Genomic DNA, 57,671 nt, shown 5'->3' with positions numbered 1-57,671 from the left:
ATCGACAGACGGGGTAGACGAAACAATATTATACCGCGCAAATGACAGGGCGCCGTTTAAGCCAATTATCAAAAACAACTTTAGGAACTATGTTAGGATGATAGCTTTTAACGGGGTAAGAAAGAATTTTTACGCGCTGTCAAACGTAGGGCGGGACAAAACCGCTTTTGTTGAAATAAATGCCGAGGATGGGAAAGAAGAACGGGTGATTTATGCAAACAATAACGCCGATATCCAGCGGGTTGATTATTCAAAGATAAAGGGACGGCTTGAGTTGGTACAGTGGGAGGAAGCCAAACTGCAAAAGCACTTTTTTAGCCCCGAGATAAAAAATTTATACGAAACCCTTTATAAACAGCTTAAGGGCTATGAGGTTAATATTACCGATAAGGATACCGCCGAAAATAAATTCATCGTACAAACTTATACCGACCGTAGCCGTGGTTCTGTTTATTTATATGAACGCGCGGGTAATAAACTCACCCGGTTAATGGATAACTCAATCATCGACCCTAAATTGCTGTGCGAGAAAAGACCTATTACTTATACAACCGGTGATGGCGTTGTTATAAACGGATACCTGACATTGCCGCATGGCGATTCGAAGACCAATTTACCCGTTGTGGTTATACCGCATGACGGTCCGTTTGGCACGCGTGATTCATGGAACTACAATTCGGAGGTTCAGTTTTTAGCTAATCGCGGTTATGCGGTACTTCAGGTTAACTATCGCGGATCATCGGGCTATGGTAAAGTATTTTACAGTGCCGGATTTAAGGAAGTTGGCGGCAAAATACAACAGGATATAACCGATGGTGTAAACTGGCTTATAGCCCATAAAATTGCCAACCCTAAAAAAATAGCTATATACGGTCGTGGCTTTGGCGGTTTTTCTGCACTGTATGCTGTTTCTTTTAACCCTAAGCTATACAATTGCGCTATCGTTCAAAACGGGTTGATAAATCTGTTCACTTACATTAAAACGGCCCCTGCCTATTACCGGCCAATCTTACAGAAAATGTACGCTACTATCGGCGATCCCGAAAAAGATGCTGATTTATTAAGATCAATATCACCGGTTTTTCATCCCGAAAAGCCAAAGGTGCCATTGCTGTTTTTCCAGGATGCCAGAGACCCGCGCGCCAACATAAGTGAAGTAAATCACTATATTCGTGAATTGCAGAAACGTAATCCGGCCATAAAGTACTTTTTGAACAAGAATGAGCACGGATCGCAGGGCGGTGAAAACAGACGGATGCAAAGCTATGCCGAGATCGAAAAATTTCTGGAAAACAACCTGCACGTTAAACCTTAATCTCCGTCGGTGATGAAAGGGCAAAATACTGTTTACCGCAAAAACTCCGCTCTGATAATTGCTTTTCTGTTACTGGTATCGGTTACGTTAATAATTGGTTTGGTGGTAGCCTACCAACTTACCTCAAAAAGTATTGAGGGTGAGTTTTCTTCAAAAAAAAGCAATGTGGTTGATCAAACCATCAGCTCTTACAATGATCTGTATAAAAATAAAATATTTGAGATAAACCTATACTCGGGCCTGCTTGATTCCGCATCAGCTGCAAACTATGCCGACTCCGTTTTTCATAATTACGGCTTCGTTACCCGGATCGTTTTTTACCAGATCGTGGTGGGTAGCCGCGGTCAAAAATACACCAACAATAACCTTGGTATTACGGCAAGGTCGGTTTACGAGTATCGGCCTGATAAAGCCCGCAAAGCAATAGTTAAAAAAGTAAAAACTGAAGACGAGGTGAACGCCAACGATTTCAGGCAGATGGGCGATAAATTAAGCGATTACATCGCCCGTTACGATACGCTGCGGGGCCCCGGCGCCGATCAGCAGGGGGCGTTTTATAACACCCGGCCCGGCAAGATCAGTTTTTTAAATATCCCGGCAAACGCTGATTTAAAAACCTATCATGACCTGCAAAGAGCCGGGCATTCGGCCTCATTTTACAGACAAAATATGATGACCTTTTATCTTGACCCCAACAAGTTAAAGATAAAAAATGTGCATCCTGAGTTATACAGCTCGGTATCAATCAAACAGCTCGGTTATGATCCACCAGATATTGACCGTACCAAAGTAATTACTGATGAAGTTGCATTGCCCGGCGCATTTGCCGATTATAAACTATATTTCAGTTCGCCCAGGGAGTATTTGAATACCGAAATCTATCACCGGTTTATGCCCGTGGCTGGTGTTATCCTGCTTATTTATTCGGTTTTTATGCTGATAGGATGGCTCATTTACCGTAATCTAAGTGTTAACCTGAAAATGTTTAAGCTGCAGTATGACTTTATAAACAATTTTACCCACGAATTTAAAACCCCGGTAAGTGTAATAAAAATAGCCGGTTCAAACTTAAAGGGCGATAGCGAACTTACCGACCGGCAGCGCAAGCATTACGGTAAAATTTTGGATGAAGAGGCAGATAAGCTGAACGATTTGATGAACAAGCTGTTGTCATTTACGCAGTTGGAGAACAAATCAATCACCATCAAAAAAGATAAGATCAAGATCGAAGATTTTGTGAAAAGCTATATAGATACCTTTAAGATAAAATATCCCCTGTTTAAGCTGGACTATGCAATTGATAAAGAGGCTAAGTTTTTATACGCAGATACAGTATTGCTGGGCAGTGTTTTTCAAAACCTGATAGAAAACGCCTATAAATATTCACATCCCGACAAGAAAGAGCTTTTTATAAATATTACCCTCGAAAAACGTAATATTATATTTTCATTTATTGATAAAGGGATAGGCATCCCCAAAAATGAATTGAATAATATATTCAAGAAATTTTATAGATTAGAGAACCAATATAATCAAAACGGGAGTGTTGGGCTGGGCCTTGCTTTTTGCAAAGAACTGGTTAATTTTATGGATGGCGATATTGTTGTTAAAAGTAAAGTTGATAAAGGGTCTGAGTTTATTGTTACGCTGCCATATGCAAATTAAATATGAATAAAGAAATAAAGATAGCGCTTGTTGAAGACGACGAAAACCTGCGCTTTTTAGTTGCAGAGCGTTTGGAGTCTGAAGGCTACAAGGTATTGGAAGCGGGGAATGGCGACGATGCGGAAGCTATGATACTGGCCGACCGGCCTGATATTGTTTTGTTAGACTGGATGCTGCCCGGCAAGCAGGGCGCCGAGGTCTGTACCAATGTACGCGCGAAGGGTTTTGACGGGGTTGTAATAATGACCACTGCCAAACAGCAGGATATTGATAAAATAGCAGCTTACGGCTTTGGCGTGTCTGACTATGTTACCAAGCCATTTAATATGGATGTGGTAGTTGCGCTGATAGAGAACAAAATAAAATTTGTTTTAAACAACGAAAAAACCGAGACCTATAGTTTTGCTGATATGGAGCACCATCCCAACACACATTTGCTGATTCGGGATGGCCGAAAAATTGAGTTGACGATATTAGAGAACCGCATATTGCTATACTTCCTTAAAAATAAAAACAAGGTAATTAACCGCGAAGAGCTGATGATGGAGGTATGGGGCTATAACGCCGATGTTAATACCCGCACGCTGGACATGCACATTGTGCGCCTGCGTAAAAAGATAGAGACTAACCCGGATTATCCACAGTATTTACAAACGGTAAGAGGGGTTGGATACAAATTTGCATACCAACCATAAAGCTTTGCCAATTGAGGCAAAGTAATCCCGGCGCCGTAAGGTTAGTGATGCCACATTTCGCCCTAAATGAGATGTTAGGATTTCTTATGAGCTTTTGAACTTATAAAATCTCCGTAGAAATTTTTTTCGGCGATGGTATCATAGCCGCATTGCGAAAACTGCTTTTCAATATCCGGCAGTACCGAAGTTTCAATACCGCACACGATCTTAAAAAACACGAACATTGTTTTTAACAATACATTTTGCCACCATTTGCCGGTGAGCTGGAAATCTGTATTCAGCCATAAACCGCTTGGTTTTATAAGGCCATGGAGCCGGTTAAATACTGTTTTGAGGGTTTCTTCCCTGAAATTGTCGAACAGGAACGGGGTTATTATCACATCAAATCCCGGCGCTAAATCAGCTTCCTCAACCGGTTTGTTTATATAGCTAATATTATTATTGCCTACGGATCTTTTCGCGGACAGCGCCATCATCTTAGCTGAGATCTCAACATAAGTGATCCTGAGCCCCGAGGGATGTATGCGGGCAAGTTCCTCCAATATCCACCCGGTGCCGCCACCGGCTATTAAGATGGTTGAACCGGGCTTAATAAATTGTAACAGGTAAACCTGGGCATCGGTAAGCGCGCTGCCATAAAACAGCCCGGCCAGGCTATCATAGAACCAGGCCGAATTATCGTAGTTTGAGGCCATCTGTTCAGATATACTTAAACAATACCAAAATCACATATTGCAGGATGAGCACACCGTCAAGATAAAAGAAATAGTAGTATTCGTTCCTTTCCCATTTAGACTTAAAAATGAGCCAGCCCGCAAGGATTGCGGTGAGGGTTAGTGCAAAAAAGTCGTGATTAAAACCGTTGTTCCGGTATAGAAATAATAAGATAATATACCCGGCCAATAAAAACTGGCAGTATAGGTAAGCGCGCTTTTCGCCTATCACAACAGGTATGGTTTTCAGGCCCGATTGGCGGTCTTCAAACAGATCGCGGATATCAAACGGCACCGTTAGGGCCGCTATAAATAAAAAACGCTTAGCCAGCAGGATAGTAGTATCGCGCAGCGAAACATTGGTAAGGTGCATGTCCTGGGCTTCCAGTACGGGTAGCAGCACGGTACTCATTGTCCATACCAGCGTAATCAAAAACTGTTTCAGGCCGGGGATATTTCTCAGTCCGAATTTATGGTCGCCCAGTGTAAAAAGCGGTAAACTATAAGCAAAGGATATTATCCCCAGGAAGATGAGCAGGAGGCGTGATTCGGTCGAGATCAAAAAAAACAAAGGCACCAACGACAGGATAGACACAATCGTCAGCGTTACCATTAACCTGTGATGGGCAAAGAACCAACGTACGCGCAGGTAAGTTGATTTCTCCGGACTTTTGGGCTTGCTTAATAAGATACAGAAATTATAAATGCCGACAGTTGAAGTAAACAACAGGGCCAGGATAGTATAAAGCGGCCGTGAACCTATTAAATGAAAAGTAACCAGCGCCTGTGCAACCGCACATAAGGCCATGAATACATTACTGAATAATACAAAATCAAAAACAGACTTAAATAGTTTTTTCATTTATGGTAAGCTGCCCGGCTATAATGGTTAAATTTTGGTCGATAAAGGATCATGGGCAGATCTTAGTGTAAATATCGTAATCTCCGGCAATATTCCAACCCTGCCCGGAAAACCTAAAAAACCATAGCCTACATTTACGTATAATTGCTGGCTGCCCTCGTGGTACAGGCCGGCCCATTCTTTATAAACATACTCAACCGGGCTCCATTGAAAGTGTTCGGCGCGTACGCCAAACTGCATACCGTGGGTATGGCCGGCGAACATGACATCTATCTGCGGGTAATGCGGCAGTATCTGCGCCCGCCAATGTGAGGGGTCATGCGACAAAAGCAGCCTTACCGGAAGCTCCTGGGTGCCTTTAATAGTGGGCTCCATTTTGCCATATTTAGGGAACCGGGTTAACTCGCCCCAGTTTTCGCAACCTAAAATACCTATTTCCTGGCCATCTACCTTAAGCCTGCGGTTTTCGTTTAGCAACAGGTCCCAACCCATGTTTTTATGAGTGATGATGATGTCTTCCAGATTTTTCTTTTTGTCTGACAGCGATTTCCAATTGTGGTAATAATCGCCATAGTCATGGTTTCCCAGGGTTGAAAAAACACCAAGCGGCGCTTTTACTTTACTAAAAATATCCTGGTAGCCATAAACTTCGTCGGTACGCTTGTTAACCAGGTCGCCGGTAAAAAATATGACATCGGGCTTTTGGCCCAGCAGCATTTCAACACCGCCAACAACCGCTTTCTTATTGTAGAAACTACCGGAGTGAATGTCTGATATCTGGCCAATGGTAAGGCCGTCAAAAGCTTTTGGCAAATTAGGCAGGTATAACGTTTGTTTGCGCACGTGGTAATCATAAGCGCCTTCGTAAATGCCGAAACCAATAGACGCCAACGGCACGGCGCCTGCAATCAGGCCGGCCTTCATTAAAAATTCTGATCGTGGGATAGCGTCCTTTTCCGGCGCTTTCGGTACCGGCTTTTTTGACTTTGCCCTTAGTTTTATAATTAACCGCCTGATATCATCAATCAATACAAAAGGTAAAAAAGTAACTTTGACAATTATCAGCACAAAAAACAGCAGTAAAAACCCGGCGCGTACCCCAACCGGTATATTTAGGTATATGCTGGCGATAGTGCCGGTTACCAGGATTACAGAAAACAGGGTATAGCCCAGTTTAAACCATTTATTGCTGACCAGGCGCCGCTTTTTAAAAGCAGCAACCAGCCCCGTCAATAAATATTGATCAAAAAGAATAAGGGCCAGACCCAGTAAAATGGTAAATAACCTACTTTGCATTTATCGTTTAGTAACGATCGTCATCTACATCCAGATCGTCGTCATCAGGTTGCAAATTAAACAAACTGTTAAACATATCCGAAAAAGCGAAACCATTATCTAAAAAGCCCTTGCTTAATTGTGAGAACTCGGCTAGGCCGTGCAATACAAATTCCATCAGGATCAGTTGCTGGCTCTCTACCAAACGCGGGTGGATCTTTTTAACCAGCTCTTTTAAACCGGTAACCGAGTTTAATACTTTTTTATATTCGGCAAGCGGTAAATCGTCCAGTACCGACAAAGTATTACCATCGCTAAACCAGTTAACGATCTCGGCATAAGGGTTTGGAGCTTTGGCTTTTTTTGCCTTTTCAGGATCAGGGAAGTATTTAAGCAATAATGTTTTAATAGCTTTCCCGATCAGTATATTAGCTACCTTGGCAGGGCCTTCTAATTCGCCCTCATAAACCAGCTCTATTTTACCGGTGATAGCCGGGATAACACCCAAAAAGTCAGCAATACGTACAAAGGTTTTATCCTCATGATTAATGATCATCCGTCGTTCGGCATTGCTGATCAGGTTTTCATAGGCCGATATAGTTAAACGGGCGGATACGCCCGATTTTTTGTCAATATATTCAGAGTTACGCGCCTCGAAAGCAATTTGCTCAACCAGGTCCTTAACCAGTCCATCGGCCTCAACGGCTACCCTTTGCTCTGGCGTAAGTGACGCTTCTTGTTGGGTTATCTTCCGCGAAATCTCAACCGAGCGAGGATAATGCGTTAATATCTGGCTTTCAATACGGTCCTTTAATGGTGTAACTATTGACCCGCGGTTGGTGTAATCTTCGGGATTGGCGGTAAATACAAACTGGATATCCAGCGGTAAGCGCAATTTAAAACCACGGATCTGGATATCTCTTTCCTGCAGGATATTGAATAATGAAACCTGGATACGTGCCTGCAGATCGGGCAGCTCATTGATCACAAATATCCCCCTGTGTGCACGCGGAATTAAGCCGAAGTGTATAACCCGCTCATCAGAATAAGTAAGCTTCATGGTTGCGGCCTTAATCGGGTCAACATCGCCAATCAAATCGGCAACGGTAACATCCGGCGTAGCCAGTTTTTCGGTATAGCGTTCGCTGCGGTGAATCCAGGCGATAGGGGTGGCGTCGCCGTTTTCTTTAACAATATTATGCCCAAACCAGGATATCGGGTTCAACGGGTCATCAAATAGCTCCGACCCTTCAATGTAAGGCACATACTCATCCAGCAAATTAACCAGCAAACGTGCAATACGTGTTTTAGCCTGCCCGCGCAGCCCCAATAATAAGATATTATGGCGCGACAGGATGGCGGTTTGCAGGTCAGGGATTACGGTATCCTCAAAACCGATGATGCCCTCAAAGCCACCTTCCTCTTTTTTCTTTAATTGGGTGATGAGGTTACGGCGCAATTCGTCTTTTACTGATTCGCTTTTATAGCCTGTGGCCTTTAACTGGCCTAATGTCTTTATATCTTGTTTATTCATAAGTCTATATCAAATTTGTCATTTCGAAACGAGGAACGAGTGAGAAATCTTGTACATGCGATCCGCCTGTCAGGCGTTTAAGATTTCTCGCTACGCTTCGAAATGACAGTGTCGTTTAATTACCTCACATTTTTCCTTCTGTTCCTGGCGTAATCCTCAAAAATATATTCGCCCAGGTTGTTCAGCGAGCTGTAAAACGCTTTGCCGCCGTTGGTCTCCGTAAACTGCCTTACAAACTGCTGCAGGTAGGGGTCCTTGGCTATCATAAAGGTAGTGATGGGTATTTTCAGGCGTTTGCACTGCGCGGCCATGTTAAGCGTTTTGTTAACCACTTTCCGGTCAAGCCCGATGCTGTTTTTATAATATTTGGTTCCCTCTTTTAAGCAGGTAGGCTTACCATCGGTTATCATAAATATTTGTTTGTTGGATGTTTTGCGGCGGCGCAGTAAATCCGTAGCCAGCTCTAAACCTGCATAAGTATTGGTGTGGTAGGGGCCAACCTGTAAGTAGGGCAGGTCCTGCAGCGTAATGGGCCAGGCATCGTTACCAAAAACTACAATATCCAGGGTGTCTTTTGGGTATTTGGTGCGGATCAGCTCGGCCAGCGCCATAGCTACCTTTTTTGCCGGGGTGATCCGGTCCTCGCCATACAGGATCATCGAGTGCGATATATCGATCATCAGCACGGTGCTGGTGAGCGTTTTATAATCCATCTCTTCAACTTCCAGGTCGCGCTCGGTCATCATAAAATCGCCGATGCCGTGGTTCACCTGCGCGTTGTGGATAGATTGGGTCATATCTATCTGGTCCAAACTATCGCCAAACTCAAACTCGCGGCGCTCTGAGTTACGTTCATCACCCTGCCCGCTTTGCGGCGAACGGTGATTGCCCTTGCCCGACTTTTTGAGCTTGCCGAAGATCTCCTCCAGGGCGCTCTGACGAATGCTTTGTTCGGTTTTGGCGGTGATGTTAAAGTCGCCGGTTTGGTTATCCTCGTTCAGGTAGCCTTTTTGCTTCAGCTCGTCAATAAAATCGCCCATGCCATAGTCGTCATTGGTGAGTTTATATTGCTTGTCCAGCTCGTTAAGCCAGGCCAGGGCTTCGCCGGCATCGCCCGCGGTATAGTTGAGCAATTCCAGGAATAACTTTAATAATTCTTCAAATCCGCCTTTTGGGATTTGGTTGGGGGTAAACTTCGAAAATCCGAAACCACGCATATTTTGCCTTTCAGTTATAAATTAACGCATTATTTCGCGCAAAAGTTTGATGTAAGCCGGTATTAAATTGAATTGTTAGGCAGGGATGACAAAGTAGTGTCAGCAGTTGCCGGGCAGCGGCACTATTTGATTTGGATTGATCAGGACCGGATGTTATCGCGGAACTTTCATATATTTATATTATGTATGATGACATCCAACTAATCAACAACGAGGCAAGCCATAATTTTGAATTATTTGTGGACGGCTACCGGGCCTTTATTGATTACCAGCAGCGCGGCGACAAATTCTTTTTGATACATACCGAAGTGCCGCACGAACTGGAAGGCCGGGGCGTTGCCGCGGCGCTGGTTGAAAAGGTATTTAAATACCTGGAGAAAAATAACTTTAAAATAGTGCCTTATTGCGAATATATTAAGGCCTACTTAAAACGGCATCCCGACTGGGAACGGCTGATAGCTTAGTTATAGAGGTGTTCCACTTTGCATAGGCGGAACACCCCGGAACATTCCGGAACACTGGCGAAATTATGTCACCAGCTAACCGGAATTATTTTACCATTAAATCTACAATCCCGTCAACATACCTTGGTGTAGCGCCGCGTTTGCTGGTAACATAAGCGCCAACGGCGCAGGCACGTTCCAGCACCTGTTGTATAGGTAGTTTGTTAAGCAACCCCACAATAAAGGTGGCTAAAAACGAGTCGCCTGCACCTACGGTATCTGCAACGTCTACCGTAAAGCCCGGGTGCTCATAAAACTCGTGGTCATGCCATACTATGGCGCCTTTTTCGCCGCGGGTAACGCAAATAGTCTGAGCGTGGTATTTTTTGCGGAACTCGGTAATTTTATCTTTCAGATCGCCTTTGCCGGCGCCGATGAGCAGGTTTGCCTCCTCTTCGTTCATTTTCACCACATCGGCCCTTGCCGCCAGGGTTTGTATGGTTGACAGCGTATAGTGCGGTGCGCGCAGGTTCACGTCAAATATTTTTAGCGCCCGGGTTTCATTTAATAAGTTTAGCAGCGTGTCGCGGGTGGTGGCCTCGCGGCAAACCAGGCTGCCAAATACAATAGCGGTAGCTTTTTTAGCACATGCCGTAAGCGGCGTTTTTGTTTTTATGTTATCCCATGATACCGGTTTGGGTATAATGTAAGTGGCCTGCTGGTGCTCATCCAGTTTTACGGTAACTTCGCAGGTGGGCAGGTTCTCATCACGTTGTATCAGGTCACTGTACAAGCCATTGTCTTTTAAAAATTCTACCAGCTCAATACCCGAAGCATCAATACCTACACAGCTGGCAAAAGATACACCTGCGCCTTGCTGCGCCAAATGGAAAGCCACGTTCATGGTTGCACCGCCGGCTTCTTTTTCATCGCCAAAGGCGTCCCATAAAACTTCGCCAAAACATAGTATATTTTTCTTCATAAAGGGTTGAGCTAAAAAGCCAAAGCTAAAAGGTTTTTTTGGTTTTAACGTTAATTTAAAGTTACAGTTTATGGGGGATTAATTGTTGTTAATTTAACGGGGTAAGTTTAAATAAATTAAGAATTATTATATTGGGTCATGAAAAAAATTATTCTTTCGTGCCTGCTGGTTTTAGGCTCTTATTTACTGCATGCCCAGGACAGACAGGCGATCATCAAACTGATGGACGACCAGCGCCTGGCCTGGAACCGGGGTGATATCGAGGGGTTTATGCAGGGCTACTGGAAATCAGACTCGCTGATGTTTGTCGGTCAAAAGGGCCCCACCCGTGGCTGGCAAAATACGCTTGATAACTATAAGCGCGGCTATCCAAACAAAGCCGCCATGGGCCAGCTTGCATTTAATATTTTAAAGGTTGAGGTGCTTGACCCAACTAATGCCTTTGTTTACGGCGCCTGGTACTTAAAGCGGGAGGGCGATAACAGTAACATTGGCGGTTATTATACTTTATGGTTTAAAAAGATTGACGGGGTTTGGAAGATTGTTGTGGATCATACGAGTTGATTTAAATGTGCTGATTGGTTTCTTTAGCATCAACGACACAATTGGGTATTAGGGTATTGGCGAGGTGTATGCTATTGTGAACATCCGCCCGCTCAATCGCCGCGGGGTGGCTTTGTTCTTTTCCTTGATGAAAAGAACAAAAAATCAAGTCAGCCGATAGGCTTCTTGCGCTCTGGGCCTTTGCCCGGCAAATCAGGTAAAACCAAGGGCCCGGTCCTTTTGCCCCCTGTTGTCGCACAGGCCCAGCTTCAGGCAAAATTACCAATGCCCTTGCCAGCGCACAGCCCAACTTGTTTTACCTGATTTTACCCGAAGCTGCCCGTCTGACATTTAGGATAAAACCAGAATTTTAGTTATTGTGAGCAATGAAAAAAGAAGCGGTGGCCCGTCAGCACGCGCGGCCGGGAGCCTGGCCTGTGTGTTGGCAGCGATCGGGCTGACTTGATTATCCACTTGTTGTTTTTTTAAATGGTGTGGATGAAATCGCTGCGCTTAGTTTTTGAGTTACTTTGTATCAAGACAAAGTAATAGCCCCCGCGGCAATTGAGCGGGCGGATGTTCACACTATCATGCGGCCCTGCGAGAACCTTAAGCTAAACTGTCGGTCACTATCCCGGCTGGTTCTTAGCCAGCGCCCTGTCAGCCCTTTTAACGGCCAGCCTTTCCCGGTACCGGGCATAATTACCTTTAAAAGCCATTTTCAGCAAACTATCCAGCCCGCCTTTAACGGCCAAATTATACATACTGGCGGCTTTGCGGGTAAATGATGCATCCCAGGCACGCAGGCTTAAAGAGTAGCCGCCTTCTACATATTTCATCCAGTGCCAGTAGCCGGTAGGCATAAATAAGGTGTCGCCATGTTCCAGGAAAACTTCAATGCCTTCAACACCGTCAAGCGCCGGAAATTTTTTTATATCAGGATTGGCCACATCATAATCCTCTAACGCATAAGTGGCATTAGGGATGCAATACAGGCGGTGTTTCCACTTGTTCTCAAACAGGACGATATGTTTGCGACCGCCAAAATGGGTGTGGAAGATATGGGGCAGGTCAATATCATAATGCAAAAAGGTAACAGCGTCTGATCCCCCGAAGAACATGGCAGGCATACTCTCTATAAAGCCGCCCATCAGGTCCCTGGGTAAAATGATATCGTTTAACAGCTGCGGGGCATGTTTAAATATATTAAAAAAGAAGATGCGCAATTCGGTAGGTCGCGACATAATCAGGTCCATATAATCGTCAAAAGGCATTTCGGCAGCGGCCGAGTTGATCGGTTTTGACGGATCGGCTTTGGAGTTGTCATATAAGGGCACTACCTTTTTGCCAACTACCTGCTTTAAATACCCGGGCGTCCATTTGGTGCGCGCCGGCCAGTTTTTAGTTAGCCCTTTAATTACCAGCGGGCGGCGGGCGTCTAAATACTTTTCCTTAAAATCCTGAGGGGTTATTGAATCAACGGTATCAATGGGGCGCAGAATAAAACTCATTTTTTATTTGAAACAGGAACTTAATAGGTCTGCAGACAATTTTGCAAACCCTACACCTGATACAACAAAATAAGCAAATTTAAAAACGTTATATATTAAATTACTGTTATATTTTGGCGGATGCTGCAGCTATCCCGGTTGTCCTTCGGCCAAAGCCTTATCGGCCCGTTTTATCGCCAGCTCCTCTTTCCAGTTCATATAACGCGATTTAAAATTGCGTTTCATCATATCATCAAACTTACGCTGGATGGTCAGGTTATATAAACTCTTTGCTTTAATGGCCCATGAACTATCCCAGGCGCGCAGCGATATAGAGAACGATCCGTCCAGGTACTTCATCCAGTGCCAGTAGCCGGTGGGCATAAACAGGGTATCGCCGTGTTCTAATATAATCTCTTGCCCTTCAATCCCGTCAAGCGCCGGGAATTTAGAGAAATCCGGATTTTCAATGTCATAATCTTCCAAAGCATAAGTGGCAAACGGGATCCTGTATAAACGCTCGCTCCATTTATTGTCAAACAAAATTACACGCTTGCGGCCGTTAAGATGGGTGTGAAAAATGTGGGCAAGGTCAATATCATAATGCATAAAAGTTATTGATCCGGCACCGCCGAAAAACATATTGGGATATTTATCTAAAAACCCACCCATCAGGTCGGTTGGCGAGCGATAGTCGTCCAGTAACCCGGGCGCATGTTTTATCGGATCAAACAAAAATATGCGCAGGTCAGTAGGTTCTTTTTGGATCAGGTCAATATAATCGCCAAACTTCATTTCGGCAGCCGATGTATTAATGGGCTTTGAAGGGTCGGCTTTTGAGCTGTCATATAAGGGGACAACCTGGTCGCCGACGGTTTCTTTTAAATAATCAAAGGTCCATTTTTTTAGCGCGGGCCAGCTTTCGGTAGCTTTGCGTATTACCAATGGCTTACGTAACTTTAAGTAATTATTAACAAAATCTTCTTTTGTAATGTTGTCAACCCTATCAATAGGAGTTAAAATAATGCCCATGTTTACAATTAATTAACGCACAAAGCTAAATAATACCATAAAGACCTACAGTGCGCCTATTTGTTTTTGATATTTTTTTGACAAAAAAAGCCCGGTGCAAAAAGCGCCGGGCTTTACCTTTACAGGTAATTATAATTAATTTATGGCTGCGGTTTCCAGTTTTGCCAACGAACTAACGGCAAACTGCTTACCGCTACAGCCATAAATTAATTATTTGGGCATTAATACAGTGTTAACCACATGTATAACACCGTTGCTTTGGTTTACATCGGCAATGGTGATCCATGATTTACCGCCTTTTTCGTCAACCAGGTATAGTTTTTTACCTTGTGCCTTAACCCAAAGTTTACCGCCTTGTACCGTAGTTAGCCCGGCTTTGCCGGCTTTAACTTTGGCCCATAAATCGGCAGCGCTTAGTTTACCGGCTACAACATGGTACGTCAGTATTTTGGTAAGGGTTGCTTTGTTCTCTGGTTTTACCAGGGTTTCTACCGTGCCTGCGGGCAGTTTGTTAAAGGCCTCGTTAGTTGGGGCAAATACGGTGAACGGGCCGGCCGACGAAAGCGTCTCAACCAAACCTGCAGCCTTAACCGCGGCAACAAGGGTGGTGTGATCTTTTGAGTTTACGGCATTCTCTACAATGTTTTTTGTAGGATACATAGCTGCGCCACCAACCATTTTGGTTTGGGCGTAAGCGCCAGGGGCAATTGCGATGGCCAACAAGGCAAGTACGGGGATAATTAATTTTTTCATGATAATTAAAGATTGTTATTTGATGAGAGATACGGCGGCTTTGGTAAAGCGGTTTTATAAATTCTTATAGCTTCCGGCTATAACTTGTTGAAAACCAGGGCGGCCGTAGTTGCGTAGGTACGCCCCTTTATAAAGGCCTGATTTGAGTATGCAGCCTAAAAAAACAGTCCCGCAGCGATATGGTCGGCGTAGAGTTTGCCGGTTTGGGTGAGGTAGATCATATTATCTTTTTTGGCGATCCATTCTTTTTCAAGAAAAGGTACGGTCTCTTTGAGCAATGCTCCAGCCGAACCCGCTGCAATGGTGTTTAATTTATCCGTATCAAGCCCCCATACGGTACGTAAAGAGGTCATGATATATTCGTTTAACCGGTTGGTTTCGGTTAATATTTCTGTTTCGGCAGGCAGGGTGTTAGCTTGTATGGATTGGATATAGCCGGCATTATTGGCTATGTTCCATTGCCTTGCCTCGCCGTTATAAGAATGGGCCGACGGCCCGATACCTAAATACTTAATGCCCCGCCAGTAATTAGCATTATGCCGGCTGTAATGCCCGGGTTTGCAGAAATTTGATATCTCATAATGCTCAAAGCCTTTGGCAGCCATTTCATCCATCAGCAGGTTAAACTGCGCGGCGCTTTGCTGCTCATTCATTGCAGGCTGTTTTTTGTTGCGGATAAATGAGGCTAGCGCGGTTTGCGGCTCAACCGTCATGGAGTAAGCAGACACGTGCGGTACATCCAACGCAAAAACCTTATCCAGGTTATATTTCCACTTTTGTTCGGTAAGCAGCGGATAGCCATAGATCAGATCGACGGTGATGTTTTCAAACCCGCTGTCCTGGGCGCGTTTTACCGAAGCTTCGGCCTCGCCGGCGCGGTGTACGCGGTTCATCCACTGCAGGTCATCATCAAAAAAAGACTGCAGGCCGATACTAAAGCGGTTAACCGGCGTTTGGCGCAACGCCTGCAGTTTAGCCTTGTCCAGGTCGTCCGGATTAGCTTCCAGCGTTACTTCGGCACCGGCAGCTACCGTGTGTAAACCGGTAATGGTATCCAGCAGTAAATTGATCTCATCGGCTGTGAGTAAAGACGGCGTGCCCCCGCCAAAATAAATGGTCTCTATCGTTTCATTGAGCAGGTAGTTGCTTTGCAGCTGTATTTCTTTTATCAGCGATTGCAGGAGTTCGTCCTTATATTTTAGCGAAGTGCTGAAATGAAAATCGCAGTAATGGCAGGCTTGTTTGCAAAAAGGGATATGTAAATAAATGCCGGCCATGTTTTTAAGGTACTTAGACAGTAATAACTGGGAATATTTTAAATTTTTAACAACAAAGTAACAACATAATTTTAAGTATTCCCGTATAAAGCTAGCCAACCGATGTCCCGGGCCGCATTTTGGAGCGTTCGCTCTTGCAGACAAGCGGGTTATTGGTGACAATAATCAATAAATATAAAGTGACGATGGTCGTTTTTATTTATGGGCACCGTTTAGTTTTACTTTTAAAACCGCCCCCGGAACGAATATTGAAAATGCCTTCCCGGAGCTGGTGTTGAGCGGGGAGGATCTAAACAGTTCAGTCAAAAGAAAGCCGATGCCTGTAGATAATTAAAGATAACTCATTAACATTAAATTAAGTAATATGTTTGAATTTACCGGAAACAGGCTGCTGGAAGATTTTGAGCATATAACCTTACCGGATATGGATAGCGGTTATTTCAAAAAGAATGGCTATTACAACAGGGTATTTAAAAACAGGTGCCTGCATTGCCAGGCCATAACCATCTACCGTATACCAAGAGGGGTACTGGTAAAACTGTTGTTGTTTTGGCTTCCGTTGAAACATTACCATTGTTCTACCTGCCGCCGTAATTTTTACAGGCTTAGAAAAAAGTGATCATCCGGCCATAGGTTATTAGTTAATCTGTTTGATGTCTGTATATTAAATTAAGGAAAAAAAATTGCAGGTTGATCTGTCCATTAATACCATCCCGCCGGATGAAAAAAACAAAACAATTGGTTATTATTGAAGCGAGAATACTTTAATGGACATGGCAAACATTTCACCCTTGCTGATTGCTTACGGAGTTTCGAACGCTGTGGGCCTGGTAATTCTTTGGGCAGCGGTAAAACGGCCAAAACTGGCCCGGCTTGGGTTGTTCTTGGTTTTTGCGTGGGCCGCCTGGATAAATTATATAACCTGCCGCCTGCAGCCCGGCGCTTACCTTGATTACAGCCGTTACGCCATTGGCTTTTATAAAGATTTTATTAATGGCTGGTTTAAAGATCATATCCGGATTGCCGTTACCTGTATTGCTGTCGGGCAGTTGCTCATCGCGTCAGGCATGTTACTCAACGGGATCTGGGTAAAGCCGGCCTGCGTGGGGGTTATCATCTTTTTGCTGGCAATTGCGCCACTCGGATTCGGCGCGGTATTTCCGTTTTCGCTAACCGTCTCAGCCGCCGCCTGGCTGGTTTTGAGAAATGACGATGGGCGCTGGTTATGGCAATTCGATATTGCAACCGGATAAATACCAGAAAAACCTGATATTTCGCATATCTTAATGTGATCTGAAACATAGATCGAATTACTAAAAATCCCGATATTTATTAAAAATCATCGCCGGTAACCAGATTGGTTGTAGCACGAGATTTTTCAGTTGAAGCAGGGCATCCCGCAGAATATGGCACCGGTTGGCAGACAACCTGCCAGGTTTATTTTTTTGAAATTTAAGACATTAGCCATGTTGGGTGAATTGAGTGAAAAAGAAATTGAAGACCTGTTAACCGAACAGGTCATCGGCCGCATAGCGTGCTACGCAGATGGCCAGTTGTACAACGTGCCCATAAACTATGTTTATGGCGAAGGGTACGTTTACGCGCATTCTGCATTGGGAAAAAAGATAGCCATGATGCGTAAAAACCCCGAAATTTGTTTTGAAGTGGATAATATCGAAAGTGTATTCCGCTGGAAAAGTGTGATTGCCTGGGGACGCTTTGAAGAAATAACCGACATAGAAGAAAAGCAGATGGTTATGCAGCGCCTTATCCATCGTATTATGCCATTTGCAAATAACGCACCCGACCACCCCTCTCACGGAATTACTGAAAACGAAAGCGATATTGGTGATAAAGTTGAACTGATTGTCTACAAAATAGCTTTAACACAAAAAACCGGTCGCTTTGAAAATTAAGGCCGGTAAATAAATGCTATAAAAAGTTGCCTGCTGCAACGCCACCTGGTATCAGGATAAAATAATAATTTAACACCCCTTCCATACCCGGGATCCCCCGGACTTTTTATTTCATAATTTTATTTTTCATTTGCTTTAATCGTTTAAAGTGATAACTTTGGTTTAACCAATAGTAAATCTTAGTGAAAAAAATAGGCCTCAAAGATATTGCGGAGCATGTAGGTGTATCCATTGCACTGGTGTCTTACGTGCTTAACGGGCAGGCCGAAATTAAACAGGTAAGTAAAGAGAATACCCAAAAAATAAAGGCCGCGGCCCAGCTGCTTAACTATCGCCCTAACCAGATAGCCAAAAGCCTTAAAATGTTAAAAACCTACACCATCGGGTTGGTGGTGGCCGATATCAACTACCGTTTCAGCACTGGCATTACCCGCGCCATTGAGGCCGAAGCCAAAAAAGCAAATTATACCGTATTATTTGGCAGCTCGAACGAAAACGCGGACAGTTTTGCCGAACTGATTAATGTACTGATAAACCGCCAGGTTGACGGCCTGATCCTGGTGCCAGTGGAAGACTCGCAGAGCCAGATTACGATGCTGCAAAAGGCAGAGATCCCCTTTGTTTTGATCGACAGGAACTTTCCTGAGATACCAACCAATCATATCGCCCTTAATAATTACCGGGCGGCTTACACCGCTACTGAATATTTAATTAAGCAGGGACATAAACAGATCGCCTTTTTTAATTACATCACCACCATGTTTCACCTGCACGAGCGTAACCGCGGGTACCTTGAAGCTTTGAGGGATCATCACATAAATTTTAATCAGCACTGGCTGCAGCAGATAAATAGCAATAATAGAATAGGTGATATTGAACAGGGTATTGATACCCTATTTAATTTAAAAGAGCCCTGCGACGCCATGTTTTTTGCTACGGATACACTAGCTATTAACGGCCTGAAATATTTAAATAAAATCAAGGCAAAAGTGCCGCAGGATATATCGGTACTGAGCTTTGATGAGTCGGAAGCGTTTGAACTTTTTTATTGCCCTGTAACGCATTTAAGACAACCGGTAGAAGCGATGGGGCAAGCAGCGGTAAACACTTTACTTGAACTGATAAACCATAACAAAATAAGCAAACAGCTAAGCCTGGAGTCTGATCTTATCATCGGGCAATCATGCAGGGAATAATTTTAAATGAGCGTGCTTAAAGTGTAATATACATTGAGGAGAACCAACTATAACCTAAAAATAAGATAATGAAACCAACAAAAACAAGATCAAACGTCTTACTCATTTCCATTGTGGCAGCCACGGGTGGGTTGCTGTTTGGATTTGACACCGGGGTAATATCCGGCGCGCTGCCATTTATGAAAGAGTACTGGAAACTGGGCGACTCAAGCCTGGAATGGATCACCACCACAGTACTGGTTGGCGCGGTGCTGGGTGCTATCAGCAGCGGCAAACTGTCAGACTACCTGGGCCGCAAAAAAATGATCATTGTTAACGCTATAATTTTTGCGGTAGGTGCGGTGGGCTGTACCTATGCCCATAGCATAGTGTTTTTAATGGTGATGCGGGTTATCATCGGTATTGCCATCGGGATAACCTCGTATGTGGTGCCCATGTATATCGCCGAGATTGCGCCAACCCGGCGCAGGGGCGCAATGGTTACCTTAAACCAGCTGATGATCACGATTGGTATTTTGGTATCATATATAACTGATTATGTTTTAGGTAATGACGCCAACCTTGAATCATGGCGATGGATGTTTTTTGTGGGGTTGTTCCCCGCGTTGATATTGCTGATAGGGATGTTCTTTCTACCTGAAACACCACGCTGGCTCATCAGCAAAAACCGCTGGACCGAGGGTGAAGCCGTGCTGAACAGGGTTGAGGATCCGGACCTGATCCAACAAACCCTTGCCGATTTAAGGCGCGAGGTTGAACTAACCAAACAAAATAAAACCAACAGCGCCGAAATTTTAAAACCCTGGCTGCGCCCTGCGCTGATCATCACCGTCGGGATATTTTTCTTTCAGCAATTTTCGGGGGTAAATACCATAATTTATTATTCGCCCATCATTTTTAAAATGGCGGGTATCGTGAGTAATACCGAGTCTATTTTGCCGGCAATCATTATCGGTACAGTAAACGTGCTGGCTTGTTTTGTGTCGGTGATCCTGCTGGATAAAGTTGGCCGCCGCAAACTCTACATGATCGGTATCTGGGGCATGATCCCCTCGCTGGCTTTGCTGGGAGTTTGCTTTCATTTTAAAGAAGCATTGGGGGCAAGCCTGCCCATATTTGCGGTGTTAAGTATTGTTTCCTATATCATATTTATTGCCATTAGCCTGGCGCCGCTGGGCTGGTTGTTGATATCCGAAGTTTTTCCGTTAAATGTTCGCGGTGTGGGTATGAGCATTGGCTCGCTGGCACACTGGGGTTTTAATGCCATTGTCGCCTTTACTTTTTTTAAACTGGTTAACTCGCTGGGTATCTCCGGCACGTTCTTCCTGTACTCGGGCATTTGTTTAATCGGCATGTTTTGGGGCAGGTATTATATCCCCGAAACCAAAGGCAAATCATTAGAAGAAATAGAAGAGCACTGGCGCAAAGGCGGTAGTCCAAGAGATCTTTAAAATTGCATTTATGAAAAAATACCTGTTACTGTTGCCCTTTATATTAGGCGCAATGTGCGTTAAGGCACAAAAATTGGGCGTGAAGTACGACCCTGCCATCCAAAGCACAAAAAACCTGCAGTACTGGCGGCCAAAAGGCAACCTGTTTGTAGGCGATTGTATGCCGTTTTATAAGGACGGGCAATTCTCTTTTTATTGGCTGCTTGACTCGGCACACCACGCCAGCCTGGGCGGATTGGGCGGCCATCAATGGGCGCTAAGCACCACCACCGATCTGAAAACCTGGAAACAGGAGCCGATAGTTTTAGGCATTGATGAACCGTGGGAAAAATCGATCTGCACCGGCTCAATCGTCTTCTACAAAAATAAATATTACGCCTTTTACGCAACACGCTTAATTAATGACGGTAAGGTTAATGAACAATTAAGCTATGCTATAAGTAATGACGGGATCCATTTTGATAAGCAAAAGCCTAATCCGTTTTATACTTCGGCGCCGGGCTACAGCAAGCGTGATTTCAGGGACCCCAAAGTTTTTGTAGATGAGAAGACCGGCGAGTTTCACCTGTTTGTATCCAGCTGGAAAGAAAATTCGGTATTGCGCCATGCCGGCGGGGCGCTGGTGCACCTAACCTCAAAAGATCTCAAGAACTGGGCGGTGCTTGACCCGGTGCTGACAGGGCAGGGATCGGTACCTGAATGTTCTGATTATTTTTTCTGGAACGGCTGGTACTACCTCATCTATGGTGATAACGGCGATACGTATTATGTGCAGTCAAAAAAACCATACGGCCCGTGGCAGGAACCAAAATACCAGGCTTTAAACGAGTCGTGGGTAAACGTGGTTAAAACAGCGGCCTTTAAAAACGGCCGCCGCATAGCTGCCGGCTGGATACCCAGCCGCAATCAAAACCACGATAATGAAGGCGAACGGTTTGGCGGCAACGCTGTATTCCGTGAAGTTATCCAGGAGCCGGACGGAACGTTGGCTACCTGTTTCCCGGCGGAGATGATACCCGAGACATTGGCGCCGTTAAATTTGACGATAAAGACCGATCAGGATAGTAAGCTTGAGGGTGAAGATAACCTGACGATCAATCCGCCAAACGGCGTAGGCTCTGCCCACCTGGAAAACGTGCCGTTAAGGTGCCGGATTACCCTGGAGATTGAGCCGACAACTTCGGTTGCCGAATATGGTTTTTATTTAAGATCAGATGCCGGTGCCGATCAGGGTTATCGCCTTAACTTCTCGCCGGCTGATAAAACGGTTTGGCTGGGTAATACCATGATCAAAGCGGTTGACGGTTTGGATAAAGCCGTTAAAATTGATATGATCCTGAAGGATGATATTATAGATTTATCAATTGGCGGCCGGCGCTGCATTGTAAACCGGGTGCCCGAGCAAAAAGGTGGCTTTTTGTGGTTTTATGCAAAGCATGGAAACGTAAAATTCAAATCAATAAAGATCAGCCCACTTAAAGAAGACTAGTTAAATATGTTGTTAGGTTTTGACATCGGCGGCACCAAATGTGCCGTGGTTATAGGTACGGTTGCGGGCAATGAGCCTATTGAAATTGTAGCCAAGGTAGTACTGCCGACCGTGGCCCCGCCCTATGATATGATTGAAACGTTATTTGTCGCAGCCGAAAGTCTGCTGGCAAAGCATGGTATTTCCAATCATCAACTGGCCGGCATTGGCATAAGCTGCGGCGGGCCCCTAAGCAGTAAAAAGGGATTGGTATTATCGCCACCCAATTTGCCGGGTTGGGATAACATCCCGATTGTTGAAATGACTGAAAAGCGCTTTGGTAAACCGGCATTGCTGCAAAATGATGCCAACGCCTGTGCGGTGGCCGAGTGGAAATACGGCGCGGGCAGGGGCTATGAAAACGTGATCTTTTTAACCTTCGGGACGGGCATGGGGGCGGGGCTGATTTTAAACGGCCGGCTTTATTCAGGCACGTCAGATTTTGCCGGCGAAGTTGGTCACCTGCGCCTGGCCGATATGGGGCCCGTGGGTTTTGGTAAGGCCGGATCTTTTGAAGGCTGGTGCAGCGGCGGCGGTATTGCCCAGCTGGCGCAGATCAGGGTGCGTGAGCGTTTGCAGGTAGGTGAAAAGGTTTCGTTTTGCAATAGCCTGGCTGATTTGGGCGGGCTAACCGCCAAAATTGTCGCGGAGGCAGCACACGGCGGCGACGAGCTGGCGCTGGATATTTACCATACCTGTGCCGAATACCTGGGCCGCGGGCTTTCATTACTGATAGATATTTTGAACCCGGAGGTTATCGTCATGGGCAGCATTTACGGCCGTGCAAAATCACTGCTGGATACGCGGATGCTACAGGTAATTGAACGCGAGGCTTATATTGGAGCAAGCAGCGTTTGTAAAATTGTTCCGGCAGGCTTGGGCGAAAGTATCGGCGATATGGCCGCGCTTAGCCTGGCGGTGATGAGCAATGCAGATAAAAATAACTAATATGAAAAAAATTGCAGGCTTATTATTGGGATTGTTCTTTTTCTGCGGATCGGCCATCGCGCAGCAAAAAACAATAACTATTGGTACGCTATTGAGCGATATGGTTAATAGGGACCTGGATGTGTGTTTTCCCGTGCCGTATTATACCTCCAAACTGCAAACCAGTTATGACAGGCGGTCGGTTATACCCAATACACCGTCATGGCACGCCAATGATGATGGGTCGGGTTTTGTCAGATATGAAGCGAATAATGGTAGGGTTGAAAAAGTGTTGTTTGATGAGAACGGCCCCGGCGTTATAACCCGCATCATAACTACCGGCAAAGCCGCCGGTGCCAACCTGCGTATTTATTTTGATGGCGAGAAGGAAGCCAGTATTACCATTCCGGCATATGACATTTCTAAGCTGCCTATCCAAATTCCGCCGGGGCTGCTTTTACTTCATGAGCATTATAACACCACGCAGGGCAGCTCTATGTATTACCCAATTCCGTACGCTAAAAGATGTAAAATTACGGTTGATGATCTGAACCGCGGATACTACTTTCATGCTAATTACCGCACCTACAGCAAAGGCACCAAAGTAAAAACGTTTACAATTGCCGATGCTGAAAAATTTAAAAAGCAGGCGGACAATGCAGACGAAGAACTATTGCACAGCGGATCTTACAGCATAAATGAGGCTGATATCCAACACCAGCTTGAGCCCGGCGCAACTTTAAGTTTACAGCTGCCTGCAGGCAATAAAGCCATCCGTGTTTTAGCGTTTGATATTGATGGCTTTGCCAAAGCAGATTATGAACAGCTGATGCGCGGTTTGATTGTAAAAATAACATTCGACGGGCGGCAAACTGTAAGTGCGCCACTAAGTGATTTGGCGGGGGTGGGTATGGGTGCGCCGGCGGCCCAAAGTTTTTATTTATACTCGGACGGTGAAGGAAGGGCAGCGCTTAAGTTTATAATGCCCTACCGTAAAACGGCAAAAATTGAGTTGGTTAACATCACCGACATTACGGCCGAAGCCCAGATCAGGGCCAATACCTCGACATGGAAATGGACGCCTAATACCCTTTATTTCCATGCCGCCTGGCGACAGGAAAACGCCCTTAAAACTAACGCCGGGCTTGATTATAATATGGCTACGTTAACCGGCCGGGGCGTTTTTAAAGGCGATGTATTATCGCTTTATAACCACACCAAACGCTGGTATGGCGAGGGGGACGAACATATCTGGGTGGATGATGACAGGTTCCCGTCGCACTTTGGCTGTGGTACGGAGGACTATTATAACGCCACGTTTGCACCCATCCACGTTTATAGCAATCCGTTTGGCGGCGCCCCGCGCGAGGATGATGAAGCGTCGCGCGGCTATAATACTTTTGTGCGCACGCGCAACCTGGATGTGATCCCGTTCAATAAAAAACTGAAATTTGATTTTGAGCTCATCAGCTGGGACACCGGCCTGGTTGATTATTCATCAACCGTTTATTGGTACGGTGATCTTAACTCGAAAGCAATCACCGCATCTGCCGATAAAGAAGCGCTTTATAAATTACCCCAGCCTGTATATACAGGTGATAAATAATTAACAGTTTGATAACCTGTTTTTTTTTTAAATACACTAGTTTTATCGGCATGAAACTAAAACTTCAACTCCTGTTGCCTGCCATGTTTTTGTTGGCGGGCAGCAGCGCGTTTGCACAGGCAAGATATACGCACTCGCATAACGACTACGCTAACAATACACCATTTTATAAAGCATTTTACAACGGTTTCAATTCTATCGAAGCCGATATATTCCTGGTTGACGGGGTTTTACTGGTATCGCACAGCGACAAGTATTTAGAGCCCGAGCGTACCCTTAAGGGCATGTATCTTCAACCCATCCTGTACGCCTTACGCAGGGACACCACGCGTCGCTTATGTCTTTTGATAGATGTTAAGCGGGAATACTCGCAGGTGCTGCCTAAGCTGGTAAAAGAGTTGCGACCACTTAAGATGTACTTGTTGAGCAAAGAAAACCCAACCGGCAGGTTAAAGATCCTGATCAGTGGTAACCGGCCTGTTCCGGCTGATTACCATAAATATCCTTCCGTTTTATGGTTTGATGATGACCTGGTCTATCCGCATACGCAGGCCCAGTGGGACAGGGTAGGGCAGGTTAGTCTTAACTTTGAAAACTGGTCTAAATGGAAAGGTACCGGCGCCATTGCCGAAGCCGACCGGAAGAAACTGCAGAAAACCGTGGATAGTGTACATACGTATACGGGTAAACTGGTTAGGTTTTGGGGCGGCCCCGATGTGCCCGAAGCCTGGGATGTCCAGATCAATATCGGGGCGGATGTAATCGGTACTGACAGGATAGAACAATTGGCAGGCTATCTTGCAAAAAAAGGGCTAAGGCAACCGCCAACAGCAGCTATCCCTAACAAGCTGACCAAATAAAACATTCGGTTTTTAACATTAATCAGTCTAAAGACTCATAAATTAAGGTATTTTTGTAGTAAATCAATCCGGGCTATTAAATGCGTTTTATTGCTTTATGCTTCTTTTTTATAGTAATAGCCGGTTTGGCGGGTTACGCGCAGGGAGATACAACAATACAAAGCAACACCCGGTTGGACACTGCCCGGCCCGGCAGTATGCAGGTGCTTGATTCTGTTATCCTGGCTACAGCCAACCGCAAAAAATTTCTGGAAGATTCATTGGCTTTTTTATACATCAAATACCCTGATTCTACCGTAAACAGAGAGGCAGCCGAGCGGTATGTGCATGATCATATGTACCGTGGCAACGGCTTTCTGGATATCCCTTTCAAGTCAAAAAGCATATTGCGCAACGGCCATATGCGGAAAACGCGCGACCAATGGATAATCACCATCATCATCGGGCTGCTGCTGTATACCGCTATCCTTAACATTATCATGAACAAGGATATCAAAAATGTATTCTTATCATTTTACAGCAAACGGGCGCTTGTACAAGCCAATAAAGACGATGTGCAGATAAATTTCTGGGCCTTTGTGGGCCTGTTTTTATTATTCGGCCTAACATTTGGGTTGTTTTTGTACCAGCTGGCATCCTATAAAAGTATTTACTACAGCGTAAGCGGCGTGCGGCTGTTTGTTTCGCTGGTTATGATAATTTTATTGTTGTTTGCCGGCAAATTTCTGGTATTGAAGCTAATAGGTTTTATTTTTGATATCCAAAAGATCGTAACAGAATATGTATCAATCCTTTACTTAACCTATTTTAACGTGGCTTTTGTGTTTTTGCCGGTTACGGTATGTTTTAGCTTACTGGCCGCAGTTTTTATTAAGCCGTTGCTGATAGTTGCGGTGATATTGATAGTGATTATTTTCGTATGGCTTTATCTGCGGAGCAGTGTTAATATTATTTCTAATTTTCGATTTCATAAATTTTATTTATTTATCTATCTTTGTGCCCTCGAAATTTGCCCCATTTTAATATTAATTAAGGCGCTGAATATATAATTTTTAGGTTTTTATAACGACAGAATTGGAAGATAGAAAGAAAAAGGTTAAAAGTATATTGGTTACTTTAGCGAAGCCCGAAAACGACAAAAATCCATACACTGAACTGGCAAAGAAACATAATCTGAAGATTGATTTCAGGTCATTTATTCATGTTGAAGGTGTGCCGGCCAAGGATTTCCGTAAGGATAAAATTAACCTGGCGGATTTTACCGCAGTTATTTTCACCAGCCGTAACTCGGCCGATCATTTCTTCAGGATCTGTGAAGAGATGCGTTTCGAGGTGCCGGTAGAAATGAAATATTTCTGCCTTTCAGAAACCATTGCCCTTTATCTTCAAAAATATATCCAGTACCGTAAACGAAAGATCTTCTTTGGTAAGCAAACCGCTACTGACCTGGCCGAGGTACTTAAAAAACACTCGAACGAGAAATTCCTTTACCCTTGCTCTGATGTGGCTGCCGAAGAAACGCAGAAATTTTTGCTGGAGAACGGATATGATTTTACCCCTGCCGTACTTTTCCGTACCGTATGCAGCGATTTGAGTGACCTTGCCGAGGTTTTTTATGATGTTATAGCATTTTTCAGCCCGTCAAGCATCCAGTCATTATTCAAGAACTTTCCTGATTTTAAACAGAATAATACCCGCATTGCCGCTTTTGGCGCAACTACCCATAAAGCAGTGCTTGAGGCGGGTTTAATTCTGGATATCCCTGCGCCTACCCCGGCCGCTCCATCCATGACTATGGCTATTGAGCAATATTGCAAACAGGTAAATAAATAACCTGTATTTTTTTTAATCTGCCCGCAACATTTTAAGTAAATTGCCGTATAAGTCAAAAGTGAACACATACAATTACAACTAGTTAATTTAAAAGGATTAGGCGTTACAATCCATTTGTCAATCGTCAATGAATTTGCCTTTTAATTAAAAAATGTTATTTTTAACTGGAGAAAACATTTTTTACGTTTGATGGTGCAAAATTTATATATTCGGGGGTCAAATTGTGTTGTATTTTTTATGACCGGACTTTGATTTGTAAAACATGAAGAAAATATACTTTTTAATTGCGATTTCAGGTACAGCATTATTAAGCGGATGTATATTCGGCGGAGGAAAAGGCGGAGCCGATAGGGGCGAGGTGATGGGCGCCCCGGCAAAAAACGTTAAAGCCGAAGTTCCATATGGCATGGCTTATATTCCGAGTGGTAGTTTTTTAATGGGCCAGACCGATCAGGATATCACATTTGCTCAAATAGCTCAAACCAAACAAGTTACCATACCCGCTTTCTTTATGGATCAGACAGAAATTTCAAACAGCCAGTACCGGCAGTTTGTTAACTGGGTTCGTGATTCAATTGCTATTACTTCCTACCTGAATGATCCGAAATATTACTTAGGCGCTACGGGTAAAAAGCCCGCTACACCAAATCCAACCGGAAAGAAATATATCAACTGGCAATATGTAAAACGTTACCCTATCTGGGGTGCCGGTAATAAAAAAGCCGGAGCTGCCAACGCTACCAAACTACAGGGCATGTTTTATCAGGGCGATGACCGCGTGTTTGATCGCAATGAGCTTGATGTCAGGCTGTTGAAATACAACTATGCAATGCCGTTACTGCGCGAAGCAGCCAATTACAAAAACGATAAAACAAAAAAACGTTCGGACTTTATCTTAAGGGATACCGTACCGATATATCCGGATACGCTGGTGTGGTTAAGTGATTTTTCATACGCTGCCAACGAGCCGATGGTTGAAGGCTATTTTTCACACCCGTCATTTAAAGATTACCCGGTAGTGGGCGTAACCTGGCGGCAGGCACGTGCGTTTACTGTATGGCGCACACGTTACAATGAATCGTATAAAGATTCAAGGCGTTTGCCGCACCGTTCGCCATATGTATTACCAACCGAGCAGGAGTTTGAATACGCAGCACGTGGCGGCAGGATAGGAACGGATTACCCATGGGGCGGCCCTTATATTAAAAATGCCAAAGGTTGCTTACTGGCAAACTTTAAACCCGGCCGTGGTAACTATTCGGACGACGGCGGTACTTATACCGTTAAAGTAAAATCTTATTTCCCTAACGATTTTGGCTTGTATAACATGGCCGGCAACGTGGCGGAATGGACCCAATCCGCATTTGATCCCTCAGCTTCAACATTTGTAAATGATTTAGCGCCAACATTTAATTATGAGGCAAAAAAGAATGATCCCGAAGTGATGAAACGTAAAGTAGTGCGTGGCGGCTCATGGAAAGATGTTGGTTATTTTCTGCAAAACTCATCACGTAACTATGAGTATCAGGACAGTGCCAAATCTTACATCGGTTTCCGTTGCGTAACACATTTCCAGGGGCGTGATTTAAGAGACAAGCGCTAATTAATAATCCAAAAACTTAAAAAAAATATAATAGAATTTTATGGCAGGTACAGGTAAGAAACAACCATGGGGAATTAATAATGTTGTATCCTGGGGTGCAACAGTGGTTATTGTTGGGTTATTATTTAAAATCCAACATTGGCCAAACGGTGGCTTATTTATCACCCTTGGATTAGGGGCAGAAGCTATTTTGTTTTTTATACTCGGATTTCAGCGTGAGGAAGTAGAGATAGACTGGACAAGAGCTTATCCGGAATTGAAACATGATTATAATGGTGAGTTACCAAAAGCCGCAATAAGCAGAGGCGGTGGCGGTGGTGTATCAACCACAGCGGCCCTGGATAAGATGTTGGAAGAAGCTAAAATTGGCCCTGAGCTGATTGGCAGCCTTGCCGACGGTTTAAGAACGTTTGGCGATAAGGTTAATTCTATATCAAAAGTTACCGATGCCGGCGAAGCTACTATCGCGTTTACGCAAAAAGTTAAAGCTGCAACCCAGAGCTATGATAACTTAACCTCATCGTTTGAGAAAGCATCCGGCAACTTAATGGAGCTGGCCAATACTAATGTTGACTCAAAAGCATACCATGATCAGGTAAACAATTTAGGCAAAAATTTATCCGCATTAAATGCGGTTTATGAATTGGAACTGCAAGACTCAAGTGCGCATTTAAAATCAATGAATAAGTTTTACCAAAACTTATCATTAACCATGAACAACTTTAATGAATCCCTGGAAGACTCTAAACAGTTTAAAGAGGAAGTGGGTCGTTTAGCTAAGAACCTATCATCATTAAATGCGATTTATGGCAATATGTTAACTGCAATGAACCAGCCACGCCAAGCGTAATTGAATAAACTAACAGGATTTTGAATAATACAAAAAAAGATATATAACAAATGGCTGGAGGTAAACAAACCCCAAGGCAGCGGATGATGGGTATATTATACCTGGTATTGCTTGGTCTTATCGCTCTTGAGGTTCCTGAAAACTTGCTTGACGCTTTTAAAAACATTAGCGACAGTTTAACAGCTTCGAAAGCAAATGTGCAGGTAGGTATTGATAATACTTTCGGCGCGTTTGAAAAAACAAAATTAAAGGAGCAACCCGATAGGGCAAAACCTATTTATGACCGGGCCAAACAGGCAAGTAAATTGATAGATGATTTGAATACTTATGTTGAATCATTAAAAAGTAAATTGGCCGAGGAAACCGGTGGCTTCGATGAGGCAACAAACGATTACAAAGGCAGAGATAATTTGGATGCATCTGTTGATTTGATGGTTGACAGAAGAAAAAATGCTTTCGAATTATCAAAAAAAATAAATCAAACCCGTGAAGCTTTATTGGCATTGTTACCGGTAAAAGACAGGGTTGGTGTTAAATTATCTTTAAATACAATACCTCCTGCTCATAGAAAAGGATTTCCTAATAAATCGTGGGAGCAGGCCAATTTTGGTGAGGGGGTACCGATGGGGGCAGCAATGACCGCATTTATAAAAATACAATCGGATGCAAAAAATGCCGAGAACGAGGTTGTTAAAAAAATATTGGGTGAAGTAGATCAGGCAGTGGTTAATCTGGATCAGTTTTCGGCAGTAGCGGTTGCACCAACAAGTTATGTTTTAGTTGGCCAGCCTTATACGGCAGAAGTGTTCCTGACCGCATCTGATTCTAAATCATCACCTGTTATCACAGTTGAGGGCAGCAGGTTGCCTACTGAAGCAGGACGCGGTAAATATAGCGGCAGTACTGGCAGCGAAGGCGTACATACCTGGATCGGTACCATATCAGTTAAACAAAACGATGGTACCATGAAAACGTATACTACCCAACCGCAAACTTATACGGTAGCAAGGCCATCGGCGGTAGTATCGCCTGATAAAATGAACGTATTGTATATTGGTGTGCCAAACCCTGTTTCGGTATCGGCACCCGGTATAGCTAAAAAAGATTTGAGAGTAAGCATGACAGGTGGTAATATCAGCCCGTCAGGTAATGGTTATGTTGCTACGGTTACAACTACCGGTACGGCTACGGTAAATGTTTCGGGTGAAGTATCAAAAGGAAGAGTTATGACTTTAGGGTCAACCTTATTCCGCGTAAAACGTATACCAGATCCAAAGGCTGAGTTTGCCGGAAAATCAGGCGGGACAACCAGCGCGGCTAACATGAAATCGCAGGATGCTGTTTTTGCCAAGCTGGAGAATTTTGAATTTGATGCCAGGTTTAATGTTACCCGGTTTACCTTACTGATCATTAAACCGCGCCAGGACCCGTTGAGTTTTAGCGGCACCGGTAACCAGTTAACCAGCTCAATGCATTCAGCAATGAATACCATTTCGGCAGGTTCAACCGTAGTATTTAAGGATATAGTAGCCGTGGGCCCGGATGGCACACAGCGCGGATTAGATAATATTGTATTATTTGCAAATTAAAAGCTTATGAAAACAAGATTTTTAATAGTTGTACTTTGTTTAGCCTGCGTAGCGTCATTCGCGCAGTCTAAAAAGAAGAAAGCTGCGGCTAGAAAACCGGCTGCTACGCAGGGCTCTGCTGCACCATCAAATCCGGTGACTTCTAATAAGCAATCATCAACGGTTGATACCAGCAAAAAGATCACTGACGCGCCTATAACTGCTGATCCGTCTAAACCGTTTGACAGACCGCTTGATGGTTATTATAAGAAAAGCAATATTCAAAATAATAAAGTGACGCCTTATGCCAACGTACGTGAGTCGGACGTGGTGTTTGCCAAACGTGTTTGGGAGGAAATTGATTTACGTGAAAAGGTTAATATGTATCTTGGATCGCCAAAATCAAGGTTAATTGATGTGTTGATGGACGCTATTGCAGCGGGTGAATTGACCGCATATGACCCCATCCCCACAAAAAACGATCCTAACGGTGACGGTTTTGCCACACCTTTATCACCTGCCAAAGCAAGAGCAAAAATGGCGGATAGCGCATTGGTTAATATCATAAACGCTAATGGCGAAAAAACGGGTTCGAAAATGGTGGCCGGAGATTTCCAACCGGATAGTATTGTGAAATTCCGCATTAAAGAAGATTGGTTATTTGATAAACAGCGTTCTGTTTGGGAACCCCGTATTATTGGCATAGCGCCCATGATCAAACAAAAAGTTGAAGGTGCAAACCTTGCTTTGGATTACCAGCCGGCATTTTGGATCTATTTCCCTGCTGCCCGCCAGGTACTGGTTACCAAAGAAGCGTTTAACCGGAATAACGATGCCACGGATTTGAGCTTTGATGACGTGTTCCTGAAACGCTTGTTCCATGGATATGTAGTAAAAGTATCAAATGATAAAGATGAACGTATAAAAGACTACGCAATAGGTATTGACCGCCTGTATGAGTCTGAACGGATCAAGAAATCCCTGATGGACTGGGAACTTAACCTGTGGCAATATTAGCAGTTTGCAGCGGCTATCATAGCCGGTAAATTATAAAAAAAGCCTTGCGATTATCGCAGGGCTTTTTTATGTAATGTCCTTTTGTGTGACAATCGCAGCACATCGTTGTTTTAACTTACTTCCAGTCCTGTACCGCCAAAGTATTCAATTATAGATTTTGCCTGTTTGCCGTTTACCACCTCCTGTAAGGTTTCGGCATCGGCTTCTCTTATTTTCTTTACAGATTTAAAATATTTCAATAGTTTTTCGGCGGTGGTTTTACCTATGCCCTCAATCAGCTCAAGTTCGGTAGCCAGGGTGCCTTTGTCCCGTTTTTTGCGGTGAAAGGTTATGCCAAAGCGGTGAGCCTCATCACGCAGATATTGGATCACTTTTAAGGTTTCAGACTTTTTATCCAGGTACATCGGGTACTGATCGCCGGGATAATATAGCTCTTCCAGCCGCTTGGCAATGCCTATAACGGTAACTTGTTTATCTATCCCCAATAACCTTAAACTCTTCATTGCCGATGATAGCTGGCCCTTGCCGCCGTCAATCACGATTAGTTGCGGCAAGCCTGTATCTTCGTCCAGCACGCGGCGGTAGCGTCTTAAAACGGCCTCTTCCATGGTGGCAAAATCATTAGGGCCCTCAACGGTTTTTACATTAAAGTGTCGGTAGTCTTTTTTTGAAGGTTTGCCATCCTTAAACACCACGATAGCCGACACCGGGTATTTACCCTGGAAGTTGGAGTTATCAAAACATTCAATATGGCGCGGCAACTGGTTCATGCGCAGGTCTTTCATCATTTGCGTCAGCAGGCGCTCGGTGCGTATCTCAGGATTCAGCTTTTCGTACTGGTCTATGCGTTCTTTTTTAAAGAACTGCACATTTTTTTGCGAAAGGTCAAGCAGTTTGCGTTTTTCGCCCAGTTTAGGCACCGTAAACTTTAAGCCTGCGTCATCCAGGTCAATTTTAAACGGAACGATGATCTCTTTCGAGTCGCTGTTATAGCGGCTCCTAAACTCAATTATGGCCAGTGTCAGCAGTTCCTCATCGCTTTCATCCAACCGCTTTTTAAGCTCTATGGTTTGTGTTTGGATGATGGTTCCGTTCATCACTTTAAGAAAGTTAACAAAAGCTATTTTTTCTTCGGATGCGATGCTGAATACATCCACATCAGTAATAGATGAATTAACTACGGTAGATTTGCTCTGGTAATTTTCAAGCAGCTCAAATTTTCGCTTCAAACGGTGCGCCAGCTCATAGTTCATGCCGGATATGGCGTTGTCCATTTCGGCTTTCATTTTGCGCAGCACGGCGCCAATTTTACCGTTCAGGATATCTTTTATCTCTTCAATGCTGTTATCGTAGTCGTCTTCGGTCTGGTAGTTTTGACAAGGGCCCTTACAGTTTCCCAACTGATATTCCAGGCAAACTTTAAACTTACCGGCATCTATATTAGGCCGGGTAAGCGCCAGGTTACAGGTGCGCAGGGGATAGGTTTCTTTTATCAGCCCCAAAATAGCATGCATCATGCTTATAGAGGCGTAGGGGCCAAGGTATTTCGACCCATCCTTTATGATGCGCCTGGTCCAGAAGATGCGGGGGAAATTTTCATTTTTTATAATGATCCACGGATAAGTTTTATCATCCTTAAGCATTACATTGTAACGCGGCTGATGCTTTTTTATCAGGCTGTTCTCTAACAGCCAGGCATCAATCTCGGTATCAACAATTGTAAATGTTATGTTGCGGATCTTGGATACCAATACCCGTGTTTTGGCATTTACATTGGCATCCTTATTAAAGTAAGACGTAACCCGGTTACGCAGATCTTTGGCTTTGCCAATATATATCAGCTCCTTCTCCTCGTTCCAATACTGGTAAACCCCGGGTTTATGGGGGATGTTTTTTAGTGCCGCGCGATAATCAAATTTCTCCATTAATTATTACCAGTGTCTCGTCCGTTATCCCAACAGGTTACAAGAGCTATCTTTTACAAAATAACGGGATAAATGCGTATAAGATTACTCCCTGTCGTTTGAAATGACAAATATTTTAAAAGCCAGCAGGCTCAAATTAAAAACTCAATTTCTTCTCTATCTCGTTGGTCCCTTTTTGCTGTTGAGAATAGAGGTCGCAATCCAATACGGTGGTTAATCCATTTTTGGGCAACTCAAAGTCGATATTCTTTTTGATGCCCAATGATTCATCCGCATAAACCTTTTTAAGATAAAGCGCAAAAATAGGCAGTGCCGAATTTGAACCCTCGCCCATAGCGGTTGTACGGAAATGGAAATCACGGTTCTCGCAGCCTGTCCATACGCCGGTAACCAGTTTTGGCGTAACGCCGATAAACCAACCGTCGGAGTTGTCAGAGGTGGTGCCTGTTTTACCGGCAATAGGGTTGGTAAAGTTAAACATCCAACGCAACCGGTTACCGGTTGCTCCTTTCATATCCACTACGCTTTTCAGCATATCAACCATTACATAGGCGTTTTGCTCATTCATCACCTGCTTAACCTTGGGCGTGTAGCTGTATATTTCGTTACCGTTTTTATCTTCGATACGAAGTAAATAAGTAGGTTCTGTCCAGATCCCGTGGTTGGCAAATACCGAATAGGCCGCGGTCATATCCATTACCGTGGCGTCAAATACACCCAGGCAAATACTTGGATAAGGCGGCACATCATTATGGATGCCCATTCTTTTTATCAGTTCGGCTACAGGTTCGGGCTTTACTTCATTCATGATATACGCCGTTACCCAGTTTTGCGAATGGGCCAGTGCTGCGCGCAGAGTTATCATACCCGGTAAGGTCTCCAGCGGCGATGAGCCGGGTTTCCAATCCTGGCCGCCATAACCTGATATCGTTATCGGTACATTATTTACCTGGAAACAGGGCGAGTAACCGTTGCCAATAGCCACTGCATAGGTAAACGGCTTAGCCGTGGACCCTACCTGGCGTGCGCCTTGTTTTACCTGGTCATATTTAAAGTGTTCAAAATTGATGCCGCCTACCCAGGCCTTAACATAACCTGTTGTTGGATCCATGCTCATTAAGGCATTCCGCAAAAGCATTTTACAATAGATAACCGAGTCAACCGGCTTCATGATCGTATCAATATTTCCGCGCCAGGTAAACAGGTTCAGCGTGTCGGGTGTATTAAAGTTATCCGCTATTTCTTCGTCAGACAGTCCGTCCGCTTTTAACTCGCGATAACGGTCAGACTGGTGTATGCCCTGGTCTATCAGTAATTTATAGTTCTTGATCTTGCTAGCCAACCTGACACCCTTCCACTGCGTGTTAAACTGATTTTGCAGCTTGCGCATCCATTCGCGTTGCGCGTCTTCGGCATACTGCTGCATGCTGGCGTTAATGGTGGTATATATTTTAAGTCCGTCGCGGTCAATATCATAAGGCGTACCATCGGCTTTATTAACGGTCGACAGGATCCTTTTGACATCATCCCTTAAAACCGAACGGAAGTAGGGGGCCAAACCTTCATTATGATCTACCTGGTGATAATCAATGCCCAATGGCTTGGCTTTATACTCTGCGGCCTGCCCGTCGCTTATAAAACCTTCGCTGGCCATGCGGTTCAGTACAAAATTACGGTTGTTGAGCGCCCTGTCCGGGTGCCTTACCGGCGAGTTTTTAGTGGGCGCCGTAAGCATCTGTATCAGGGTTGCGGCCTGGTCGGCCGTTAGTTTAGCCGGTGTTGTATTAAAATAGGTTTGTGCTGCCGAGGCAATACCAAACGTGTTTGAGCCAAAATCAACCGTGTTAAGGTACATGGTGATGATCTCCTGCTTGGTATAATGTTTTTCAATACGCACGGCAATAATCAATTCCTGCAGCTTTTGAATAACTCTTTTTAAAGGGTTGTGTGCCCTTGCATGGTCAGAGAAAAGGTTTAACGCCAGCTGTTGGGTAAGCGTACTGGCTCCCTGTTTTCTGCCTATTAAGTTATAAGGTATAATTGAAAACGTCCTCCAGAAGTCAATACCCGAGTGCGAATAAAAGTGATTATCTTCTTTGGCTATCAGCGCGTTTATCACGTTAGGTGATATGTCCCTGAAGTTAACACTTGAGCGATTTTTAAAATAGTATTTGCCGATGACCTGCTTATCAGCCGAAATGATCTCTGATGCCTGGTCACTTTTAGGGTTTTCCAGATCGCGCAACGATGGCAGGGTGCCAAATGCGCCGAATGTTGTAAGCCCTATTAATATTACTACAAATGCAAAACAGCCTATAAAGAACCTCCAGATATACCAGTTGTATCTTTTGATGTCCTGCGGTGCTAATTTATTGATCATTATTTTAATAGGGTTTGTTGATAATACTCAATATAATCATCCAATGATTTTTTGTTGGCTAATTTATTCAGATTTTCTTGGGTTATGATAAAAAAACTGTATTTATCCGGCGATACTTTCATTATCTGCGGCATTAACGGGATAATGGACCTGGCATAATCTTTTGCCGGGGTTAAGCCGCGGAAACGCCCCACGGCAATCAGCTGGTTATCCGGGCCGGCATTTTTGAGCTGGTGCCTTAGCGGGCTTGCCTGGAAATTTGTCCGGTTAAATTGCCCGATCCCAAAACGCGACGAGGACAGATCTGTTGTGCCGGTACTTACATTGATCACAAAATAATAGTTGGTACTGTCACGCTCAGCAAACAGGGTAGTTGCCTGTTGTTTAACAGGTGCCGCCGCCACCGGCTGCTTTGCTGCGGGTTTGAGTTCAGCCGGCCGGTCATTTAAAACTACAAACTCGCGGTTCCGGTTAAATACGGCGTCCTTTTGATATTCAACCGGTGGCGTAAACAGGCCGTCGCCGGTTTCATTATTCATGATGGCAAAATCCTGTGTGCCCAGCTGCTCATTATTGGCATCAATATAAGCCAGGTGTTGTTTAACCAGCGGGGTTATTAACTGATCGTCAGGATAGGTATTGGCAATCTGCTGCAGTTCGGTGCGGAAAGGCATAACCTTTTCCAGGTGCCCGGATGAGATGGCCCGCAGATAATAAAGTTGCGCCAGTAACTTATTCCCCGGATATTGTTTCATCAGGCTATCGCTACTGCTGATAACCTGCGCATATTTTCCCCGGCGATAAAGATCATAAACGTCATTATAGGCATCATTGAATTTTGAATCCTTGTCGTCGATTTTTTTGCTGTAGTCAGGATCGATAATTACTTTGGCGAAAACGGTTTCAGGATATTCTTTCAACAACCTGTTTTTATAGGCTAATGATTTCGCCGGATCGTCATCGCTGTACAACCGGTATAAGCTGTAATATACCGGCGCCTTGTTGGTGTCATCCGGATATTTGGCTAATAAATGCTCGTAGTTAACTATAGCTTCTTTTTTATCTTCCAATATATCACGGTAAAAATTTGCGATATCCAGGTAGGCGTTATATATACGTGTGTTTGACTGTGCCAGTAAAAGCGGTGTCAGCGGCAGGTTCTGTAAAAGGGTCTGCCGGTATCCGCCTGCAGATACATCAGTTTTGCTTTTGCGCATATCATTGGGCAGCACGTCCGGATCGGCTATGGCCGCAACGGCCGGCACTGCGTTTGGGTTATTGGTGCTGCCGCCCGGTTTGTTGCCCCGGCGCCAGTTATCTTCAAGCTTGCGGTCGCCCCACCGGCGGTTAAATTCGGTGTACCCCTGGCTCACCGCCGTAGGGTTATAAAAATAAAAACTGCTGCCTGTGGCCGGTTTGGCAGTAGGTGTGTTGATATTTGTGGTACCAAAAGGCTTATTTGAAGCCGGTAGGTTGCTGGTGCCGGCAACGGTTTGCTGCTGCAATATCTGCGCGGTTACCATAGCGTCTATCGCTTTAAGGCGTGCCGGCTCATCCAGTTTGGCCAGCATCTGCAGCGTGTCCTCGCGGGCTATTAGCTGCAGCTTATCAACCAATAGTTGCAGGTTATTGCTTTTCTTTTGGATGGCCTGATAACCCGGGTAGGCGGGCGACAGGTTGGTTAGGGTGCTGTCATAATATTTTTTGGCATTCACATAATCGGCCCGGATGTTAAAATCTATATCGGCAATGCGCAGGTATGACAGTCCCTTCTGATTTTGATTTTTTGAACTGCTGCGGGTTGATAACCGGTAATATTTTAAAGCATTGGCAATGTCCTTATCAGCCGCGTAGATCTCGGCTACCTGGAAATAGATCTGGTCATTAAAATCGGTATTGTTTTCATCTTTCAGCAAACTCAGCAAAAGGTCAATGCGGTTAATTTTAACCCCCTTGCGCATATCTTCAATCCGGATGCGATTTAAGTTGGCATTAAAGGCCATCTCAAATGGTGCATTACTTTTTACAATACGCTTGTAACTTAGCAGCGCTTCATTGTTTTCGTGATTAACCTCCTGCAGCTGGCCCAATATAAATGTCCGGCGTAGTTTTTGGCTGCTCTCTTTACTGTAAAGTATGGATTTCCTGGCCATAGCCTCTGCTTCGACGTAATTTTGGGTGTTGATATTATACTGTAAAGCGGCAGCGTACAGATCGGTAGTTGCATGCTTTTTGGGGTCAACGTTTGCAAAAGCCGAATCTAAAGTTGAACCGGCTTCTTTTTTATTGTTTAAATATAACAGGGCGCGCACTTTCCAGGCGGCAGCCTCCTGGACAAGATTGCTCTCGGTAGGGAATGAACGCATCACATAGCTGAAAAATTCAACCGCGTCAAAAAACCTGCCGGCCAAAAAGTTTGCTTTGCCTAATACCAGGTAGGCGCTGCCAATGTATTTGCTTTGCTCTTTTTCATTAATAATGGTATTAGCTTTAAATATGGCGGCGTCCAGATCTTTGTCGGGTGCGGTGCCGTACGCAATGGTGTCCTGGTAAACACTTAATATAGCTGTATACTGATCAATATAAGTGCCCGCGTAGGTTTCCTGTTTTTGACGCAGCAACTCGTTTGCATTATATAATATATTATAATGAGCAGTTAAATTTTGCATTGTACGGTTAAAACCTGTCTGTTTTTCAAAAGAACAGCCCGCGGCAAGCAGTATCAGTACCACTCCCCAAAAATTAACTTGCTTATTTACAATGGATATATAGTTGCGCCTCAAGTTCAAATTGGGATTATAAAAGCCTTGCTAATTTAGTAAACATTATGCAATAGGATTTAATAAATTTGCGGATGCAAGAAAATGAATCCAATAATGACAAAGAGACCAGCGCTTTAGCCAAATTCACGGGTATTGCCTTCCAGATGGTGGCGGTGATAGGTGTTTTTGCTTTTGCAGGGTATAAAATTGATGAAGCTACCGGCCATCAAACCAAGTGGGTAACAGCTATATTGTCGCTTATTGGCGTATTTATATCATTATATATGGTTATTAAATCGTTAAAAAGTTGAAATTACTGCCCACGCTTTTATCCTGTATATTATTCAATATCGGTTTAGCCATATTGCCGCTATTATTAACGTATATCGGCCACGAGGATTTGATCATCCCTCATTTTTGGCTGGTGTTTGCCTTTCTCTCCGCGCTTACATTTTTAGTGGTTATTACCATATTAATAGGCCAGCAAATAAATCCGGAAGCGGGGGCGCAGTTTTTCCTGGGCGCTACCGTATTTAAGATATTAGCCTGCCTGTTTTTTGCACTCATTTTTATCCTCAAAAACCGGCTAAACAAGTACATTTTTGTGGCTGATTTTTTTTACATATATTTCTTAAATATGGCCTTTGAAATTCATACTTTGTTGCGTAACTTGCGCAACCAAAAATTAAGGTAAAAAACTTCATTTTGATGAATAATAAGTCGATTTTGAACTCAAAAAAAATTAAGAATTTCCTAAAATATGCCGTTTTATTAATGGTATGCGCATTTCCGGCATTGTCTTTTGCGCAAGAAAAGGATACTACCGCCGAGGTGAAAAAGTTTAGTCCAAAAGAAGTGATATTAGAGCACATTGCCGATTCACACTCATGGCATATGATCGGAAAATTCTCTCTTCCGCTTCCTGTTATACTCTATACTGATAAAGGTTTGGAAGTATTTTCATCGGCTAAAATTGAGCGGCATGAAGAAGGTGAAACCGTAATTTATAAAGGCAAATATTATAATTATAAACTTGATCACAATAAAATACTGGCAGTTGATGACGCCGGCCAGGTTAATGAACAAGCTACTCATAAATTGTGGGATTTTTCCATAACCCGTAACGTCGCCAGTATGTGGATGGCCATGATTATACTGCTGTTGGTATTTTTCAGCGTGTCATCATCGTATAAAAACCGTGTTGGCAAAGCTCCAAAAGGTTTTCAGTCATTAATAGAGCCGGTTATATTATTTGTACGTGATGATGTTGCTATCCCTAATATCGGTGCAAAACATGTAAAGTACATGCCTTTACTGTTAACCATGTTTTTCTTTATCCTGATCAACAACTTATTAGGTTTGGTGCCTTTGTTCCCCGGGGGTTATAACTTAACCGGTAATATCGCAGTAACCCTGGTGCTTTCTGTAATTACCTTAATTGTTGTTAACGCCAGCGGAAACAAATATTACTGGAAACACATCTTTGCGCCTGATATCCCGCTTTGGTTATACATCATCATGGTGCCTGTTGAGATGATAGGTATTATTTCAAGGCCATTTGCGTTAATGATACGTTTGTTTGCCAACATTACCGCCGGCCACATTATTGTATTAAGTTTAATATCACTGATTTTTATTTTTAACACGCTCTGGATATCACCGGTATCGGTTGTATTTGTGGTATTTATGGATGTAATTGAGTTACTGGTTGCATTCTTACAGGCGTTTATTTTCACGATGCTGTCTGCCTTGTTTATTGGTATGGCCGTTGAAGAGCATCACCATTAATTTGAATTAATTATCTATTAATATACACGTTTAAATTATCAAACAATGACTCAAGATGTAGTTCATGGAAGTATCGCTGCGATTGGCGCAGGATTAGCTGTTATCGGTGCCGGTATCGGTATTGGTCAAATTGGCGGAAAAGCCGTTGAAGGTATTGCCCGTCAGCCAGAAGCTGCTTCTAAAATTCAAACTAACATGATCATCGCTGCGGCCCTTGTAGAAGGTGTTGCTTTGTTTGCTGTGGTAGTAGCTTTGCTGTAATTATATTACGCAAACTAAAAAAAGTAAAACGGCCCGGAGCGGTTGGCACCGGGCCCGTTTTTAAAATTTGTTAAAACTGAATTTAAAATAAGTATTATGGAATTAGTTAAACCGGAAATAGGTTTAGTTTTTTGGACAACGATCTCCTTTTTGATCCTGTTATTTATACTGGGTAAGTTTGCCTGGAAACCAATTTTAGGCGCAATTACTGATCGCGAACGCTTTATTGAAGATGCTTTATTAAAAGCAGAAGCAGCTAAAGAAGAAATGTCACGCTTAACCACCGAAAACGATGCCTTATTAAAACAGGCACGTGCGGAGCGCGATGTGATTTTGCATGAGGCCAAAAAAGTTAAAGATCAGATCATAAGCGATGCTAAAGAAGCGGCACATACTGAAGGTGCGCGCATGATTGAGATGGCCCGTGTTGAAATTAACAACCAAAAAGCAATAGCGATGGCTGATGTTAAAAATCAGGTAGCGTCTTTATCATTAGAGATTGCAGAGAAAGTATTGAAACTGCAATTGGCAGATCAGGAAAAACAGGATGAGCTGGTTAGCCAGCTTTTAAAAGAAGTGAAGTTATAATAAGTTGAAAGTTACAGGTTGTAGGTTTAACGACACTTTACTTACAACTTAAAACGTACAACATACAACTAAATAAAATGTCAGAATTAACGGTAGCAGCCAGGTACGCCAAATCAATCATTGATCTTTCACAGGAGCAAAACGCGCTTGAGGAAGTAAACAATGACATGGCATTTTTCCTGAGAACCTTAAAGGCAAACACGCAGTTAATTGCGGTTTTAAGTAATCCTATCATATCGCACCTTAAAAAATTGGCTATTCTTACTGATTTGTTTGAAGGTAAGATGAACAAAATATCTATTGCGTTTTTTAAGCTGATGATTAATAAAGGCCGTGGCGAAGTATTATATACTACGGCGCATGAGTTTGTTAATCAATATGATACTTTGAAACATATTACGCAGGCCACGGTAGTATCTGCCACACCATTATCTGAGGCTAATAAAGCTAAGATCCTGGCTGAGGTAAAAGCAGCAGCGGGCGGCGAAGTAGTATTGGAAGCTAAAGTTGACCCGACCCTTATCGGCGGTTTTGTATTAACCGTCGGCGACAGGCAGGTAGATACCAGCATAGCAAATAACCTGAAAAAATTGAAAAAGAACTTTGCCCAAGGCACGGTTTAATAAATAATTAAAATCTCAAAATTAAAATAAACTATGGTAGAGGTAAGACCAGATGAAGTATCGGCAATTTTGCGTCAGCAATTGGCGGGTTTCAAGTCAGAATCTGAATTAGAAGAAGTGGGTACCGTACTCCAGGTGGGTGATGGTATTGCACGCGTTTACGGTTTAACAAAAGTACAATCAGGCGAGTTGGTTGAGTTTGACAATGGATTACAAGGCATTGTATTAAACTTGGAAGAGGATAACGTAGGTGTTGTATTATTGGGCCAGTCTGACGAAATTAAAGAAGGCGATACAGTTAAACGTACCAACAAAATTGCTTCTATTAACGTAGGAGAAGGTATGCTGGGCCGTGTTGTAAACACACTGGGCGAGCCTATTGATGGTAAAGGACCTATTGAAGGCCAGACGTATGAAATGCCTTTAGAGCGTAAAGCTCCGGGTGTTATCTACCGTCAGCCGGTGACCGAGCCTTTACAAACCGGTATCAAAGCTATTGACGCGATGATCCCTATCGGCCGTGGCCAGCGTGAGTTGGTTATTGGTGATCGCCAGACCGGTAAAACTGCGGTTTGTATTGATACCATCATCAACCAAAAAGAATTTTATGATGCCGGTAAACCGGTTATCTGTATATATGTGGCCTGCGGTCAAAAAGCATCTACGGTAGCAAACATTGTTCGTGCTTTGGAAGAAAAAGGTGCAATGCCTTATTCAATCATCGTTGCGGCTAATGCTTCTGACTCTGCAACTATGCAGTTCTTTGCTCCGTTTGCAGGTGCAGCTATCGGCGAGTATTTCCGTGATACTGGTCGCCCGGCATTAATTGTTTATGATGATTTGTCAAAACAAGCGGTAGCTTACCGCGAAGTGTCGTTGTTATTGCGTCGTCCACCGGGCCGTGAGGCTTATCCTGGTGACGTGTTTTACCTGCACAGCCGTTTATTAGAGCGTGCCGCCAAGATCAACGCCAATGATTCAATCGCGCAGGCGATGAATGATTTGCCTGAGTCTATCCGTGGTATCGTAAAAGGTGGTGGTTCATTAACCGCCTTACCTATCATCGAAACACAGGCAGGTGACGTATCAGCCTATATCCCAACCAACGTAATTTCAATTACTGACGGTCAGATCTTCCTGGAGTCGAACTTGTTTAACGCAGGTGTTCGTCCGGCTATTAACGTAGGTATCTCGGTATCACGTGTGGGTGGTAACGCGCAGATCAAATCAATGAAAAAAGTAGCAGGTACTTTAAAACTGGACCAGGCGCAATACCGCGAGCTTGAGGCTTTCTCTAAATTTGGTTCAGATTTAGATGCTTCAACTAAAAACGTATTGGATAAAGGTGCCCGTAACGTTGAGATCCTGAAACAAGGTCAATACTCACCGGTATCTGTTGAGAAACAGGTAGCTATTATTTACTTAGGTACCAAAAACTTAATGCGTAGCGTACCGGTAAACAAGATCCGTGAGTTTGAAAGCGAATTTACAACCCAGTTAGAATTGCGTCACCCCGAAGTGCTTGCTGCATTAAAAGCAGGCAAGTTTGATGACCAGTTAACAGGCGTACTGGAAACAGTAGCGAAAGAACTGGCAGCGAATTATAATTAATGTTGTGTGTTGAAGGTTATAAGTTGCAGGCACTTACTTACAACTTATAACTTACAACCTATAACCCCAAAAAATGGCTAATTTAAAAGAAGTAAGAAACAGGATATCGTCGGTATCGTCAACGCAGCAGATCACCAAGGCTATGAAAATGGTTTCGGCGGCTAAGTTGAAACGCGCTACCAATGCTATTGTACAACTACGCCCTTATGCAAAAAAGCTGAAGGAATTATTGTCAAACTTGTCTTCAAGTTTAGAGGATGGTTCATCACCTTTTTTACAGCAGCGCGAACCGGTGCGTGTATTGATTGTGGTAGTAACCTCAAATCGTGGCCTTGCCGGTGCATTTAATGCCAACGCTATAAAAACAGCTAATAACCTGATCGCCGAGAAATACAGTGAGCAATTAAAAGCAGGTAATGTTTCAATTATTGCAATCGGTAAAAAATCGCAAGAGTTTTATGAGCGCCGTAAATACAACGTTATTGGTAACAATACCGAGCTGTATAATAACTTAAACTTTGTTAATGCTTCGTTAATTACCGAAAGCATTATGGAGGGCTTTTTAAAAGGACAGTATGACCGCGTTGAGATTGTTTACAATCATTTCAAAAACGCGGCTATGCAGTTTTTAATAACCGAGCAGTTATTACCGGTACCCAAAACCGAACTGGCCGAAGAAGCTAAAAATGCGGCACAAGTTGATTATATCCTGGAGCCGTCGCAGGAAGAAATTATTGCCGAATTGATACCAAAAAATATCAAGATACAATTGTATCGCGCGGTATTGGATTCGGTAGCTTCCGAGCATGGTGCACGGATGACCGCAATGGACAAGGCAACCGAAAATGCAGGCGACCTGTTGAAAGCCCTGAAACTTTCATACAACCAGGCCCGCCAGGCAGCTATCACCACCGAGCTTACCGAGATTGTAAGCGGCGCGGCGGCTTTGTCAGCACAATAGAAACTATTAAAAGTTTAGATATTAAAAAGGCTTCGCAAATTTGCGAGGCCTTTTTAATATCTGGTTTAAGACGTTCTTATATCAAATCAAACCCAATATCTTTCCTGAAATAACAACCGTCATAATAGATCCGGCTGGCATCGGCAGTGGCTTGTTGCAACGCGTCGAACATATTATCCTGCAGCGAAGTGATGGCCAATACGCGGCCACCTGTTGCTAATACATCCTCGCCTTGTTGGGTAGTGCCAGCCTGGAAAACCAACGAGCCGCGAACATTCTCTATCCCGGTAATTACTTTATTTTTCAAATATTCGCCGGGATAACCGCCGGCGACGCACACCACTGTGGCGGCAACTTTGCCGCAGATGGTAAAATCTACCTCGTTTAAGTTACCGTTGGCTACGCCCAATAACAAGTCAACCAGGTCGGCTTCAATGCGGGGTAGTACACTTTCTGTTTCCGGGTCGCCCATGCGGCAATTGTATTCAATCATGTAGGGGTCGCCGCCGCAGTTCATCAGGCCAATAAAAATAAAACCTTTGTAGGGGATGCCTTCGGCTTTTAAACCCTCCACAGTAGGGATGATGATACGGTCCTCCACCTTCTTAATAAACTCAGCATCCGCAAATGGCACTGGTGATACAGAGCCCATACCACCGGTGTTTAAGCCGGTATCGCCCTCGCCAATACGTTTATAATCTTTTGCTGATGGTAATATTTTATAATTGTTACCATCGGTCAACACAAATACCGATAGCTCAATGCCTTGTAAAAACTGCTCAACAACCACTTTGGCGCTGGCTGCTCCAAACTTGGCTTCGGTCAGCATTTCTTTGAGCTCCAGCTCAGCCTCTGCTAACGATGTGCAAATTAACACGCCTTTGCCGGCCGCTAGTCCGTCGGCCTTTAAAACTATCGGCAGGCCTATGGTTGGCAGATAGCTTAAGCCCTCCTGCAAAGTATCAGCGGTAAAAGTTTGTGATGCCGCTGCGGGGATGTTATGGCGGGTCATAAATTGCTTGGAGAAATCCTTGCTGCCTTCCAGCTGCGCACCCTCAGCCTGGGGGCCAATAACCGGGATACCTTTCAACTGTTCATCCGCCAGGAAAAAATCATGAACGCCCCTAACCAATGGTTCTTCGGGGCCAACCAGTACCAGGTCAATGCCATTAGCCAAAACACATTGTTTAATGCCGTCAAAATCATTAACCCCAATATTTACATTGGTGCCATACTGGCCCGTGCCGGCATTACCGGGGGCAATAAAAATTTTGTCGCATTTGGGGCTTTGAGCTAGTTTCCAGGCGAAGGCGCTTTCCCTTCCGCCTGAGCCGAGGATCAGAATATTCATAGTGGGCAAAGATAATTATTTGGAGATAGGTTGTAATATTTTATAAATTAGATACCAATAAACCTGAAATATAATTGTGAGCCGATTTACTAAGTTTGCTTTTGCCTGTTTATTGCTGGTGGCCTCGGCGGGGGAAGCGTCGTTTGCTCAAACAGCGCTCGATAACCCATTCGCAATATTTCATGGAGCCAAACCAAAAGGAAAAGTAGATTCAGTGTTGATTTATCGATATCCGTACGAAGGTGCTGAAACCTTCCTGTATATTTATAACAGGAAAGGCAAGCTCATACAGGCCAATTTGTATCGGTATTGGGTAAACCCGGATTTTGGTACAACTAATCGTGATACGTTAAAAACGGTATATACTTACAATAAGGATGGCAAACTGATTTCAAGTACACCAGGAAAAACTGTTTATCAATATCTGGCTTCGAAATATGGATACTCCATACGCACCGGTTCTTACGATTCAACGAAGGTTTTTGAAATGCGGTTTAACAAATTGGGGCAAATGATTGAAAGTGGTTTGTATAAACAAAATGACCTGCAACATCTGCCAGCAAGAGGTTACCATTATCAATACGATAAACAAGGAAAGCTCATTAGTCAAACAACTTATTTTGAAAGTGGTTTGTCGATTATTACAAGTTATAGATACGACAATAATGGAAACGAAATAGAATCGAGAAGCACGGGACGGGAACATCCACGAGTAAGAAGCTACAAATATTCTAACTACGATAGAAATCACAACTGGACACAGCAGGCAATAGACTTTGTAAGTGGTAAAGATGACGATTCAATTCATCATCAGGATACAATTCGCCGCCGCATCACCTATTATAAATAACCAACCGTTCTTATTAATAACGCCCATGGGTGACCAGGCGATTTCATTATTTGGAGATAGGTTGTAATGTTTTATAAATTAGATTAATCAAACCTAACCAATCTATGACTCGCCAATTGTTATTTATTAATGTCCTAATGTTGATAATTGTGTCGACTTCTTTTGCCCAATTCACCAATGACCGGCACCAGGGAGCCAAGCCAAAGGAGAATATAGACACCATTATAACCACGAAATACCGTTTTAATAAAGATGATACCGTTACCAAGATTTTCGAAAATAAAACTATCGACGCGCTGAATAAAAAAGGACAAGTAACAGAATCTGATTGTTACTTTACATCTCAAAATAGCAATCATACATCTGCGACTTTTAGTTATGACGATAAAGGTAACCTTACAGACGTTAAGTATTACATAAGGGCGCCTATGTTATGGTATGAAAGTATTTACAGTTATTCGCCGGCGACGAGATCCGTTAGCGTTAATAATGCAATTAATAAGGACAATAAATTGGCCCGATACGCTGAAAATCCTCAAGCTAAGTTACTCGTTTTTAAATTGGATAATTCCGGAAAGATCATCGAAGAAAGAAACTACCGGGATGCGGTAGGAAAAGTTTTGGAAATCACACGTAACTTTACCTACAATAGCAAAGGGTATCTTATTGAAATGAATGCTTTACCCTATGATTGTAACCAAAGACCAGGGATGCCCGTTAGGTTTTTATATAGTTACAACAATACCGGTAATTTATTAAAAGAGGTCAGTACGCAATACCATCCTATTAATCATTCTATTATACGTGCCTCCACTCGTATTTACACTTACGCTAAGTTTGATAAACATCATAACTGGCTGGTGCAAAACATTTATATTGATGGTAAATTAACCGGGATGGTTGAAAAACGTATAGTTTACAGAAAATGAAATATATGATTAAGTTTTTGCGGAGACCGGCAATGGCCTGCATTATGGTGTTTGGTGCATGTGCAAATTGTTTTGCCCGGGATCCCTTCTCTCCTTATAACGATGCAAAACCAAAAGGCAAAATAGATTCTGTTATTTTAATCTCCGGAAATGCACGGCGTGGGAATCAAGACGCTGATTACTTACTACGATAACGGTAACGTGACCGAAAAATCGTTTGTTGCCCGTCCGGTAAACTATAAAAAATATCCAACAATTGTGTCTGCATCCAGCTATACTTATACCTATCCAAAATTGGATAAAAAGCATAATTGGCTCGTCAAAAACGAATATCTTAATGGTAAGTTAACCAGTGTTACAGAGCGACGTATCAGTTACTCAAAATAGCGCAATAAGTTAACAACCTTTAACCTTTTACCCTTTAACCTTTCACCTCAAAAACGTACCTTTGCCTGTCATAATGACTTCAAAATTACAATGGCGTAATTATTGAGTTTAGTGGGCTATATCAATTATATATATGTTGAATTTTATAAGTAAGCTTTTCGGAAGCAAATCAGAACGCGATGTAAAGGCTATTTTGCCTTTGGTTGAAAAAGTGAAGGCAGAGTTTGCCAAGCTTGACCAGATAACTAACGATGAGCTAAGAGCCAGGACCTTAACCTTTAGGGAAACCATTAAACAGGAATTAGCAGCTATTGACGAAGAAATACAGTCAATTAAAGAACAAACCGAAGGCAATCCGGATATGGATATGCATGAGAAAGTTGAGCTGTATACCCAATTGGATAAACTGCAAAAAGACCGCGATAAAGAGCTGGAAGTGATATTGTTAAATATACTGCCGGAGGCTTTTGCCGTGGTAAAAGAAACCGCCCGCAGGTTTACAAACAACCCGGCCATTGAAGTAACTGCTACCGAATTTGACCGCAACCTTGCTGCCAAAAAAAGCAATGTTGTTATTAAAGGCGATAAAGCTATACATAACAGTACCTGGCTTGCTGCCGGTAATGAAGTTACCTGGAACATGATCCACTATGATGTACAGCTAATTGGCGGTATTGTATTGCACCAGGGTAAGATAGCCGAAATGGCAACAGGCGAGGGTAAGACGCTGGTAGCCACGCTGCCTGCTTACTTAAACGCGCTTGCCGGCCAGGGCGTACATATTGTAACCGTGAATGATTACCTGGCACGACGTGACTCTGAGTGGATGGGGCCGTTGTATGAGTTTCACGGGTTATCGGTTGATTGTATTGATAAACATGAGCCAAACGGCGAAGAGCGCCGGGCTGCTTATTTAGCTGATATTACTTTTGGCACCAACAACGAGTTTGGTTTTGACTACCTGCGTGACAATATGACACGTAGCCCTGAAGAACTGGTGCAACGCAAGCTGCACTATGCCATGGTGGATGAGGTCGATTCAGTATTAATTGATGATGCCCGTACACCGTTAATTATTTCGGGCCCGATACCACGTGGCGACGAGCATGAGTTTTACGAGTTGAAGCCGCGTATTGAGCGTTTGGTTAATGCGCAAAAAACTTATATCAACAGCGTTTTAAACGAAGCCAAAAAGCTTATCGCCGAAGGCAAAAGCGGACCGGAAGAAGGCGGCCTGGCTTTAATGCGTGCTTACCGCGGTTTACCAAAAAGCAAAGCTTTAATAAAATATTTAAGTGAAGGCAGCCACAAGCAAACGCTGTTAAAATCAGAAAATTATTACATGCAGGACCAAAATAAGGAAATGCATAAAGTAGATTCAGAGCTTTACTTTATTATCGACGAAAAACAGAACTCGGTTGAGCTGGCTGAGAAAGGTATTGAACTGATCACTGCTTCGGGCGAAGATCCTCATTTCTTTGTAATGCCTGACGTGGGCACAGAGATTGCCGAAATTGAAAAATCTGATTTGCCGGCCGAAGAAAAGATCGCCAAAAAAGATGAACTGATGCGCGATTTCTCGATCAAGTCTGAGCGGATCCACTCGGTTAACCAGCTGTTAAAGGCGTATACCTTATTTGAAAAAGATACGGAGTATATCCTTGATGAAGGTAAAGTAAAAATTGTTGACGAGCAGACCGGCCGCGTGCTGGACGGCCGTCGTTATTCTGACGGATTGCACCAGGCTATTGAGGCTAAAGAGAATGTTAAAGTAGAAGATGCTTCACAAACTTTTGCAACCATCACCCTCCAAAATTACTTCCGGATGTACCACAAACTATGCGGTATGACCGGTACTGCAGTAACTGAAGCCGGCGAGTTCTGGGAGATCTATAAACTGGACGTAGTAGAAATACCAACCAACACACCGGCCAGCCGTAAGGATATGGAGGATTTGGTTTACCGTACCGTACGTGAAAAATATAATGCTGTTGCTGATGAAATTGTTAAACTAACCCAGGCAGGTCGCCCGGTGCTGGTAGGTACAACTTCGGTTGAGATTTCTGAGCTGTTAAGCCGGATGTTGAAGCTGCGCGGTATTAAACACAACGTACTAAACGCCAAGATGCACCAAAAAGAGGCGGACATTGTAGCCGAGGCGGGCCAAACCGGCACCGTAACTATTGCTACCAACATGGCCGGCCGTGGTACGGATATAAAATTAGGCGCCGGCGTTAAGGAAGCGGGCGGTTTAGCCATTGTGGGTACAGAGCGCCATGAGTCGCGTCGTGTCGATCGCCAGTTGCGTGGTCGTGCCGGTCGCCAGGGCGACCCGGGTACGTCGCAGTTCTTTGTATCGCTTGAGGATAACCTGATGCGTTTATTCGGATCAGAGCGGATCTCGAACCTGATGGTGCGTATGGGTATTGAAGAGGGCGAGGTGATCCAGCACTCTATGATCTCAAACTCGATAGAGCGCGCGCAGAAAAAGGTCGAAGAAAATAACTTTGGTACCCGTAAGCGTTTGCTGGAGTATGATGACGTCATGAACTCGCAGCGTACCGTGGTTTATACCAAACGTAAAAATGCGTTGTTTGGTCAGCGGTTAGACGTGGATTTGAATAACACCATTTTTGACGTGGTTGAAGATGTGGTTACCGAATACAAAGAACAAAATAATTATGAAGGGTTCCGTTTAGAGGTGATCCGTCTGTTCTCTGTTGATGTGGAAATTTCACACGATGAATTTGCAGGCATAGCTTTAAACGCTTTGGTTGATAAGACCTTTGCCGAAGTTACCGAGTTTTACAAACGTAAATCAGAAGCCATAAGCCAGCAGGCGGCCCCTGTTTTAAAAGACGTTTATAATACCCGTGGTAATATTATCGAAAACATCATTGTTCCGTTTACTGATGGCGTACACGCTTTACAGGTAGCTGTTCCGCTTAAAAAAGCGGTAGAGAATAATGGGTTGGAAGTGGTAAAATCGTTTGAGAAAAATGTTACGCTTGCTTTAATTGACGATGCGTGGAAAGAACACCTGCGTGAAATGGACGAGTTAAAGCAATCGGTACAAAACGCGGTATACGAACAAAAAGACCCGTTATTGGTTTATAAGTTTGAGGCGTTTAACCTGTTCCGCGCTATGCTGGCTACGGTTAATAAAGAGATTGTGAGTTTCTTGTTCAGAGGTGGTATTGCTGCACAGCAGGCGCCTGATGAAGTACAGGAGGCCCGCCCTCAGCCAAAAACAGATATGAAAAAAATGCGCACCTCAAAACCGGAACTGGTTGGCGACAGTGGCAGCGGCTTACCTGATTTTGGCGACACCCGCGAGCAGCAAAAACCAATGCCGGTACGCGTTGAGCAAAAAATAGGCAGAAATGATCCCTGCCCTTGTGGTAGCGGCAAAAAATACAAAAGCTGCCATGGCATAGGCCAGGCATAAAAACCTCATCCAACCCTCTTCAAACAGGGAGGGCTTTGAACAGGTAATTTAAGAAGCATGAAAAACGCATCCGTTTATAAAGCAATTTTTAGCAATATAGGCGGGTGCGTTTTTTTTATAGCTATTTTTGCGCCGGCGATAGCCTGTGCGCAAACCCGCGGTACGGTTGAAGTAGTAAAAGATGCGCGGATAGATACTTTAGCCGCTCACCGGTCAAGGTTAAGGGCGGCGGGGGCAACCGGTAATGCGGCAGCTTATTCAACCTCGGGCTACGGATACCGGGTACAGATCTACAATGGCTCAAGCCGGAAGGAAGCCTATGATGCGCAGGCCAGGTTTAACCAGCAATATGGCGATATGCGCACTTATATCAGCTATAGTGAGCCCGATTATAAGGTACGGGCCGGCGATTTTAGGACACGCCTGGAAGCTGAAAGATTAATGCAGGAATTGAGAGGTAAATTTACCGGCCTTTTTATTATAGCGGGGAAGATAAATCCCCCCAAAACAACTACAGGAAATGATTAAACAACGCATACAACAACTTTCTAAAGATCTTTTCAATGAAGTAGTGGCTAATCGCCGCCATATCCACAGCCATCCCGAGCTTTCTTTTCATGAAGTGGAGACTTCTGCCTTCGTCGCCAAAAAGCTGGACGAACTGGGCATCGGCTGGGAACGGATGGCCGATAATGGCCTGGTAGCGCTTATAACCGGCGAAAAACCATCAGACAAAGTTGTTGCGCTACGTGCGGATATGGATGCCCTGCCGATCACCGAAGCTAATGAAGTGCCTTATAAATCGCAAAATGCAGGCGTAATGCATGCCTGCGGCCATGATGTGCATACCTCGTCATTACTGGGCACCGCCAAAATATTAACCGAATTAAAGAGCGAATTTGGCGGTACCGTTAAACTCATATTTCAACCTGCCGAGGAAAGATTACCGGGGGGGGCCAGCCTGATGATAAAAGAAGGTGTGCTTGAAAACCCCAGGCCCGCCGCGGTATTAGGCCAGCATGTAATGCCTTTAATTGACGCCGGTAAGTTTGGTTTCCGGTCGGGGAAATACATGGCGTCTACTGATGAATTGTATGTAACTGTAAAAGGTAAAGGCGGCCACGGCGCACAGCCACAACAAAATGTCGATCCGGTGATCATCACCGCGCATATATTAATTGCTTTGCAGCAGATCGTTAGCCGCTTCGCGGATCCTAAAAACCCCACCGTTTTATCATTTGGCAAAGTGATAGCTAACGGCGCCACCAATGTTATCCCCAACGAAGTTAAACTGGAAGGGACCTTCAGGGCGCTGGACGAAGGATGGCGCGCCGAGGCCCACCTTAAAATGAAAAAAATGGCCGAAGGCATTGCCGAAAGCATGGGCGGCAGCTGCGAGTTTACGATCATGAAAGGTTATCCCTTCCTCATCAATGAGCCTAAGCTTACAGAAGCAACCCGCAGCCATGCCGAAGACTACCTGGGTAAGGAAAATGTGGTCGACCTGGATATATGGATGGCAGCGGAAGATTTCGCTTACTATTCCCAGGTGGCCGATGCCTGCTTTTACCGCATGGGCACCCGTAACGAGGGCCGGGGCATTACCTCGGCGGTACATACCCCAACTTTTGATATTGAAGAAACCGCTTTAGAGCAAAGCATAGGCCTGATGGCGTACCTGGCAGTAAAACAATTGGGTAACTAACTTATAGTTCGTGGTTCATAGTTGATGGATCATGTTAAATTCAACCATGAAAAAAAGCATCGTATCGGCTTTTAGCCTCCTGCTTTTAGCTTTAAGCTCAAGTGCGCAGCAGCATCGTTTTAACCCGGATACCCTGTTAACCGTAGTGATCGATTCGCCGGTAAATATACGGTCGCACCGGTTAAACGCCCAGGATTTCATCGACGCCGTAGTTGCCGATACCGGTTTTTATAAAGCTTTCAGAAACATGAAACGCTATGGTTTCATGGCTGCAAATGATATTTATACCTACGATAAACATAACCAGATTGAAGGCGAGATCCATCGCCGCGTAAAACATACCGTTGTGGCGGGCAGGCCCAAAACCGAATACCTGTTTAAGCAGGATAAGGGCAAAGTTTATAAGCGAAACGGCAAGTACGATCTTTATACCGTTGAGATGTTTGACTATATTTTTAACAATGCCTATAACTCCGCGTTCTCGGCGGCCGACCCGCTGGCGGGCGCAGGTAAAAACGGATCATACAAGGATAAATTGAAAACACTGATCTTTTCGCCGGGGCGAAAAGTTACCGGGATCCCGTTTTTAAGCGGCAAGACGGAGATCTTTGGCCCCGATATGCGGCAGTTTTACAATTATGAATTTGCCCGGGGAAAATACCTCGACTCGATACCTGTTTATCGTTTTAAAGTGATCAAAAAGCCCAGTACGGCTGATGGTGACGTAATGATTAAAGAGCTTACCACTATATTTGATATGCGCACCTTTAAAATACTGGGCCGCTACGTGGATATGCGGTACGGCAACCTTTTCTTTGATTTTGATGTGAAAATGAATATCGAACTGGTGCCTTATAATGACGAATTACTTCCGGCCAAAATAAGCTACCAAGGTAGCTGGAATGTGCCTTTTCATAAAGAGGAGCGGGCCAGCTTTTTGATCTTGCAGAAAGATTATCATAAATAATAAAATTATAAAAAGCCCTGCACCGGTCACCGGCGCAGGGCTTTTTTTATACTTGTCCGGCTTATTTTATTTGCCGCCTACTTCTTTCAGCATTTCTTTTACGGCAGCTTCCAGTTGCTGGTCTTCGCCGCTTAGTTCCTGGTTGTAATCGTTATTAACCTTGATATCCGGTTCCAGTTCATGATTCTCGGTGGGGTGGGTTTCGTTAGTGCCCCAGCTCGAGATCATCGGAATACCAAAGATGATAGAATTGTCTATCTGGTTTTCCCACCAAACCGCGGTGCCGGTGCCGGCTACGGGCATGCCGATGAGCTTACCCAGCCCCAGTTCCTTATAAGCATACGGGAACATAAACGCGTCAGAATAATTGCCCTCGCTCATTAAAACACAGCTTGGCTTGTCCCACTTATTGGCCGACTCGCCACCGGTTGTTACATGGCCCTGCGGCCTTAATGAGAAATAACGCTTGCCACCTAAAAAGGTAACCAGATCATCATGCAGCCAGCCGCCGCCGTTAAAACGGGTATCAACAATTAAGGCTTTTTTATTAATGTTTTTACCCAGAACCTTATCAAAGGCCGAGCGGTAGCTTTCTTCGTTCATCTCCGCAATATGCACATAGCCAACCTCGCCATGCGATAAGCTGTCGGTTAGATGCTCCATTTTACGTACCCAGCGGTCATACAGCATACCGTTTTCTGCGCCAATGGTTATCGGTTTAACAGTTTCGTTGTAGGTAGTATGGGTGGCCGGATCATGGAAAGTGATCAGCGTAAATTTATTGGCCTTGCTGTTTAATAATTTGGCCCAGTCTTCATCGGCAGTGATAGCGGTGCCATCAATTTTATCAATGATATAGCCTCTTTTCATTTTGGTTTTAGCAATACTAAACGGGCCGCCCGTGATGATATCTTTTACCAACAATCCGTCACCGGTTCTTGAATAATCATACAGCAAACCCAGGGCAGCGGTACGCTCGCCGTCGGGGAAGCTAACGGCATAGATCCCGCCGGTATGTGATACGTTAAGCTCGCCCAGCAGTTCGCTCAGCAGTACCTGGAAATCATAGTTATTGCTGATGTAAGGTAAAAACCTGGCGTAGGTATCATGGTAATAGTTCCAGTCTACACCCTGCAGGTTAGGATCAAACAATTTCTTTTTTACCTGTTTCCAAACGTGTTCATAAATATAAGCTCTTTCTGCCGCGGCGTTCAGCGTAAAAGTGGTGTTGATAGGCACCGGCGTAACCTTGCCGTCATCAACCCCAATGCGCATAATACCACCGCCCGACAGCAGGAATAACGCCCTGCCGTCTTTACTCATTTCCAACGAACCGCCGTTTGCATTTATTTCTGCCAGGATCCTGCTTTCTTTGGTCCGGGTGGTTAATACCCAAAGGTTATAACCTTTGTCAAACCTGGCCAGGTAGTATAGCTTTTCGCCATCTTTTGATAGTTGCGAATCGCCTATGCGTGATGACGCCAGGGTTAAACGCACGGTGCGGTCTTCCAGGTTCTCGAGGTTCGGTGAAAATTCAGGTATTGCCGGCGGCGTTATTTTTTTCTTTTGGGCCTTAGCCAGGCTGTCTGCCTTTGCAATGGCTTTTTTAATGTCTACCGAGTCTCTTTTTTCGATCTCCGTTTTTATGGCCAGGTCCTCTTTATTTAACAGGAACCTATCCCAGGCAGCCTGGTCAAAAAACATGGCAAAAACGTCGCCCTGGCCGCCGCGTGTAAGGTTTTTCATGCCTTGTTTATCGCTGGTCCAGTACATCATTTTATCGCCCATGCCAAAATGCGGGTTGTTATCATCAAAACCGCTTTGGGTTAAATTAACACGCGCTTTTGAACCGTCAGCTTTAATTAATACAATCTCGGCGGCGCCTAAAGCATTGCCCTCTGACGATTGCGCCAGGATGTATTTACTGTCAGCCGACCATACAAAGTTCTGGTCGCCGTCGGCATACGAAAAATTCACGTCCTCGGGTAATATGGCGATAGATTTTTTGGCGGCGATATCATAAACCTTAATCACATTACGCTCCTCCAAATAAGCTATTTTTTTGCCGTCCGGCGACGGGATGGGTTGAAACTCATCTTTATCGGTAGCAATAACCGGCTCGGTAGTTAAAGTTGTGGCAGCATAAAAATAGGGCTCGCTTTTATTGGCGATAGTTATTTTGTAGATATCCCATGACTGTTCATTTTCAACCGAATAGATAATACTTCTTCCGTCAAGGCTGAATTTGATCATGCGCTCCTGGTTAGGGGTGTTGGTTATTCTTTTTACCAAACCGCCTTCGGCAGCCGCGGCAAATATTTCGCCGCGGTATACAAAGGCTATCTCTTTCCCGTCGGGTGAGACCGCCATCTCGCTGGCGCCGCCCCTTACAGCAATATTTTGGGTTTGATCGCCGTTAAAATCGGCGTTGATGCTGATACTTATCTTTTGTGGTTTTTGACCTTCTTTTAATGTATAGATCTCGCCATTTTGAGTAAAGGCAAAGGTCCCGTTTTCAGCGCGCGACAGGTTACGTACCGGGTTTTTATCAAAAGTGGTTAGTTGGGTTACTTTACCCGGATTGGCCTCGGTAGCGCGGAAAAGGTTTTGATTGCCGTTACGCTCGCTTAAATAATAAAATGTGCCTCCGTTTCCCCAAAGTGGCTCACGGTCCTCGCCTTTATAGTCTGATACCTTGGTGTAAACATTCGTTTTGGTATTGTATATCCAGATGTCGCGGGTTATGGCTGACGTATGGTGCTTGCGGTAAGGGTTTTCATAACCCTTGCTGTCCTGGAAAATAAATTTATCGCCAGCTTTGTTAAAATGCACAAACTCTGTACCCGCCGCGTTCACCATAAAGCTGCGGCCGCCTTTAGTAGCTACTTTATATAATTTGGTGAAATAGCCATCTTCCGGGAACCTTACCGAACTGGCAATGTCATGCCTGCGGCCGCCAAAATAGATCGTTTGATCATCTGCCG

General features: G+C 44.1%; 50 protein-coding genes (2 of these 50 cut by a window edge). 35 read left to right on the top strand and 15 right to left on the bottom strand.

The genetic code is table 11. The features are described 5' to 3' along the window. The 3 genes in view from LJ658_RS09410 to LJ658_RS09400 are tightly spaced (at most 12 nt apart) and all read left to right on the top strand, a layout consistent with a single transcriptional unit that may run on beyond the window. Positions 1-1,315, top strand: partial view of a prolyl oligopeptidase family serine peptidase gene (locus tag LJ658_RS09410; protein ID WP_230546242.1) — the 3' portion only. Its footprint begins 590 nt before the window's first position; 1,315 of the gene's 1,905 nt are visible here — the last part of the coding sequence; the start codon falls outside the window, past its left edge; it ends in the stop codon at positions 1,313-1,315. A gap of 12 nt (positions 1,316-1,327) precedes the next feature. Then, a complete protein-coding gene (locus tag LJ658_RS09405; RefSeq protein ID WP_230546241.1) occupies positions 1,328-2,980 on the top strand; it encodes a sensor histidine kinase KdpD in 1,653 nt (550 codons plus the stop codon). Positions 2,981-2,982: 2 nt separating this feature from the next. Next, positions 2,983-3,675 carry a response regulator transcription factor gene (locus tag LJ658_RS09400; RefSeq protein ID WP_230546240.1) on the top strand — a complete coding sequence of 231 codons (693 nt, stop codon included), beginning with the start codon at positions 2,983-2,985 and terminating at the stop codon, positions 3,673-3,675. Positions 3,676-3,749: 74 nt separating this feature from the next. On the opposite strand, the gene LJ658_RS09395 is transcribed toward LJ658_RS09400, so the two are convergent. From LJ658_RS09395 to LJ658_RS09375, 5 genes are all read right to left on the bottom strand, one after another. Beyond that, the gene (locus tag LJ658_RS09395) at positions 3,750-4,370 is read right to left on the bottom strand and encodes a bifunctional 2-polyprenyl-6-hydroxyphenol methylase/3-demethylubiquinol 3-O-methyltransferase UbiG (RefSeq protein ID WP_230546239.1); all 621 of its coding nucleotides are present in this window, start codon (positions 4,368-4,370) and stop codon (positions 3,750-3,752) included. A gap of 4 nt (positions 4,371-4,374) precedes the next feature. Beyond that, entirely contained in the window at positions 4,375-5,250 is an 876-nt protein-coding gene (locus LJ658_RS09390) for a UbiA family prenyltransferase (protein WP_230546238.1), read from the bottom strand. Between the two features lie 27 nt (positions 5,251-5,277). Continuing rightward, positions 5,278-6,546, bottom strand: a complete 1,269-nt coding sequence (locus LJ658_RS09385; protein WP_230546237.1) for a metallophosphoesterase — start codon at positions 6,544-6,546, stop codon at positions 5,278-5,280. A 7-nt stretch (positions 6,547-6,553) separates the two neighbouring features. Continuing rightward, positions 6,554-8,059, bottom strand: coding sequence for a sigma 54-interacting transcriptional regulator (locus LJ658_RS09380; protein WP_230546236.1), 1,506 nt, complete (start codon positions 8,057-8,059; stop codon positions 6,554-6,556). Positions 8,060-8,178: 119 nt separating this feature from the next. Then, positions 8,179-9,276 (bottom strand): VWA domain-containing protein, encoded by a 1,098-nt coding sequence (locus tag LJ658_RS09375; RefSeq protein WP_230546235.1) that lies wholly within the window; start codon positions 9,274-9,276, stop codon positions 8,179-8,181. A 182-nt stretch (positions 9,277-9,458) separates the two neighbouring features. Between LJ658_RS09375 and LJ658_RS09370 the strand changes: the two genes are divergently transcribed. Beyond that, positions 9,459-9,740, top strand: a complete 282-nt coding sequence (locus tag LJ658_RS09370) for a GNAT family N-acetyltransferase (RefSeq protein ID WP_230546234.1) — start codon at positions 9,459-9,461, stop codon at positions 9,738-9,740. An 85-nt stretch (positions 9,741-9,825) separates the two neighbouring features. Here the strand turns inward: LJ658_RS09370 and LJ658_RS09365 are convergent, their stop codons facing one another. Further along, on the bottom strand, positions 9,826-10,701 hold the full coding sequence (locus tag LJ658_RS09365) for a carbohydrate kinase (RefSeq protein ID WP_230546233.1): 876 nt from the start codon (positions 10,699-10,701) through the stop codon (positions 9,826-9,828). A gap of 138 nt (positions 10,702-10,839) precedes the next feature. On the opposite strand from LJ658_RS09365, the gene LJ658_RS09360 reads away from it, so the two are divergent. Further along, a complete protein-coding gene (locus LJ658_RS09360) occupies positions 10,840-11,265 on the top strand; it encodes a DUF4440 domain-containing protein (protein ID WP_230546232.1) in 426 nt (141 codons plus the stop codon). 608 nt (positions 11,266-11,873) lie between these two features. Here the strand turns inward: LJ658_RS09360 and LJ658_RS09355 are convergent. The 4 genes from LJ658_RS09355 to hemW all read right to left on the bottom strand — a co-directional run bounded on the left by LJ658_RS09355 (position 11,874) and on the right by hemW (position 15,796). Then, the gene (locus tag LJ658_RS09355) at positions 11,874-12,755 is read right to left on the bottom strand and encodes a cupin-like domain-containing protein (RefSeq protein ID WP_230546231.1); all 882 of its coding nucleotides are present in this window, start codon (positions 12,753-12,755) and stop codon (positions 11,874-11,876) included. A gap of 129 nt (positions 12,756-12,884) precedes the next feature. Beyond that, positions 12,885-13,766, bottom strand: coding sequence for a cupin-like domain-containing protein (locus LJ658_RS09350; protein WP_230546230.1), 882 nt, complete (start codon positions 13,764-13,766; stop codon positions 12,885-12,887). Between the two features lie 210 nt (positions 13,767-13,976). Then, the gene (locus tag LJ658_RS09345) at positions 13,977-14,519 is read right to left on the bottom strand and encodes a fasciclin domain-containing protein (RefSeq protein ID WP_230546229.1); all 543 of its coding nucleotides are present in this window, start codon (positions 14,517-14,519) and stop codon (positions 13,977-13,979) included. 155 nt (positions 14,520-14,674) lie between these two features. Continuing rightward, positions 14,675-15,796 carry a radical SAM family heme chaperone HemW gene (hemW, locus tag LJ658_RS09340; RefSeq protein ID WP_230546228.1) on the bottom strand — a complete coding sequence of 374 codons (1,122 nt, stop codon included), beginning with the start codon at positions 15,794-15,796 and terminating at the stop codon, positions 14,675-14,677. A gap of 364 nt (positions 15,797-16,160) precedes the next feature. Here hemW and LJ658_RS09335 point away from each other — a divergent pair, with 364 nt between their 5' ends. The 15 genes from LJ658_RS09335 (at position 16,161) to gldN (ending at position 32,151) form a co-directional block, all read left to right on the top strand. After that, entirely contained in the window at positions 16,161-16,415 is a 255-nt protein-coding gene (locus tag LJ658_RS09335; protein WP_230546227.1) for a hypothetical protein, read from the top strand. A 154-nt stretch (positions 16,416-16,569) separates the two neighbouring features. Further along, positions 16,570-17,049 carry a hypothetical protein gene (locus LJ658_RS09330; protein WP_230546226.1) on the top strand — a complete coding sequence of 160 codons (480 nt, stop codon included), beginning with the start codon at positions 16,570-16,572 and terminating at the stop codon, positions 17,047-17,049. A 192-nt stretch (positions 17,050-17,241) separates the two neighbouring features. Next, entirely contained in the window at positions 17,242-17,712 is a 471-nt protein-coding gene (locus LJ658_RS09325; RefSeq protein WP_230546225.1) for a pyridoxamine 5'-phosphate oxidase family protein, read from the top strand. Positions 17,713-17,894: 182 nt separating this feature from the next. Beyond that, positions 17,895-18,908 carry a substrate-binding domain-containing protein gene (locus LJ658_RS09320; RefSeq protein ID WP_230546224.1) on the top strand — a complete coding sequence of 338 codons (1,014 nt, stop codon included), beginning with the start codon at positions 17,895-17,897 and terminating at the stop codon, positions 18,906-18,908. A gap of 68 nt (positions 18,909-18,976) precedes the next feature. Next, complete coding sequence (locus tag LJ658_RS09315; RefSeq protein WP_230546223.1) at positions 18,977-20,359, top strand: sugar porter family MFS transporter; 1,383 nt, start codon at positions 18,977-18,979, stop codon at positions 20,357-20,359. Positions 20,360-20,369: 10 nt separating this feature from the next. Beyond that, positions 20,370-21,848, top strand: a complete 1,479-nt coding sequence (locus LJ658_RS09310) for a family 43 glycosylhydrolase (RefSeq protein ID WP_230546222.1) — start codon at positions 20,370-20,372, stop codon at positions 21,846-21,848. Positions 21,849-21,854: 6 nt separating this feature from the next. Then, a complete protein-coding gene (locus LJ658_RS09305; RefSeq protein WP_230546221.1) occupies positions 21,855-22,835 on the top strand; it encodes an ROK family protein in 981 nt (326 codons plus the stop codon). Between the two features lies 1 nt (position 22,836). Continuing rightward, positions 22,837-24,420 (top strand): glycoside hydrolase family 172 protein, encoded by a 1,584-nt coding sequence (locus LJ658_RS09300; RefSeq protein ID WP_230546220.1) that lies wholly within the window; start codon positions 22,837-22,839, stop codon positions 24,418-24,420. Positions 24,421-24,470: 50 nt separating this feature from the next. Continuing rightward, positions 24,471-25,280 (top strand): hypothetical protein, encoded by an 810-nt coding sequence (locus LJ658_RS09295; RefSeq protein WP_230546219.1) that lies wholly within the window; start codon positions 24,471-24,473, stop codon positions 25,278-25,280. Between the two features lie 80 nt (positions 25,281-25,360). Beyond that, entirely contained in the window at positions 25,361-26,329 is a 969-nt protein-coding gene (locus tag LJ658_RS09290) for a DUF4271 domain-containing protein (protein ID WP_230546218.1), read from the top strand. A 25-nt stretch (positions 26,330-26,354) separates the two neighbouring features. Further along, positions 26,355-27,113, top strand: coding sequence for a uroporphyrinogen-III synthase (locus LJ658_RS09285; RefSeq protein WP_230546217.1), 759 nt, complete (start codon positions 26,355-26,357; stop codon positions 27,111-27,113). Between the two features lie 262 nt (positions 27,114-27,375). After that, on the top strand, positions 27,376-28,716 hold the full coding sequence (locus LJ658_RS09280) for an SUMF1/EgtB/PvdO family nonheme iron enzyme (RefSeq protein ID WP_230546216.1): 1,341 nt from the start codon (positions 27,376-27,378) through the stop codon (positions 28,714-28,716). A gap of 40 nt (positions 28,717-28,756) precedes the next feature. Then, the gene (gldL, locus tag LJ658_RS09275) at positions 28,757-29,566 is read left to right on the top strand and encodes a gliding motility protein GldL (protein WP_230546215.1); all 810 of its coding nucleotides are present in this window, start codon (positions 28,757-28,759) and stop codon (positions 29,564-29,566) included. A 50-nt stretch (positions 29,567-29,616) separates the two neighbouring features. Next, positions 29,617-31,155, top strand: coding sequence for a gliding motility protein GldM (gldM, locus tag LJ658_RS09270; RefSeq protein WP_230546214.1), 1,539 nt, complete (start codon positions 29,617-29,619; stop codon positions 31,153-31,155). A gap of 6 nt (positions 31,156-31,161) precedes the next feature. Continuing rightward, the gene (gldN, locus tag LJ658_RS09265; protein ID WP_230546213.1) at positions 31,162-32,151 is read left to right on the top strand and encodes a gliding motility protein GldN; all 990 of its coding nucleotides are present in this window, start codon (positions 31,162-31,164) and stop codon (positions 32,149-32,151) included. A gap of 110 nt (positions 32,152-32,261) precedes the next feature. Here gldN and uvrC read toward each other — a convergent pair whose 3' ends face one another. From uvrC to LJ658_RS09250, 3 genes are all read right to left on the bottom strand, one after another. After that, a complete protein-coding gene (gene uvrC / locus LJ658_RS09260) occupies positions 32,262-34,076 on the bottom strand; it encodes an excinuclease ABC subunit UvrC (RefSeq protein WP_230546212.1) in 1,815 nt (604 codons plus the stop codon). 136 nt (positions 34,077-34,212) lie between these two features. Next, positions 34,213-36,456, bottom strand: coding sequence for a penicillin-binding protein 1A (locus tag LJ658_RS09255; protein ID WP_230546211.1), 2,244 nt, complete (start codon positions 36,454-36,456; stop codon positions 34,213-34,215). After that, positions 36,456-39,125, bottom strand: a complete 2,670-nt coding sequence (locus LJ658_RS09250) for a hypothetical protein (RefSeq protein ID WP_230546210.1) — start codon at positions 39,123-39,125, stop codon at positions 36,456-36,458. The genes LJ658_RS09255 and LJ658_RS09250 overlap by 1 nt, the downstream gene beginning before the upstream one ends. Before the next feature lie 185 nt (positions 39,126-39,310). Here LJ658_RS09250 and LJ658_RS09245 point away from each other — a divergent pair, with 185 nt between their 5' ends. The 8 genes from LJ658_RS09245 (at position 39,311) to atpG (ending at position 45,050) form a co-directional block, all read left to right on the top strand. Then, positions 39,311-39,529, top strand: a complete 219-nt coding sequence (locus tag LJ658_RS09245; protein ID WP_230546209.1) for an AtpZ/AtpI family protein — start codon at positions 39,311-39,313, stop codon at positions 39,527-39,529. Next, a complete protein-coding gene (locus LJ658_RS09240) occupies positions 39,526-39,912 on the top strand; it encodes a hypothetical protein (RefSeq protein ID WP_230546208.1) in 387 nt (128 codons plus the stop codon). The genes LJ658_RS09245 and LJ658_RS09240 overlap by 4 nt, the downstream gene beginning before the upstream one ends. A gap of 80 nt (positions 39,913-39,992) precedes the next feature. Next, positions 39,993-41,006 carry a F0F1 ATP synthase subunit A gene (atpB, locus tag LJ658_RS09235; RefSeq protein WP_230546207.1) on the top strand — a complete coding sequence of 338 codons (1,014 nt, stop codon included), beginning with the start codon at positions 39,993-39,995 and terminating at the stop codon, positions 41,004-41,006. Between the two features lie 45 nt (positions 41,007-41,051). Further along, positions 41,052-41,267, top strand: coding sequence for an ATP synthase F0 subunit C (gene atpE / locus LJ658_RS09230; protein WP_230546206.1), 216 nt, complete (start codon positions 41,052-41,054; stop codon positions 41,265-41,267). Between the two features lie 96 nt (positions 41,268-41,363). Beyond that, positions 41,364-41,855 (top strand): F0F1 ATP synthase subunit B, encoded by a 492-nt coding sequence (locus LJ658_RS09225; protein ID WP_230546205.1) that lies wholly within the window; start codon positions 41,364-41,366, stop codon positions 41,853-41,855. A gap of 77 nt (positions 41,856-41,932) precedes the next feature. Continuing rightward, complete coding sequence (gene atpH / locus LJ658_RS09220) at positions 41,933-42,478, top strand: ATP synthase F1 subunit delta (RefSeq protein WP_230546204.1); 546 nt, start codon at positions 41,933-41,935, stop codon at positions 42,476-42,478. Positions 42,479-42,511: 33 nt separating this feature from the next. Then, positions 42,512-44,089, top strand: a complete 1,578-nt coding sequence (atpA, locus tag LJ658_RS09215; protein ID WP_230546203.1) for a F0F1 ATP synthase subunit alpha — start codon at positions 42,512-42,514, stop codon at positions 44,087-44,089. Positions 44,090-44,162: 73 nt separating this feature from the next. Beyond that, positions 44,163-45,050: an ATP synthase F1 subunit gamma gene (gene atpG / locus LJ658_RS09210; protein ID WP_230546202.1), complete on the top strand. Its 888-nt coding sequence runs from the start codon at positions 44,163-44,165 to the stop codon at positions 45,048-45,050. Positions 45,051-45,126: 76 nt separating this feature from the next. Here atpG and purD read toward each other — a convergent pair whose 3' ends face one another. Continuing rightward, positions 45,127-46,401 (bottom strand): phosphoribosylamine--glycine ligase, encoded by a 1,275-nt coding sequence (gene purD / locus LJ658_RS09205; protein ID WP_230546201.1) that lies wholly within the window; start codon positions 46,399-46,401, stop codon positions 45,127-45,129. A gap of 76 nt (positions 46,402-46,477) precedes the next feature. Here purD and LJ658_RS09200 point away from each other — a divergent pair, with 76 nt between their 5' ends. The 7 genes from LJ658_RS09200 (at position 46,478) to LJ658_RS09170 (ending at position 54,687) form a co-directional block, all read left to right on the top strand. After that, positions 46,478-47,251: a hypothetical protein gene (locus LJ658_RS09200; RefSeq protein WP_230546200.1), complete on the top strand. Its 774-nt coding sequence runs from the start codon at positions 46,478-46,480 to the stop codon at positions 47,249-47,251. Between the two features lie 137 nt (positions 47,252-47,388). Further along, positions 47,389-48,180: a hypothetical protein gene (locus LJ658_RS09195; protein WP_230546199.1), complete on the top strand. Its 792-nt coding sequence runs from the start codon at positions 47,389-47,391 to the stop codon at positions 48,178-48,180. A 150-nt stretch (positions 48,181-48,330) separates the two neighbouring features. Beyond that, on the top strand, positions 48,331-48,567 hold the full coding sequence (locus tag LJ658_RS09190) for a hypothetical protein (RefSeq protein WP_230546198.1): 237 nt from the start codon (positions 48,331-48,333) through the stop codon (positions 48,565-48,567). Positions 48,568-48,700: 133 nt separating this feature from the next. Continuing rightward, entirely contained in the window at positions 48,701-52,015 is a 3,315-nt protein-coding gene (gene secA, locus LJ658_RS09185) for a preprotein translocase subunit SecA (RefSeq protein ID WP_230546197.1), read from the top strand. A gap of 57 nt (positions 52,016-52,072) precedes the next feature. Then, a complete protein-coding gene (locus LJ658_RS09180; RefSeq protein WP_230546196.1) occupies positions 52,073-52,543 on the top strand; it encodes an SPOR domain-containing protein in 471 nt (156 codons plus the stop codon). Beyond that, positions 52,536-53,720, top strand: coding sequence for a M20 family metallopeptidase (locus LJ658_RS09175; protein WP_230546195.1), 1,185 nt, complete (start codon positions 52,536-52,538; stop codon positions 53,718-53,720). The genes LJ658_RS09180 and LJ658_RS09175 overlap by 8 nt, the downstream gene beginning before the upstream one ends. Positions 53,721-53,766: 46 nt before the next feature. Next, positions 53,767-54,687: a hypothetical protein gene (locus LJ658_RS09170; protein WP_230546194.1), complete on the top strand. Its 921-nt coding sequence runs from the start codon at positions 53,767-53,769 to the stop codon at positions 54,685-54,687. A gap of 66 nt (positions 54,688-54,753) precedes the next feature. Here LJ658_RS09170 and LJ658_RS09165 read toward each other — a convergent pair whose 3' ends face one another. After that, positions 54,754-57,671, bottom strand: the 3' portion of a protein-coding gene (locus tag LJ658_RS09165; protein ID WP_230546193.1) for a S41 family peptidase. The gene runs 349 nt beyond the window's last position; 2,918 of the gene's 3,267 nt are visible here — the last part of the coding sequence; its start codon lies off the right edge, out of view — the gene reads right to left on this strand; the stop codon is at positions 54,754-54,756.

Source organism: Mucilaginibacter sp. UR6-11, from assembly GCF_020880695.1.
Taxonomy (GTDB): Bacteria; Bacteroidota; Bacteroidia; order Sphingobacteriales; family Sphingobacteriaceae; genus Mucilaginibacter.
The sequence above is the reverse complement of the archived record's forward strand: the minus strand, read 5'-3'. Positions and strand labels throughout refer to the sequence as shown.

Excerpts from the sequence above, each read along its gene's own strand:
- LJ658_RS09405 (WP_230546241.1), top strand. The coding sequence starts at position 1,328 with ATGAAAGGGCAAAATACTGTTTACCGCAAAAACTCCGCTCTGATAATT.
- LJ658_RS09400 (WP_230546240.1), top strand. The coding sequence starts at position 2,983 with ATGAATAAAGAAATAAAGATAGCGCTTGTTGAAGACGACGAAAACCTG.
- LJ658_RS09395 (WP_230546239.1), bottom strand. The coding sequence starts at position 4,370 with ATGGCCTCAAACTACGATAATTCGGCCTGGTTCTATGATAGCCTGGCC.
- LJ658_RS09390 (WP_230546238.1), bottom strand. The coding sequence starts at position 5,250 with ATGAAAAAACTATTTAAGTCTGTTTTTGATTTTGTATTATTCAGTAAT.
- LJ658_RS09385 (WP_230546237.1), bottom strand. The coding sequence starts at position 6,546 with ATGCAAAGTAGGTTATTTACCATTTTACTGGGTCTGGCCCTTATTCTT.
- LJ658_RS09380 (WP_230546236.1), bottom strand. The coding sequence starts at position 8,059 with ATGAATAAACAAGATATAAAGACATTAGGCCAGTTAAAGGCCACAGGC.
- LJ658_RS09375 (WP_230546235.1), bottom strand. The coding sequence starts at position 9,276 with ATGCGTGGTTTCGGATTTTCGAAGTTTACCCCCAACCAAATCCCAAAA.
- LJ658_RS09370 (WP_230546234.1), top strand. The coding sequence starts at position 9,459 with ATGTATGATGACATCCAACTAATCAACAACGAGGCAAGCCATAATTTT.
- LJ658_RS09365 (WP_230546233.1), bottom strand. The coding sequence starts at position 10,701 with ATGAAGAAAAATATACTATGTTTTGGCGAAGTTTTATGGGACGCCTTT.
- LJ658_RS09360 (WP_230546232.1), top strand. The coding sequence starts at position 10,840 with ATGAAAAAAATTATTCTTTCGTGCCTGCTGGTTTTAGGCTCTTATTTA.
- LJ658_RS09355 (WP_230546231.1), bottom strand. The coding sequence starts at position 12,755 with ATGAGTTTTATTCTGCGCCCCATTGATACCGTTGATTCAATAACCCCT.
- LJ658_RS09350 (WP_230546230.1), bottom strand. The coding sequence starts at position 13,766 with ATGGGCATTATTTTAACTCCTATTGATAGGGTTGACAACATTACAAAA.
- LJ658_RS09345 (WP_230546229.1), bottom strand. The coding sequence starts at position 14,519 with ATGAAAAAATTAATTATCCCCGTACTTGCCTTGTTGGCCATCGCAATT.
- hemW (WP_230546228.1), bottom strand. The coding sequence starts at position 15,796 with ATGGCCGGCATTTATTTACATATCCCTTTTTGCAAACAAGCCTGCCAT.
- LJ658_RS09335 (WP_230546227.1), top strand. The coding sequence starts at position 16,161 with ATGTTTGAATTTACCGGAAACAGGCTGCTGGAAGATTTTGAGCATATA.
- LJ658_RS09330 (WP_230546226.1), top strand. The coding sequence starts at position 16,570 with ATGGCAAACATTTCACCCTTGCTGATTGCTTACGGAGTTTCGAACGCT.
- LJ658_RS09315 (WP_230546223.1), top strand. The coding sequence starts at position 18,977 with ATGAAACCAACAAAAACAAGATCAAACGTCTTACTCATTTCCATTGTG.
- LJ658_RS09310 (WP_230546222.1), top strand. The coding sequence starts at position 20,370 with ATGAAAAAATACCTGTTACTGTTGCCCTTTATATTAGGCGCAATGTGC.
- LJ658_RS09305 (WP_230546221.1), top strand. The coding sequence starts at position 21,855 with ATGTTGTTAGGTTTTGACATCGGCGGCACCAAATGTGCCGTGGTTATA.
- LJ658_RS09300 (WP_230546220.1), top strand. The coding sequence starts at position 22,837 with ATGAAAAAAATTGCAGGCTTATTATTGGGATTGTTCTTTTTCTGCGGA.
- LJ658_RS09295 (WP_230546219.1), top strand. The coding sequence starts at position 24,471 with ATGAAACTAAAACTTCAACTCCTGTTGCCTGCCATGTTTTTGTTGGCG.
- LJ658_RS09290 (WP_230546218.1), top strand. The coding sequence starts at position 25,361 with ATGCGTTTTATTGCTTTATGCTTCTTTTTTATAGTAATAGCCGGTTTG.
- LJ658_RS09280 (WP_230546216.1), top strand. The coding sequence starts at position 27,376 with ATGAAGAAAATATACTTTTTAATTGCGATTTCAGGTACAGCATTATTA.
- gldL (WP_230546215.1), top strand. The coding sequence starts at position 28,757 with ATGGCAGGTACAGGTAAGAAACAACCATGGGGAATTAATAATGTTGTA.
- gldM (WP_230546214.1), top strand. The coding sequence starts at position 29,617 with ATGGCTGGAGGTAAACAAACCCCAAGGCAGCGGATGATGGGTATATTA.
- gldN (WP_230546213.1), top strand. The coding sequence starts at position 31,162 with ATGAAAACAAGATTTTTAATAGTTGTACTTTGTTTAGCCTGCGTAGCG.
- uvrC (WP_230546212.1), bottom strand. The coding sequence starts at position 34,076 with ATGGAGAAATTTGATTATCGCGCGGCACTAAAAAACATCCCCCATAAA.
- LJ658_RS09255 (WP_230546211.1), bottom strand. The coding sequence starts at position 36,456 with ATGATCAATAAATTAGCACCGCAGGACATCAAAAGATACAACTGGTAT.
- LJ658_RS09250 (WP_230546210.1), bottom strand. The coding sequence starts at position 39,125 with ATGCAAAATTTAACTGCTCATTATAATATATTATATAATGCAAACGAG.
- LJ658_RS09245 (WP_230546209.1), top strand. The coding sequence starts at position 39,311 with ATGCAAGAAAATGAATCCAATAATGACAAAGAGACCAGCGCTTTAGCC.
- atpB (WP_230546207.1), top strand. The coding sequence starts at position 39,993 with ATGGTATGCGCATTTCCGGCATTGTCTTTTGCGCAAGAAAAGGATACT.
- atpE (WP_230546206.1), top strand. The coding sequence starts at position 41,052 with ATGACTCAAGATGTAGTTCATGGAAGTATCGCTGCGATTGGCGCAGGA.
- LJ658_RS09225 (WP_230546205.1), top strand. The coding sequence starts at position 41,364 with ATGGAATTAGTTAAACCGGAAATAGGTTTAGTTTTTTGGACAACGATC.
- atpH (WP_230546204.1), top strand. The coding sequence starts at position 41,933 with ATGTCAGAATTAACGGTAGCAGCCAGGTACGCCAAATCAATCATTGAT.
- atpA (WP_230546203.1), top strand. The coding sequence starts at position 42,512 with ATGGTAGAGGTAAGACCAGATGAAGTATCGGCAATTTTGCGTCAGCAA.
- atpG (WP_230546202.1), top strand. The coding sequence starts at position 44,163 with ATGGCTAATTTAAAAGAAGTAAGAAACAGGATATCGTCGGTATCGTCA.
- purD (WP_230546201.1), bottom strand. The coding sequence starts at position 46,401 with ATGAATATTCTGATCCTCGGCTCAGGCGGAAGGGAAAGCGCCTTCGCC.
- LJ658_RS09195 (WP_230546199.1), top strand. The coding sequence starts at position 47,389 with ATGTTGATAATTGTGTCGACTTCTTTTGCCCAATTCACCAATGACCGG.
- LJ658_RS09190 (WP_230546198.1), top strand. The coding sequence starts at position 48,331 with ATGCACGGCGTGGGAATCAAGACGCTGATTACTTACTACGATAACGGT.
- secA (WP_230546197.1), top strand. The coding sequence starts at position 48,701 with ATGTTGAATTTTATAAGTAAGCTTTTCGGAAGCAAATCAGAACGCGAT.
- LJ658_RS09180 (WP_230546196.1), top strand. The coding sequence starts at position 52,073 with ATGAAAAACGCATCCGTTTATAAAGCAATTTTTAGCAATATAGGCGGG.
- LJ658_RS09175 (WP_230546195.1), top strand. The coding sequence starts at position 52,536 with ATGATTAAACAACGCATACAACAACTTTCTAAAGATCTTTTCAATGAA.
- LJ658_RS09170 (WP_230546194.1), top strand. The coding sequence starts at position 53,767 with ATGAAAAAAAGCATCGTATCGGCTTTTAGCCTCCTGCTTTTAGCTTTA.